This is a genomic window from Sinomonas notoginsengisoli, assembly GCF_021554725.1.
GTDB lineage: Bacteria > Actinomycetota > Actinomycetes > Actinomycetales > Micrococcaceae > Sinomonas > Sinomonas notoginsengisoli.
The window spans coordinates 56,753-110,052 of record NZ_JAIZDP010000009.1; the positions used below are offsets into that span (position 1 = coordinate 56,753).

Sequence of the window (53,300 nt, forward strand, 5' to 3'; positions counted from 1 at the left end):
TCGCGGCGGCGCGCGGTGTGGACCATGACGACGTTCCACCAGTCACGGGCAGCACCGAGGACCAGCGCGAGGCCCACGGCGAGGGTGAGGTGGCCCTGGATGTCCGGCGGGACCGCCACGACGATCACGGCAACAGCGAGGATGGCCCCGCTCAGGATCAGGACGCCGGCGAGGTTGCGGATGAACAGGAAGACGAGCACGAGCAGGACCAAGGACACCGACAGCGCGGCCCTCCCCCAGCCCGCCGCGGAGGCCCATGCGAGGGCAGCCCCCACGACGGCCGGGGACGGGTAGCCCCAGAACCCGAACCACACCGCCCTTCCCCTGCCGACGCCGCGGGTCGTGCCGCCCTGGTCCAATCGCAGCGTGATGCCGGTGACGCGCATGCCCGTGGCCAAGCCTGCGAAGGCGTGGCCGAGCTCGTGGACGATCGTGACGAACCGGCCGAAGAACCGCCACAGGAACGGGACAACGCACAGGGCTGCTGCGATGCCGAGGAGCCAGGCAAGCTCCGACGGCGGCACCGCCAGCGGGTGCGAGCGGGCGAACCCCTGCACAAAACCGTCGATGAACGCCTGCCACCACACTTGGACCACGCTTCCCGAGCGTAGCCGAGGCAACTGGGTCGTCGGTGGCTGCCGAAGTGTGCGCTCGTGCTCAGACGGGCTGGCCGCACCGGCATGTCGCATCGCGACACGCCGCTGCGCACGCGCATGTCCACCCCCAGTCTGAGCAGGATGGGACGCCGTCGCCCGCCCATGGCAGGCTTGGGACATGCCCGCCCACCGCGCCCCTGCCCCAGGGCCTTTCCTGTTGGCCGGGCTCCTCGCAGCCGCGGCCTGCGCGGGAACCTACTGGGCCTTCGTGCGCACGCGAGCCGGCCAGGAGCTCGACCAGTCCGCACTGCTCGAGGCCGCCGCCATGTTCGGCAGCTGGAGCCGGGACAACCTCACGGCGCTCAATAGCCTGCCCGCCGCCGCCGCTGCCATCGCGGCCGCCGCGCTCGCCCACGCGCTCCTCGTACGACGCCGCCGTGCCGCCCCGGCGATTGCCCTCACCGCCGCGCTGGGGGCCAACGCCGCCAGCTATGTGCTCAAGCACTGGGCGCTGGCCAGGCCGGATTTCGGATTCAGCGCACTCGGTGAGAACACGCTGCCCTCCGGCCATGCGACGCTCACGGCCTCAGCCGCCGCCGCGGTCTTCCTGGTGGCCCCGCCGCGCTGGCGCCCTGCCGCCGCGTTCGCCGGTGCCACCTATGCCGCCGCAACCGGGCTCGTCATGCTCGTCAACCACTGGCACCTGCCCGCGGACGTCGTGGCCGCGTTCTGTCTCGTCGCGGCGGTGATGGCTCCGGCCCTGTGGATCGTCCTCCATCGGGAGGGCCGGAAGGTGACCCGCGCTGGTACCGAGGATGCCGAGCGCCGCTGGCTCCGCCGTTCGGTGCGCGCCTCCCTTGCCGCAGCCTCGGTGACCGCCGTGTCGCTCCTGCTCATCCTCGCGGTCCCGCACGCCGAGCGCAGGGCCGGCACGGTCCCTCAGGTCTTCGCGGCCGCTGCCGGCGGGATCGTCGCGGTCGGATACGCCGGTTCGGCCGCGGCGATCCGGCTCGCCGCCGGGCGCCGCACCGCCTGACCCCAGGCAGCCTCTTGGGTCCGCCACAGGTCTTTGTGGGACGCTGGACACCATGCCCGTCAAGAGCCGCGCACGCGAAGTGACCCAGCCCGCTGGCCACCAAGCCCCGGACGAGGGTGAGGGTCCAGCCACGCCCCGAGCGACCCCGCGCGTAGAGCCCTTCCTGCTCGCCTCGCTCGCCGCAGTCGCCGGGCTGCTGGCAACCTACCTGTTCTTCGTGCGCACTACCACGGGCCAGTACATCGACGAGTCCGCCCTCGTCGAGGCCACCCAGCTGTATGGCGCCGCGACCAGGGCCTCGCTGCGCTTCCTGGACTACCTGCCGGCGCTCTCGGTCGTGCTCGGCGCGCTCGCGCTGGGCTACGCCGTCCTCGTACGACGCCGCTGGGTCGCCTCGCTCATTGCCCTCGCCGGAGCGGGCACGGCCAACATTGCCACCCAGATGCTGAAGAACGACGTCTTCACCCGTCCCTTCCGTGGAATCGAGACCTTCGCCGAGAACTCGCTGCCCTCGGGCCACACGACGCTTGCCGCCTCAGCCGCGGCGGCGGCCTTCCTCGTCGCCTCGCCCCGCTGGCGCCCCCTCGTCGCCTGTGCGGGCGGCACCTACGCGGTCGGGACCGGCGTCGCGACCCTCGTGAACCAGTGGCACCGGCCCGCAGACGTGGTCGCGGCGTACCTCGTCGTCGCGGTGTTCATGGCCCCGGCGGCATGGCTCGTGCTGCGGACCGGCACGAGGTGGAACGCGTGGGGCGGGTTCGGGAGCCATCCGGGCTCATCACGGCTCTGGATCTTCCTTCCGACGCTCGTGGGGCTGGGCGCTGCCGCTCTGGCCGTGGTCGAGCTGATGCGCATTGCGCCGATGGCCGGCCAGGAGGAGAGCACCACTAACTACTTCTGGGCCGGCTCGGCCCTGATCGTGATCATCGGCTATCTGATCGTCACGTCGGCGTCATGGCTCGTGGGCTACGAGTCGCGCCGCATTCCGCACTGATTCGCCCGGCCCTGGGCCTCGCGCCCTGCCGATGCCCACGCTTACGGGCTCACGGCCTCGCGGCCCGCGGCACGCTCCATGCGAGCACGGCGGCTGCGGCGAGCCCCAGCAGCCCGGCGGAGGCCACCCCCACGCCGAGGGCCGCCACCGCGGTCACCGCGGAGAGCAGCACTGGTCCAAGGGTGCTGCCGGAATCGGCCATGAGGCGCCACAGCCCAAGGAACTGGGCCCGCCCGTGGGCCGGTGAGAAGTCCGCGCCGAGGGTCATGATCATGCCGGATCCGATCCCATTGCCGAGGCCCAACAGGCACGAGACGGCGAGGAAGGGCCAGAACGCGGAGGTGAAGGGCATCGCGATGAGGGCCAGGCCCATGATCGTCATCGACGGGACGGCGACCGCGAGCCGGCCGCGCAGGTCCATGACCCGGCCGCCGGGGTAGAAGAGCAGCAGGTCCACCCCGCCGGCGATCCCGTACACGAGCGACGCCGTGGGGGCATCGAGGCCTAGGTGCTCGGCCCACAGCGGAATGACCACCTGGCGGGACTGCCGGACGGCTGAGACGAACAGGACCCCGAGCCCCACGGTGGCGAGGACCTTCCAGTGTGCCGCGGCCACGCGCCCAAGGCGGGCCTGCCCAGGGGAACCGGGTCCTGCGGCGTCGTCCTCGAGATCCGGCATGAACAGCGCCACGGCGGCCGCACCCGCGAACACCACGACTCCGACCCAGTAGGCCCCGCGCAGGCCCCACACCTGCATTGCCGCGGCGCCGAGGAATGGGCCGAGGAAAAGCCCAATCCGCAGCGTCCCGCCCAGGGTCGAAAGGGCGCGGGCACGGAACCCGAGCGGCACGGCCTCGGTGAGATACGTCTGCCGTGCGAGGTTGGTGACGCTCCCGGCCATTCCAAGCACGACGAGGGCGGGCATGAACTGCCACAGCTCGGTGGCGAGCGCGGCGATGCTCAGTGCGACGGCGCCCGCGGCCTGGGCGCCGACAATCGCCCACCGCTCTCCGAATCTGACCGTGAGAAGCGAGGCGGGGAGGTTGAAGACGAGGGAGCCGAGGCCGATGAGGGTCACGGTGAGAGCGGCAACGGCCACCGAGCCGCCGAGGTCCCGCGCCGAGAGCGCCACGACCGGGAGCACCGCGCCCTCTCCGAGGGAGAAGAGCACTGAGGGCCCGAAGGCGGGGACGGCGATCGAGAGCAGGGAGAACTCCTCGTTGCCTGATCGAACCACTCCCCCACTCTAAAGCCCGAGACTAAATGCTCTTGCAGGCGCCGGGTGGGAGCGAGTATCTTATTTCCAGTCTCTGGACAAACTATGGAGACTATGAGGGACACCGTGCGAGGGCTGCACGGCCGCTATTGGGGGGCGACCGTGCGGCCCTCCAGGTACTACCGCTGGTAGCCGGAGATGATCGCCGCCGCGATCTCCCGGTAGGCCTGCCTGGTGGCCGGGCGAAGGCGGTCCAGGGCAACCAGGTCACCGTCGGCCATCGAGCGGTCGTGGGGGACGGTGATGAGCGCACGGCACATTCCGGACAGGGTCGCCTCGATCGCGCCCTTGTCCACGCGCGCCGAGACGTCGTCCTTGTCCGTCACCACGACGATCGCGCTCTGCGCGAGCCGGTCATAGCCGTGCGCTGACAGCCAGCGCAGGGTGTCCCGCGCCCTCTTGGCGCCGCTGACCGCGTACCCTGCCACGACCACGATGTTGTCCGCGTCCTCGAGGATCCCTCGCATGGCCGGCCTGCTCACGCCCGTCCCGCAGTCCGTGAGGGTCACGGCGAAGTGCCGCGCCACAAGGGCGTGCACACGCCGGTAGTCCTCGGCGGTGAGCGAGTCGGAGAGCTCGGGGTCCTGCTCCCCGGCGAGCAGGTGCAGGCTGCCGGCCTGGTGGAGGTACTTCAGGAGGTCCGCCCGGGAGGTGACAGAGTCGAAGTCCCGCAGGAGTCCCGTGATCGAGTGCCTCCGCTCGGACTCGTAGGAGCCCTCTCCGAGGGCCCGCTCGACGAGGTCACCGGCATCTGGGTTCGCGTCGATCGCACAGGGCGGCTCGGGCCGCAGCTCCGCGAGCGTCAGGCCCACGCCGACCGTGGTGGAAGTCTTGCCGATGCCGCCCTTGAGCGAGAGGAAGGCCGTATTCCAATTCCCCTCAAGACGGCGGGCAATCCGCTTCTCGAGCAGCTCCTCCTGCCGCTGGTGCTCCGAGGCGCCGAGGTTCAGCGTGCCGCCCGTGATCCGGTAGAGGAACCCCCGGAAGCCGCCAGGCGGGGGCGGGAGCGTTGAGCGGATGAACCCTGCCGGCGCAGCGGAGGATGTCTCCTGGGCGGGAGCGGCCGGCTGCGCGGGCGGGCCCGAGGTCCCTCCGCCCACGACGGTGGCCGCCTCCTGCGGCCCCACGTGCCGGCTCGTGTGCGGCGTGGCAGTGGGAGCGGCGCTGCGGCGGGCGCTCTCGCGCGCCGGTGGAGGGGGGCTGGCGGGAGAATCGGGAGGCGCGGTGTCCGCCGACGGCGCGGCGGCGGCGTCGTGCGCGGTTGCGGCAGGGCGCCGAACGGGCTGCGGCGGAGCGACGGGTGGCGGGGCGGCAGGCCACGCAGCCGGGGCAGCGCCGGCCGTCCGCTTGTCGGGGGCGGGCGGCGGCGACGCAGGCGGGGTAGCATCGGCCACCGGCTTCTCACGGGCTGGCGCGGGGCCTGGCGCAGGGCCTGGCGCGGAAGGCGGGGCGCCCACCTGTTCGGGGGCCAGTTCCGGAGCGGGCTCAAGGGCGGGCCCGGCGTCCGGCTCGGCGATGGGCTCACCTGAAGGCGCGAGGGCCACCGCGGCGGCAGGGTCTGCGGCGGGCTCAACCTCGGCGGGAGCCGTCGCGGGAGCCGTCGCGCGGTGCGGCGCGGACTCTGCCGTGCCCGCGCCGCCCGGCCGAGCAGGCGCGTCAGTGGATTCCTCCGTGGCGGGCACGGCATCGGCGGGTCCGGTGGAGCGGCGCGCGGCTTCCTCCGCCTCGCGGAGGCGCCGAGCCTCGCGGCGTGTCATGGGAACGGGTGGCGGGGCCTGCTCCCCAGCTGGCGTCTCCATCGTGCTGCCCCTTCGCTCTTGCCTGCCGTGGTCCAGCGGCGGAGTCAGCTCAGGCTGCTGGCCTTGAGCCGCTGGATGAACAGCCGGGACTGCTCCGGGCCGTACGGGAGGATCGGGACGGCCTTGGTAGCGTCGTCGGGCGTCTCCCGCGTGGCCTGCCTGGCCGAACGAACCGCCGTCGCCATCGTATCCGCCATGGTGCGTACAAACGCATCGCTGCACAGGCCGCCATGGCCGGGCACCAGATGCTCGTAGCGGTTGCGGAGGGCTGAGATGTGCCGCAGCGTGTCCGCCCATTCTTCAGGGAACGAGTCTCCGAACTCGGGATAGGCGCCCTCCTCGACGAGGTCGCCAGAGAACAGGGTGGACGCGGTCCCGACGAGGACGTCGCCGTCCGTGTGTCCGCGCCCGAGGTAGAAGAGGGTCACGGACGCGCCGCCGAGGTCCACGAGCACGGGCTGGTCCCGCACCACCGCCGTCGGCACCACGATGCGCGCCCCCTCGCCCTCACCCGAGACCATCTCGGGCTCGGCCTCGGCCACCGCCATGCGATGCGCCTCGCCGTTCTCGGCGATTTCAGCGACGGCGTTCTCGTGTGCGTAGAACTCGGTCACGCCTGCCGCAGCGAACGCACCGTTGCCGAAGTAGTGGTCGTAGTGCGCATGGGTGTTTACGACGACGAGCGGCAGCTCGGTCTTCTCCCGCACCGCAGCGAGGATCTCGGCACCCTGGCGAGGGCCCTGTCCCGTGTCCACCACGAGCGCGCGCTCGTCGCCGACGACCAGCCCGATGTTGAGCCTCAGCGGCTCTGTTGCCAGGACGTAGGTGTTCGCTCCGAGATCCTGCCATTCAGCCACTGGTGTGCCGTCCTTCCGTGGGCGCTACGGGTTTCCCCCGATTCTGCCACGGCCCCTACAGGTCCGCGAGGACGCTGCCTGGCCGCTCGACAGCGTCTGCCACGAAGCGCAGGAACCCGCCGGCCGTGCCGCCGTCGCACACGCGGTGGTCGAACGTGAGGGTGAGCTGGACCACCTTGCGGACCGCCAGCTCGCCGTCCACGGCCCACGGCCTCTCGATGATCCGGCCGACGCCGAGGATGGCGGCTTCCGGGTGGTTGATGATCGCCGCGCTGCCGTCCACACCGAACACGCCGTAATTGTTGAGCGTGAACGTGCCGCCGAGGAGGTCCGCGGGGGAGGCCTTGCCGTCCCGCGCAAGGGCGGTGAGGCGGCGCAGCTCGGAATCGAGCTCGCGGGCGCTCATCATGTGCGCGCCGCGAATGGCGGGAACCACGAGGCCCCGGTCCGTCTGCGCCGCGAAGCCGAGATTGACGCCGTCGAACTGGACGATCTCCTGGCCGTCCCCCGGAGAGCCCTCGATGCGCGTGTTGAGCTCCGGATACTTGACCAGACCCGCGAGTACGAACCGGGCGATGAACGCGAGCAGGCTCGGACTGTTCTCCGGGTCGCGGTGCTTGAGGTCCTGGCGCAGGTCGACGAGCGCGGTCGCGTCGGCGTCGACCCAGACCGTCGCCTCGGGGATCTCCGTGCGGGAGCGGACCATCGCCTGCGCCACGGCCTTGCGGACGCCGGTGACGGGGGTGCGGGCGGCGATGCCGAGGCCGGTCCGGGCGTCCACCCCTCCCGCCGAAGTCACCCCCTGGGGCGCCGAAGTTACCCCGTCGGGGACCGAAGTCCCCCCGTCGGGGGCCGAAGTCACCCCAGCGGACTCGACGTCGCGGCGCATGATGAGCCCATCGGGGCCGGAGCCGACGACCGATCCGATCTGCACACCCAGATCTCGGGCCAATTTGCGCACGAGCGGCGAGACGACCCGCGCGGCCTGGGTGGGCGCCGTCGTGCGTTCCGGTTCGGTCATCGCGGCGGCGGACGACGGCGTGGCCCCCTTGCGTCGTCGGGTGCGCCCGCCTGCCGTCCCGCCCGGCGTGCCGTAGCCGATGAGGACGTTGCCCGAACCGGCTTCGCTCGCGGGTGCTTTTGCCCCTGCGCGCTCCTCGGTCCGGTAGTCCTCGGCACCAGTGGGGGTGACCTCGGGGCCCCGCGGGGTGACCTCGGCGGACGCGGTGGAGACGGTGATGAGCGGGGTGCCCACATCGATCGTGGCGCCCGCCTCACCGTGCAGCACGGCAACCGTCCCGGCAAAGGGAGTCGGCACCTCGACAATGGCCTTGGCCGTCTCGACCTCCGCGATCGGCTGGTCCACGGCCACGCTGTCCCCCACGGCGACGAGCCAGCGCACCAGCTCGGCCTCCGTGAGGCCCTCCCCGAGATCGGGGAGCATGAACGTCTTCTGGGCGGTATTCCCTTGTGAAGTCACGGCGGTCACCATGTCAGTCCTCCCACTGCAGATCGTCGAGGGCGTCGAGGATGCGGTCCACGCTCGGCAGGTAGTAGCGCTCGAGCTTGGGCGGCGGGAACGGGATGTCGAACCCGGTCACGCGGCGCACGGGGGCCGCGAGCGAGTGGAAGCAGCGCTCCTGAACCCGGGCCACGATCTCAGACGCCACCGAGGCGAAGCCCGAGGCCTCTGCGACCACGACGGCGCGGCCCGTCTTCCGCACGGAGGCGCACACCGTCTCGTCGTCGAAGGGGACGATTGTGCGCACGTCCACGACCTCGACCGAGCGTCCCTCGGAGGCGGCGGCCTCGGCGGCGGCGAGTGCAGTCGGGACCGTGGGGCCGTAGGCGATGAGCGTCGCGTCGGTTCCGGGGCGGGCCACCACCGCGGCGCCGTCCACGCTGAGCCGCCGCGCGCCGTCGTGCGCGAACTTGGCCCGCAGCGCCTCCAAGTCCAGAAGGTCCTTCGACCAGTAGAGCTTCTTGGGCTCCATGAACACCACGGGATCATCTGAGGCGATGGCCTCGCGCAGCATCCGATACGCGTCGGGGACGGTCGCCGGCGTGAAGACCTTGAGACCGGGAGTCTGGGCGTAGTACGCCTCGGACGAGTCGCAGTGGTGCTCCACGCCGCCGATCCCGCCCGCGTACGGCACGCGGATCACCAGCGGCAGCCGAACTCGGCCGCGCGTGCGGTTGTGCATCTTGGCGATGTGGCTCACGATCTGCTCGAACGCCGGGTACGCGAAAGCGTCGAACTGCATCTCGATCACCGGCCGGAGGCCGTTCATGGCCATGCCCAGGGCCATGCCCGCGATCCCGGACTCGGCCAACGGGGTGTCGAAGCAGCGGCTCGCGCCGAACTCCTTCTGCAGGCCGTCAGTGATGCGGAAGACGCCGCCGAGCGTGCCGACGTCCTCACCGAAGACCACCACGGATTCATCGGCGCGCATCGCGTCCGCCATCGCACTGGTCAGGGCCTTGGCGAAGGTGAGGGCCTCGGGGCCCTGGGTCTGGGCGGCGCGGGCGGCTGCGGCCTCGGCGACCGTGCTCATGCTCCCTGCTCCTCTCGGGAAACCTCGTCGGCCAGCTGCGTGGCCTGTTCGCGCAGCTGCGGGGTCGGTTCGGTGTAGACGAAGCGGAACAAATCCTGGGGATCCGTGCTGCTCTCCGTGCCGAGCCCCTCGCGGAGCTGGGCCGCCACCTCCTCGGCATCGGCGGCGAAGGCGGCCTCGGTCTCGTCGGTCAGCGCGCCCTCACCGCGCAGATACTCGCGCATGCGCTTGAGCGGGTCCTTGATGGCCCACGCTGCCACCTCGGCGTCCTCGCGGTAGCGGGTCGCGTCGTCGGCGTTGGTGTGGGCCTGCATCCGGTACGTGTAGGCCTCGACGAGGAGTGGGCCGGAGCCGGCGCGGGCGAGTCGCACGGCACGGTCGAGCACGGCGAGGAGGGCGACGGCGTCGTTCCCGTCCACGCGCTCCCCGGCCATGCCGTAGCCGATCGCCTTGTGGGCGAGCGATGGCGCGACCGTCTGATGCGCGAGCGGCACTGAGATCGCGTACTGGTTGTTCTGGACGAAGAACACGACCGGGAGGTTGAAGACGGCAGCGAAGTTGAGGGCCTCATGGAAGTCGCCCTCGCTCGTGGCGCCGTCTCCGCACATCGCGAGGACCACGGTGTCCTCGCCCCGCAGCTTGGCCGCATGGGCCACGCCGACGGCGTGCAGCAGCTGCGTGGTCAGGGGCGTGGACTGGATGCCGACCTTTTGCTCCTGGGGGTCGTAGCCGCCGTGCCAGTCGCCGCGGAACAGCGTCATGGTCTCGACCGGGTCAACCCCTCGGGTCATGACAGCCACTGAATCGCGGTAGGTGGGGAACATCCAGTCTCCGTCGGCGAGGCACATCGCGGCCGCAACCTGGCAGGCCTCCTGCCCGTGGCTCGACGGGTAGACGGCCATGCGGCCCTGGCGCACGAGTGCGGAGTTCTGGTCGTTGACGCGGCGGCCGATCACGAGGCGGCGGTAGCCCTCGAGAAGCTCGCTGGCCGCGGGGATCGGGTAGTCGTGGCCCGGGGCCGAGCCGCGCTCGTCCTCGGGGCGGAGCGATCCGTGCTCGTCGAGGATCTGGATCTGGGGCACGCGGCCGTGCACCGGGAGCATGTAGTCCTCGATGCTGATCCCGAAGCTGCGGATGGCCTCCTGTGCCTCGGCGGGAAGGGTCATGGCTCCTCCTTGGGCTGGACTTTCCTCAAGTATCCACTTCGATGGCTATTCGTATGCGAGAAATTGGATGATCATGGAAAAGTGGTGTCCGATCATTGCTTTTCAAAGACGCATTGTTGACATGACGTGCGTCACAGGAGGTTTCCATGGACGTTTCGCACGTCGGCCAGGATGGCCTCCGACGGTCCCCGGAGCCCAGGCCCCTCGATGATGTGGACCGCGCCATCCTCGCCCAGCTCACGGAGGACGCGCGCCGGTCGGTGACCACGATCGCGGAAAACGTCCACATCTCCCGCGCCCACGCCTACAACCGCATCGCGAAGCTCCAGGGGGACGGAGTCATCACGAAGTACACAGCACTGGTGGACCCCTCGCGGGCGGGGCTCCGGTCCAGCGCCTACGTGACGCTGAAGGTGCGACAGCAGACGTGGAAGGACCTGCGCGAGCGCCTGCGGGCCATTCCGGAGGTGCACCACATCGCCCTTGTGGGCGGTGACTTCGACGTCATCATCCTCGTCCGTGCCGTGGACAACACGGACCTGCGCCGCGTGGTCTTCGACCAGCTCCAGAGCATGCCCGGCGTCCTCGACACTCAGACATTCCTGGTGTTCGAGGACCTCGACACCCGCTGACCCCGCACGGGCGGCGGGGCGCGTCAGTGGTGGAAGGCGTTCCCGTGTCCCGGGTCAGGGAACGGGGCATCGGCGCCATCGAGATAGGCCACGGCGGTTCGAAGGTCCCCCAGGAAGCTCGTGGCGAGGTCGTGGGTGAACCCGTTGCGCACCACGACCCGCTGCACGGTCAGGTCGGCGAGGCCGTCCGGCATCGGGTACGCCGGGACGAGCCAGCCATTCATCCGCAGCCGGTCGGAGAGGTGGTGCAGGTTCCAGTGCCGAGTGTGGCCGGGGGCGAGGCTCCACGCGAAGACCGGGATGTCCGAACCGTCGTTCCAGAGCTCGAAGGCGTCCATGGCGCCGATTTCCCGGGCCAGGTACTCGGCCACGTCGCGGCACGAGGTGTGCACGGCCCGGTAGCCCTCGAACCCGAGCCGAAGGAACAGGTAGTACTGCAGGAGCACCTGGGCGCCCGGGCGGGAGAAGTTCAGGGCGAACGTGGGCATGTCGCCGCCGAGGTAACTCACGTGGAACACGAGGTCCTCCGGCAGCGCCTGGGCGTCCCGCCACACGATCCACCCGAGCCCCGGGTACACCAGCCCGTACTTGTGGCCCGAGGTGTTGATCGATGCGACCCTCGGCAGGCGGAAGTCCCATTCGAGCTCGGGGACGAGGAACGGCGCCACCATCGCCCCGGAGGCCCCGTCCACGTGGATCGGGACGTCGAGGCCGGTGGCAGCCTGGATCGCGTCGAGCGCCCGCGAGATCTCCACGACCGGCTCGTACATGCCGGTGTACGTGACGCCCATGATGGCCACGACCCCGATGGTGTTCTCGTCCACATACTGCTCGAGCCCGTGGCCGTCGAGCACGGGGTGCTCGCGCGAGATGGGCACGTACCGCGGCTCAACGTCCCAGTAGTTGCAGAACTTCTCCCAGCACACCTGCACGGCCGAGCTCATGACGAGGTTGGGCCGGTCCGCAGGCTTCCCGGCCGCGCGGCGAGCGTGCTGCCAGCGCCGCTTGAGGGCGAGCCCCGCGAGCATGCATGCCTCCGAGGACCCGATGGTGGAGGTCCCGATCGCGTGAGCCGGATCCGGCGCGTTCCAGAGGTCGGCGAGCATCCGCCAGCAGCGGTTCTCGATCTCGGCCGTCTTGGGGTACTCGTCCCTGTCGATCATGTTCTTGTCGACGGTCTCGGCGTAGAGCCGAGCAGCCTCGGGCTCCATCCATGTGCCGACGAACGTGGCAAGGTTCAGGCGCGCGTTGCCGTCCAGCATCGCGTCGTCGTGGACCACCTGGTATGCCGTGCCGGGCAGGCTCTCTCCCTCCGGGAGCGCGAAGCGGGGGAACTCCGTTGCTTCCCCGGGCCGGCTGAAGAGGGGGTTGAGCTCCACAGTCATGGCGGCGTCTCCACCCCTGACGGGCCTGCGCGTGCTCGAGGTCGGATGGAGCGAGGAGCGGGAGGCGGGCATGGTGGCACTCCTGTCAATCACGCAGGGGTCCGCAGATTCGCCCGGGCCGGGCGGGACAGGCCCAACGGTACCGTCAGCGGCAGGGGAGGTCGAGGACCACGGTGGCGTGGGATGGTTGGAGGGAGCAGTCCGGGAGGGACGATGGCGCGCGACGACGGTGAAGGAACCGCGGCCTCGGCGCGCCCTCCGTGGGTCATACTCCTTGTCGCCACATGCGTGGCGGTGGGCGTGGGCCTCGTGGTGGCCGTCGCGGCCCTGTTCACGGGTCCGTCCCAGCAAGCACCCGCGCCAGTGGCGCCGTCGAGCGCGGGGGGTCACGGTGCGCCGTCGTCCGCCCAAGGAGGGGCCTACCGCCTCAGCGACCCGCTCCCGTTCTCGGCCACGCCGGTATGGCACGCCGCGCCCAGCGCCGAGTACCGGCTCACCGCGGCGCCGGACGAGCTGCGCTACGTCTCCGACTCCGGCTGCCGGCTCTCCTTCCGCGCAGGGCCGCTGCACCCGAGCGCCCGCGCCTCGCCGTCACGCACGACGCCGGTCCCCTCCGTCGCGTCCACCTCGTCGGCGAGCGCTTCGCCGGACCCAGAGACGGCGGCCACCCGCACCGCCCTCGCGGATGCCGTCGAGGCGGTGCGGGGTGAGTCATCGTCCGCGTCGGTCACGGACCAAGGGCTCGTGGTGGTGACCACGTTGGGTTCACCGGGCGGGGCGCTGGTGGACATGGCGGGGGCGGCGCTCCGGATCGGCCACGCGGACGGTTCGGTCACGTACGTGCGCCTGGCCGTGCGCGCCGTACCGTCGGCCCAGTCCTCCGTGATGATCGCGGCCGAGTGCCCCCAGCCCGAGCAGGCGGCCACGGCGATGAACCACGCAAGCGTGCACTCGTACCTCGCGGGCACCTAGCGGGACCGGCAAAGCATCGCCACGGGGACCCCCGCAGCAGAACGCCAGAGACCCCACAAGGCCGGGGTCTCTGGCGAGCAGCTGTGCGGGGCCTCTGGCGCCTTTCAGCGACCCGAGAAGGCCGGCTTGCGCTTCTCCTGGAAGGCCTTGAAGCCCTCGGCGTAGTCCTCGGACTCGCACAGGGCCGCCTGCGCCTTGTTCTCGGACTCCATGGATTCCCACAGGCCGAGGCGGCGGTCGCGAATCTGCGCGACGAGTTCCTTCGACGCCACGAACGCGCCCGTCGCACCGTCAGCGACGCGGCCGACGACCTCCCGCGTCCGCGGCAGGAGCTCCTCGGCCGGGAACGCCCGGGAGAACATTCCCGCACGGACCGCGTCGGCGCCGCTCATCAGCTCGGCGGTGTAGATGAGGTCCAGCGCGCGGTGCATGCCGAGGCGCTCCGTGAAGTACCAGTGGCCGCCCGAGTCCAGGGTGGCACCGAGGTTGGCGAACGGCGAGCCGATCTTCGCGTTCTCGGCCACGTACACGACGTCGGTCGCGAGCAGGAGCCCGAGGCCCACGCCGAGCGTCGCGCCCTGTGCTGCGGCGAAGGTGGGCGCGGGGAACGCGGCCATCTTCTGCATGAGCGGAGTGACAAGGCCCCCGAGGTACCCGAGCACGTCGTCGTCGGCGGGCACCACGCCCGAGATGTCGCGGCCGGCGCAGAATGCCCTGCCCTCGCCGCGCAGGAGCAGCGCGCGGACCTCGCCGCGGGTGGCGGCGGCAGCAGCGTCGTCGTACGCGTCGGAGAGCTCGCCGAGCGCTGACTCGTCCAGGGCGTTGAGCTTCGACGGCGCGTCGAGGATGACCTCGGCGACTCCGTCTGCGGTCGAAAGGGTGATCATCGCGCTCCTACGCGTCGAAGTCGACGGAGACGCACTCCGACGTGGGCCTGGACTGGCACGTGAGGACGAAGCCGCGCTCCACCTCGTCGGGCTCGAGCGCATAGTTCTCGGCCATCTCGACCGTGCCCTCGACGAGCTTGGCACGGCACGTGCCGCACACGCCGCCAGCGCACGCGAACGGCACATCGGGGCGTACGCGCAGGGCGGCGTTGAGGATCGTCTCGTTGGCATTGACCGGGGATTTGACGGAACCGGAGAGCCCGTCGAGCTTGAACTCGATCTCGAAGTTCTTGCCCTCGGGGTCCTCGGCCACCGGACGGCCGATATTTCCCTCGAGGTTGCTCGGAGTGCCGGTCGTGAACAGCTCGTAGCGGACCTTCTCGGGCTCGACGCCACGGCCGGAGAGAGTGTCCCGGACGAGCTGGACGAGCTCGAACGGACCGCACAGGAACCACTCGTCGACGTCGTCGGCATGGATCACCGTGTTGAGCAGCGTGGTCAGCTTCTCGGCGTCGACCCGGCCGGAAAGCAGCGGCGAGATGCGCTGCTCTCGCGAGAGGACGTGGTGGAGGGCGAACCGCGAGGGGTAGCGGTCCTTGAGGTCCGCGAGCTCCTCGAGGAACATGACGTCCATCGCGGCCTTGTTCGCGTAGATGAGGTCGAACCGGACGTTCTCGTCCGCTGCCAGGACGGTGCGGGCGATCGCCATGATCGGCGTGATCCCCGAGCCGGCCGCGACGGCAACGAACGTGTGCTCGATATCCGTGTTGATGCTGCTCGGGTCGTTGAGGCCGGTCATCCTGTGCTTGGAGATGAAGGCACCGGCCGGGCTCATGACGTCGAGCGTCGCGCCGGGAGCGAGGCTCTCGTTGGCCCAGGTGGAGAAGATCCCGCCCAGATCGCGCTTGATCGCGACCTTGATCTCGCTCGAGCCGTCCTCGAAGCGGCGCGGCGCTGCGCAGATCGAGTAGGAGCGGCGGACCTCGCGGACCTCGTCGCCCTGGTTCGGGTCGGGCAGCTGGGCCCGCAGGGCCACGTACTGTCCTGGGATGTAGTCGTATTCCTCGGTGAGTTCGGCGGGGACGCCGAACGTGACCTCGATGGAGTCGTTGGTGAGCCTCCGGACGTCCGCGACCTCGAGCGGGTGGAAGGACGCACGACGCCGCGTGGTCTCCTCGGCGTCCTGCTCCAGAACGGTCGGATCGGCGGCGGATTCTGCGCCGGGCGCGTTTGCCGCGCTGAGCTGTTCAGTCATCTAGAGCACCTTGAAGTAGTCGAAAGGTTCGTGGCAGTCCTGGCACACGTAGAGCGCCTTGCAGGACGTGGAGCCGAAGCGGGACATCTCACGGGTGTTGAGCGAGTGGCACTGCGGGCACTTCACGGCAAGCCCCAACTTGATGGGACCGCCCATGTGGGCCTTCCCGGTAGGCGGCGCAATGCCGTACTCCTGGAGCTTGGCCTTACCCTGGTCCGTCATCCAATCCGTGGTCCAGGCCGGGGAGAGCACGAGGTCTACCTCGACCTTCTCGTGCCCCGCCTTGGAGAACACCGTCGCGAGGTCCGCGCGGATGGTGTCCATCGCGGGGCATCCCGAATAGGTCGGCGTGATGGTGAGCCGGACGGTTCCATCCGCCTCGATGTGCCCGTCCCGGAGGATCCCGAGGTCCGCGATGGACAGTACAGGGATCTCAGGGTCGGTGACGGTGGCCGCGAGCGCGCGGACCTCGTCGTCGGTGGTGATCATGGGACTCGCCTTACCACGTGGCGCCGGGGTGCTTGCGGGCGAGCACCTGCATCTCGGCGAGGATGTAGCCGAGGTGCTCGGTGTGCTCGCCGCGCCGGCCGCCGCCGGGGGCGCGGGGAACGTCGGGAACGGTGAGAGTGGCCTCGTCGAGGACCTCGGCGATGTGCTTGTCGAAGGCCTCGCGCAGGACTGAGGGGCGCGCCCCCGCGTCGCCGACGGCGTCGATGAGCGGGTCGTCGTCGAACAGCTCGTCCACGTACGGCCACACGAGCTCGAGGGCGGCCTGCAGGCGGGCATGCGACTCCTCGGTGCCGTCCCCGAGGCGCACAGTCCACTGGAACGCGTGGTCGCGGTGGTAATCGACCTCCTTGAGGGCCTTGGCGGCGATCGCGGCAATCGTCGCGTCGCTGGACTCCAGCAGTTCCGTGTAGAGCAGGTACTGGAAGACGGACATGACGAGCTGGCGGGCGATCGTGACGCCGAAGTCGCCGTTCGGCTGCTCGACCATCCAGGCGCAGCGGAACTCCTCTTCCTCACGCAAGTAGGCGAGGTCGTCCTCGGTCTTGTCCCAGGCGTGGCCGGCGTAGCTCAGGAACGAGCGGGCGTGCCCGAGCGTATCGAGGGCGATGTTGCCGAGCGCGATGTCCTCCTCGAGTTCGGGGGCTCGGGAGATCCAGTGGCTGAGCCGCTGGGAGAGGATGAGCGCGTCGTCGCCCAATCGCAGGGCATACTGCGCGACGTCCTCGCTCGGCTTCTCGGGTGCGATCGCGATGTCCTCCGGGCGCAGCGCGTTGCCGGGGGTGACGCGCGTGGCCGACGCCGCAGCGTCGCCGAACGAGTCGAGGCTGTGGTCTTGGGCGGGGTGGGCAGGCGAAGAGGTGCTCACAGGTGCTTCACGCCCTCGCTCTTGGTGTAGTACGTGGCGTGGCGGTAGTCCTTGCCCTGCGGCGACTCGAAGTAGGCGCCCTTGGAGTCGGGGTCCGAGGAGGCGATCGCCTCCGAGGGCACCACCCAGATAGACACGCCCTCGTTGCGGCGCGTGTACAGGTCACGCGCGTTGCGCAGCGCCATCGCTGCGTCGGGCGCGTGGAGGGACCCGGCGTGCACGTGGGAGAGGCCGCGGCTGGACCGCACGAAGACCTCCCAGAGGGGCCAGACGTTGCTCTGCTCGCTCACTTATGCTGCTCCGATCTCTGCTGCGGCACGCTTGGCGGCCTGCTTCTCTGCGTAGGCGCGGGCCGCTTCGCGGACCCACGTGCCGTTCTCCTGTGCCTCGCGGCGGCGCGCCATGCGCTGGCCGTTGCACGGGCCCTTGCCGGAGATGACGTCCTTGAATTCCTGCCAGTCGAGCTCCTTGTGGATCCACCTGCCGGCGGCCTCGTCGTAGTGGAGCTCGGGATCGGGGAGGGTGAGGCCGAGGACCTTGACCTGCTCGGCGATCATGCCGACGAAGCGCTGGCGCAGCTCGTCGTTCGAGAAGCGCTTGATGTTCCAGGCCATGGACTGCTTGGAGTTGGGCGAATCGTCGTCCGGCGGGCCGAACATCATGAGGGCGGGGGCGTAGAAGCGGTTGACGGCGTCCTGGGCCATCTGCTTCTGCGCGGGTGTGCCGTTGGAGAGCTCGAGGAGGATCTCGAAGCCCTGGCGCTGATGGAAGGACTCTTCCTTGCAGATGCGCACCATCGAGCGGCCGTAGGGCCCGTAGCTCGCGCGGCACAGCGGCACCTGGTTGGCGATCGCAGCGCCGTCCACGAGCCAGCCGATCGCGCCCATGTCCGCCCAGGTGCGGGCCGGGTAGTTGAAGATCGACGAGTACTTGGCCTTACCGTCCAGGAGCTGCTGGTTCAGGACATCCCGGGGCGTCCCGAGGGTCTCGGCCGCGGAGTAGAGGTAGAGACCGTGGCCGGCCTCGTCCTGGACCTTCGCCATGAGGATTGCCTTGCGCTTGAGGCTCGGGGCACGCGTGATCCAGTTGGCCTCGGGCTGCATGCCGATGATCTCGGAGTGCGCATGCTGCGAGACCTGGCGTGTCAGGGTCTTGCGGTAGGCTGCAGGCATCCAGTCGCGGGGCTCGATGCGAGAGTCCTCGGCGATGACGCGATCAAAATAGGCCTGTCCCGCGATGTCCTCGGCGGACGGGGCTTCTTCGCCCTGTCCGGCCTCGGGCTGGGGCACGGACTGCAGGTTCGCAGCTGCCATGTCTCCTCCTCAAGAAATATTTACCGACCGTTCGTTCAGAATATGGGAGGTCACATTTGGCGTCAAGCGGTTCCGGGGCTCGGCACGTCCCGCGGTTTCCGCTGTGCAGGATACGGTTGGCGCTATGTCCCGATTTCGGATCGTGGTGGTGTGCACCGGCAATGTCTGCCGGTCCCCCCTTGCCGCTGCGCTGCTTCGCGACGCGCTCGAGGAGATCTCGCCGGGCTCGTTCTCGGTCGACAGTGCCGGCACCCATGCTCTCGTCGGCCAGCCAGCGCAGCCTGGGTCCGCCGAGATCGCGAGGGAACTCGGCACTTCCCTCGACAGGTTCAGCGCACAGCAGCTCACCGAAGCCATGGTCACGGGGGCGGATCTGATCCTCACCCTCTCCACCGAGCACAAGGGCCGCGTGCTTTCACTCGCGCCGGGCGCCCTCAAGCGAACCTTCACCCTCCGCGAGTTTGCCCGCGGCCTCGCAGACCTCGGAGCCGGCATTGTCGAGCCCGCGACAGGGCCATCTGACCACGTGGCCCAGGCGTGGCGGCATCTGGTGGCGCGCGTCTGGGAACGACAGGCGCAGAGCTTCAGACGTCGAGCCGAGGAGGACGATGTCACGGACCCCTACCGGCTCGGGCCCGACGCGTATGCGCGGATGCGGGAGGAGATGGTGCCGGCGCTGGAGGTCGTGTTCGGCAGCGCCGATCGCATGATGCGACGGTAGCCCGCGGGAATCGACGCTCAGCAGCGGCTGTTAGTATCCGGGGTGCCGCCGCTCTACAGTGAGGACGCCGCCGTGCCTGAATCCACGCACACTCCGAATGGCCCGGGCGGTCCCGGGGCTGAGGCCGAGATGCGCCGTGCCACACGGCCACGACACCGCGGAGGTCTCATCGCGCTTCTCGTCGCGCTGGGCATCGTGGTCGTGGCGGCCATCGTCGCGATCGTGTACCTGGCCAATATCGCCGGGACGTTCGACTCGAAGACCGAGAAGATCCCCCATGCCTTCCCGCAGGAGTCCACGCGCCCATCGGCCACCCCTGCGGCCGATGGCAGGACAGCTGTGAACATCCTCCTCGTCGGCACTGACAGCCGCGCGGCGACCATCGACCAGGCTGAGTCCGGCGCGGCTTCGGACCAGCGGTCCGACACGATCATGCTCGTGCACATCCCCGCGGACCGGAAGGGCGCCTACGTCGTCTCGATCATGCGGGACCTCTGGGTGCCGATCCCGGGCCACGGCACGGCGAAGGTCAATGCCGCCCTCGCCTACGGCGGCGTACCTCTGATGGTCCAGACGGCGGAGTCGCTCCTGCACCAGCGCATCGACCACGTCGCCTTCATGGACTTCGAGGGGTTCAAGGGCCTCACGGACGCAGTGGGTGGGGTACCCGTGGACGTCCCGCTTCCGTTCACGGCCCAGCAGACGGAAGGCAACCCCCACTTTGACAAGGGCCTGCAGACGCTGGACGGCTTCCGCGCGTTGGCCTTTGTGCGTGAGCGCTATTCGTTTAAGGACGGAGACTACCAACGCGTGCGGGACCAGCAGATCTACCTCAAGGCCCTCCTGAACAAGGTGATCAAGCCCGAGACGCTCGCCAATCCCGTCACAGTGAGCCAGATCGTCAGCCAGTTCTCTCCCTACCTGACCGTGGACTCGGGCTTCGACTCGAAGGCCGTGGCCGGGCTTGCGCTCGAGATGAAGGACGTGCGGCCCTCCAGCGTGGTCAGCTTCACGCTGCCGACTTCGGGGACGGGCTGGTCTCCGGATGGCCAGTCGATCGTGAACCTCGACCAGGGCGCCACCGACGCACTGGCCGATGCGATGGCCAAGGGCACCGTCCCGCAGTACGTGGCACAGCGGAACCTCCAGAACGGAAACTGAGAACTGTCGGAAGCGCCCGTTAGGGTGGGGCAATGACTCAAGCTCCTTCCGCTGATCCCGCGGTGCCGACTGCCCCGGTCGCGAAGAAGGTCCCGGCCGCGCGCACCCACCACTCCGATACTTTCGCGGACCCCTACGAGTGGCTGCGCAACAAGGATGACCAGGAGGTCGTCGCGCACCTGGAGGCCGAGAACGCCTACACGGAGGCTGTGACCGCCGACCAGCAGCCGCTCCGGGACGCAATCTTCGAGGAGATCAAGCGCCGCACTCAGGAGACGGACCTCTCCGTACCCGCCCGCAAGGACGGATGGTGGTACTACTCGCGCACCGTCGAGGGCCAGCAGTATCCGATCTACTGCCGGGTCAAGGCCGCCGACGCAGCCCGCAGCGAGGACGACGGCGCTGGGACCCTGAGCGGGTGGACGCCGCCCGCCGTCGTGCCCGGAATCCCAGTCGACGGCGAGGAGGTTCTCCTCGATGGCAACGCCGAGGCCGAGGGGCACCCGTTCTTCGCCCTCGGCGGCGCCGCAGTGACGCGCGACGGCAGCCTGTACGCCTATGCGGTGGACCATGCCGGCGACGAGACCTTCACGCTACGGATCAAGGACCTGCGCACGGGCGAGCACCTGCCCGAGGTCATCGAGAAGGTCTTCTACGGGCTCGAATTCGATCCCGATGGCTCGCGGCTCTTCTACATGGTGGCGGATGAGTCCTGGCGGCCGTACCAGGTGCGCGTCCACGTGCTCGGCACACCGGTGGACGCGGATGAGGTGCTCTACCAGGAAGACGACGTCGCACAGTGGACCGGCATCGACCTCTCCTCGGACCGGCGCTGGCTCCTGGTGGGGATCGGCAATTCCGAATACTCGGAGACCCGCATGCTCAGCCTCACGGCTCCACACGCGCGTCTGGAACTCGTACTGGGCCGGGATGAGAGGATCCTGCACTCCGCGGAGCCGTTCGAGTCCGCGGGCCGCACGCGCGTGCTGCTCATGCACAACGGACGTCCCAGCGGCCCCGAGGGCGCTGCACCGAACAACATGCTCTCGCTCGTGGATCCCGCCGAATTCGCGAAGCCGCTCGCAGAGCAGTCATGGAGCACACTCGTAGCCCACGACGACGCGGTCAAGATCGAGGGCGCCGACGTCAGCGCGACGCATCTGATCGTCTCGCTCCGCCGGGAGACCGTCCCCACCGTCTGGTTCGCACCCCTCACCGAGGCCGTCGCTGCCGCAGAAGCCGGGCATGCGCCGTCGTTCGTCGAACCGGAATTCGGCGAAACCCTCTATTCCGCGGGCGGCGGAACCACCGAGTACGAGGCCCCCATCGCCAGGCTGTCCTACACCTCCTACTTCACTCCCCCGCGCGTGTACGACTATGTGCTCGCCACCGGGGAACTGCTCCTGCGGAAGGAGACGCCGGTGCTCGGCGGCTACACCTCGGCGGACTACGTGGCCGAGCGCGCGTGGGCGACGGCCGACGACGGCACGAAGGTACCGCTGTCCGTGCTCCGGCGTGCCTCGGTGGAGCCGAACGGGACGAATCCGGCGCTCGTGTACGGTTACGGCTCGTACGAGGTGAGCATGGACCCGGGCTTCGCGACCGCGCGGCTGAGCCTGCTCGACCGGGGCATCGTGTTCGTGATCGCGCACATCCGCGGCGGTGGTGAGCTGGGCCGACGGTGGTACGAGGACGGCAAGAAGCTGCACAAGAAGAACACGTTCACCGACTTCGTGGCCGCCACGGACTGGCTTGCCGCATCCGGGTGGGCGGACCCGCAGCGAATCGCGTGCATGGGGGGTTCCGCGGGCGGGCTGCTCATCGGCGCCGTGCTGAACCTCGCGCCGGAGAAGTATGCGGCCGCCGTCGCGCAGGTGCCGTTCGTCGACGCGCTCACCACCATCCTCGATCCCGAGCTGCCGCTGTCCGCGCTCGAGTGGGAGGAGTGGGGCAACCCGATCGAGGACGCCGGCGTGTACGCGTACATGAAGTCGTACTCGCCGTACGAGAACGTCCACGCCGCGCCCTACCCAAAGATCGCTGCCGTCACCAGCTTCAATGACACCCGTGTGCTGTACGTTGAGCCGGCCAAGTGGGTGCAGACGCTCCGCGAGGCCACCACGTCCGGGGAACCGATTGTGCTCAAGACGGAGATGGACGCCGGGCACGGCGGGGCCTCCGGGCGGTACGAGGCGTGGAGGGACCGGGCGTGGGACTACGCGTTCATCGCGGACGCCCTCGGCGCGCGGGAGCTCCTCCCCTAGACAGAGCAGCAGCACGACCCGGCATCTGCCTCGACTGACCCTGCCTCGGTGACGGGGTGCGAGCGGGCGCCGTCAGAGCGTGGCCTTGGCGGACTCCGCTTCGGCCGCATCGAAGCCCTCGGGAGCCAGGGCGTCACCGTGCGCGCGATCGGCCTCGAGCGCCTGGGCCGCCTCGTGGCGCTTGACCAGGAGCCACCCGAGCCACAGCAGCACGGCCAGGACGGGCACGCACAGGATCGTGTAGAGGCCAATCGGGTACATCTCGCCGGTGGCCTTGTCGGTCATGGTGTCGAACGCGATGAGCACGGTGATGGCCGCGAGCGCGGCGAGCCCAAGCCAGCTCGTCCAGGGCGAGCCGGGCATCGGGAGCGAGGAGGCGCCGTCACCCCTCTTCTTCCGCAGCATGAGCTGGCACGCGAAGATCGAGCCCCATGTGAAGATCACGCCGATCGAGGCGGTGTTCAGCGCGAGGTCGAACGCGTGGGTGCCGCCGGCCCAGAGGTTCACGAGGATGCCCACGAAGTACACGGCGGCGATGGCGAGGATCGCCGCATAGGGAACGTGTCGCTTGGACATGCGTGTCAGCCAGTGCGGCGCGTGGCCGTTGGAGGCCATTGTGCGGAAGATGCGCCCAATCGAGTACAGACCCGTGTTGGACGAGCTGAGCGCGGCGGTGATGACCACGAGGTTCATAACGTCGCCGATCCAGCCGGCGCCGAGCTGGTCGAACACGGTCACGAACGGGCTCACGCCCGCCTTGTACTGGTTCGAGGGGAGGAGCATCGCGAGAAGCAGCACGGACCCGACGTAGAACACCACGATGCGCAGCACCACGGCGCGGATGGCGCGCGGGACCTCCCGCTGGGGGTCTTCCATCTCGCCCGCCGTGATGCCCACGAGCTCGATCGCGTTGTACGCGAAGATCACGGCGTTGAGCACGAGGATCATCACGAAGAAGCCGTGGGGGAACATGCCGCCGTCGCCCGCGAGGAGATTGGTTGGGGAGGCGTGGGTGGCGCCGACCTGGGTGTTCATGACGACCATCACCGTGCCAGCGACGAGGAAGAGGCTGATCGCCGTCACCTTGAGTACCGACGCCCAGAACTCGAACTCGCCGAACGCCCTGACGCTCAGGAGGTTCACGGCCACGAGCAGGGCCAGGGCGCACAGCGCCGAGACCTCGACGGGCACCTCCGGGAAGAAGTACTGGAAGTACAGGCCGATTGCGAGCAGCTCGGCAATGCCCGTCATGGCCCAGTTGACAAAGTACATCCACCCGGAGATGTACGCGCCCTTGGACCCGAACATCTCTCCCGCGTAGCTCACGAACGAGCCCGAGGTCTGCCGGTACATGATGAGCTCGCCGAGCGCCCGCATGAGCAGGTACGCGATGGCACCAGCGACCGCATAGGAGAAGACGAGAGCCGGACCGGTCGAGGCGAGGCGTCCGCCAGCACCCATGAAGAGGCCGACGCCGATCGCGCCTCCCATCGCAATCATCTGCACATGGCGGCGAGTGAGGGACTTCTGGTAGCCCTCGGCAGAAACGGCGGCGGGCGCGGAGGCGTGATGGTGTGCTGGCAAGAGATGACCTTTGGAATCGGCAGTCGCGGCGTCTGCGCCGGAACAACGGTCAAGTGTAGGCCCGAGCAAGTGCCTCAGATCTCGGTTGTGGCGCACGTCTCGTGTTGCGCGCATCTCCCTACCCGCCGAAGTCGTCAGGTGGGCCGGACGACGGCGGCCGTCGCCTCCGCGATGGCCCTCTCCTCGTCGGTGGGAACCACAAGGAGCGGGATGTCCGATTCCGGGGCGGAAATGACCCGGGGCTCCTTGGAGGGGACGGCGTTGAGGGCCCCGTCGAGCACCACACCGAGCGCGCCCAGGCGCTCAGCGACACGGGCGCGGAATGGCGCGGAGTTCTCCCCGATCCCAGCCGTGAACACCACCGCCTTGGCCCCGCCGACGGAGACGTGGTACCCGCCGATGTACTTCGCGAGCCGATAGGAAGCGACCTCAAGCGCCATGGCGGCCCGCCGGTCCCCCGCATCGGCCGCCTCGACCACGGCGCGCATGTCATTGGACCCGGCCAATGCCTTGAGACCGGACTGGCGGTTGAGCAGATCGTCGATCTCATCCGGGGAGTGCCCCTGACGGCCGAGGAACACGAGGATGGACGGGTCAACGTCCCCGGACCGGGTGCCCATGACGAGGCCCTCAAGCGGTGTGAACCCCATGGACGTGTCGATGCTCTTCCCGGCCTGCACCGCAGTGGCGGAGACGCCGTTGCCGAGGTGCAGCACCACGCCGTCGAACTCGTCGGGCTCAAGGCCCAGCAGCTCCGCCGCGCGCGTCGCGACGTACTGGTGCGAGGTCCCGTGGAAGCCATAGCGACGGATCCCGTGGTGGGTGTACAGCCAGTCCGGCACGGCGTACCGCCAAGCGCGCTCCGGGATGGTGCGGTGGTAGGCCGTGTCGAACACGGCGACCTGGGGCGTGTCCGGCCACTTCGCCGAAATGGCCCGCAGCCCCAGCACATTCGCGGGGTTGTGCAGGGGCGCGAGCGGGTTGAGCCTCTCGATCGCACGGATGATCTCGTTGTTCACGAGGACGGGTTCGGCGAAGCGTTCGCCGCCGTGGACCACACGATGGCCCACCGCGTCGATGGTGCGGTCGCCGAGGACGGCCGCGAGCTCCGCATCGACGTGGCCAAGCGCCTCGGCGTGGTCGGAGGGGCCGCCCTCGAAGCCGATGCGCTCAACGATGCCCTCGGCGAGCACCGCTCGGGAGGAGGCCTCGTCGTCGTGCGTGTCCACGTCCCGCAGCTGGTACTTGAGCGACGAGGATCCGGAGTTGATGACGAGAACGAGCATGCGTGGCTCCTAGGAGAGGGCGGTGGACTGCGCTTGGATCGCCGTGATCGCAACGGTGTTCACGATGTCCTCGACGGTGCACCCGCGCGAGAGGTCGTTGACCGGCTTGTTCAGCCCCTGCAGGACCGGCCCGACGGCGACGGCGCCCGAGGACTGCTGGACCGCCTTGTAGGTGTTGTTGCCTGTGTTGAGGTCGGGGAAGATGAACACGGTCGCCTGTCCGGCAACATGAGAGCCCGGCAGTTTGGATGCCGCGATCGAGGCATCCACGGCGGCGTCGTACTGGATGGGCCCCTCGACCGCGAGATCGGGGCGCCGCTCGCGCACGAGCTCAGTGGCGCGGCGCACCTCGTCTACGGCCTCCCCCGATCCCGACCCTCCGGTCGAATAGGAGAGCATCGCCACCCTCGGCTCGACCCCGAACTGCGCAGCCGTCTCGGCCGAGGCGAGCGCAATGTCCGCGAGCTGCTCGTCGTTGGGGTCGGGGTTGACGGCGCAGTCCCCGTAGACAAGCACGCGGTCCGCCATGAGCATGAGGAACACCGAGGAGACGATCTTGACCCCTGGCTTCGTCTTGACGAACTCGAGGGCCGGCCGGATGGTGTGCGCCGTGGTGTGCGCGGCGCCGGAGACCATGCCGTCCACGATCCCGAGCTGGACCATCATGGTGCCGAAGTAGCTCACGTCGAGCATCACTTCGAGAGCCTTGGCCAGGTCGACTCCCCGGTGGGCGCGCAGGCGCGCGTACTCCTCGGCGAACTTCTGGCGCAGGTCGGACACCGCGGGGTCGACCACGTCGATTCCGTCCAAGGAGATGCCGCTCGCCGCGGCGAACTCGCGGACCTGGCTCTCGCTGCCCAGCAGCGTCAGGTCGCACACGTCGCGCCGGTGGAGGATCTCGGCTGCCCGCAGGATGCGGGTGTCCGTCCCCTCGGGCAGCACGATCCGCTTGCGCTGGGCGCGGGCCCGTCCGATGAGCTCGTGGAGGAACCGCAGCGGGGTCATGGTGTCCGGGCGGGGCAGGTTGAGCCGCTCGATGAGCTCGTCGTCGTCCACGCAGCGCGCCCAGGCGCCCAGGGCGGAGGCAACCTTGCGGCGGTGGCCCGTCCAGATCTCGCTGCGCACCTCGGAAACCGCGCGGGCCGCGTGGTACGTGTCGTCGTCGTAGGCGAACACAGGGAATGGCGCCTGCGCGAGGAGCGGCAGGACGTGGGGGTCCGGGGGCAGGGCGCCCGTGAGCACCATGGCCGCCGGCACCGGGAACTCCGGGGAGAACGTCGAGGCGAGCGCCCCGACCATGACGTCGGCCCGGTCGCCGGGCACAATCACGAGGTCGCCATTCTCGAGGGCGCCGATGAAGTTCGCGACGCTCATCGCGGCGACCTTGACGCCGCTCACCTCTCGCTCCATGTCCGCATTCCCGGCGATCTGCCGCAGCCGCAGCGCGCCGGAGACCTCGCCCGTGGTCGGACGCGAGATCTCCCCGAGCTCCGGCAGGACGTACACGGGCCTGTGGGACAGGCCTGGTCGGATGGCGGCCTTGATCTCGTCCATCTGTTCAGGGTCGGCGCGGTTGACCGTCATAACGAGCAGGCTGCAGTGCGCGGCGTAGAGCTCCTTGCGGGCCACATCCACGGCGTCCGCGATCTCCTCGGGGGTGTGGTCACGCCCGCTCACGACGGCGAGCAGCGGGCACCCGAGGTCGTTCGAGAGGCGGGCGTTGAGCGCGAACTCGACGGCAGAGTCCTGACCGGTCAGATCGGTTCCCTCGACGACGACGATGTCCACGCGCGCGGCGATCTCGGCGAACGCCTCGACGCACCGTGCGTCGATCTCCTCGCGCTGCCCGTCGGCGAGGAGCCGCCGCACCTCGCGCGCGCTGAGGCCGCCGCGGCACACGGCCGGGTCGAGGGCGAAGCGGGAGCGCATGAGGGACACCATGGGATCCTCGTCGGGGACCTCGCCCATCACGACGGGCTTGAAGAAGCCGATCTTGCCGGTCCTCGCGTGCAGGGCCTCGGCGACGCCGAGGGCAACGAGCGATTTCCCCGAACCCGGGGTCGTCGCGCTGACGTAGATGCCTCGTGACATGTGCGCTCCTGCTGGGTGAGTGCTGCTCGCCCCAGTCTGTCAGGTGGACGCGGGCCGGGATGCCAACATCGCCGCCGTGGAGCCGCGATCACCCTCACTGGGCCCTGTGCTCCTTGACACACCGGCACCCGATGGGATTACCTAATGAACATTCGGTAAAAAATTGCGAGAGGTGTCCCTATGAGCGAAGTTGCTCCCGCCCACACGCTTGCCCACCCGATCCTCACGGACGACTATGCGACGGAGTGGATGGGCCTGCGGGTCCTCGAGCTCGGTGACGGAACCGCCACGGTCACCACGACCCTGCGCCGCGAGATGCTGAACGGCTTCGGGATCGCCCACGGCGGGATGCTCTTCGCCATAGCGGACTCCGCCTTCGCCCTCGCGTGCAATCCGCACAGCCCGGCTGAGGACCACAACACCATCACCGTCGCCGCCGGCGTGGACGTGAACTTCCTCGCCCCTGCCCACGAGGGCGAGGTCATCACGGCCGTCGCCGCGCGCCGCGCGCAGGCCGGCCGCAGCGGCATCTACGACGTCCAGGTGTTCTCCACCCCCGCAGGCAGCGCGCACAGTGACGAGACGCCTGGCCGCCTCGTCGCCGAGTTCCGCGGCCGCTCCCGGACCGTCCCCCAGCGCTAGTCCCGCCGAAGGCAAGGCACAGCGCACGACGCCGCCCGCTCGCCGTCGTGCGCACCCCGCCTCGGCTCCCGCCCCACCACCCGCCCCGCCTCCCCTGACAACGAAGTGAGCACTGCAGTGACCCAGACCGCATCCGCCCCAGAAACCTCGTTCGGCCCCGCCGTCCTCGACGCCGAGGAGACGATGAGCCGCGACGAGATCGAGGCCCTCCAGCTGACGCGCCTTCAGGAGACCGTCAAGTACGCCTACGAGCGCGTGCCGCACTACACGCGCAAGTTCGACGACGCCGGCGTGCGCCCCGAGGACCTCAAGGAGCTCGACGACCTCGGCAAGTTCCCGTACACCACCAAGGAGGACCTCCGCGAGGAGTACCCCTTCAGCATGTTCGCGGTCCCGATGAACCAGGTCACGCGCATCCACGCGTCCTCGGGCACCACCGGCCGCCCCACCGTGGTGGGCTACACGAAGCAGGACCTCGACAACTGGGCGACCCTCGTGGCGCGCTGCCTCCGCGCCTCCGGCCTCCGCCCGGGGATGAAGGTGCACAACGCCTACGGCTACGGCCTGTTCACCGGCGGCCTCGGCGCCCACTCCGGCATCGAGAAGCTTGGTGCCACCGTCATCCCGATGTCCGGTGGGCAGACCGAGAAGCAGATCCAGCTCATCGGGGACTTCGCCCCCGATGCCATCCTCTGCACGCCGACCTACCTGCTCACGATCGGCGACGCGATGATCCACAAGGGCATCGACCCGCGCAAGACCTCGCTCAAGTACGCCGTCCTCGGCGCTGAGCCGTGGACCAATGAGATGCGGGCCGAGCTCGAGGAGATGTTCGACATCAAGGCCTCGGACATCTACGGCCTCTCCGAGGTCATGGGTCCCGGCGTGGCCGGCGAGTCCGTCGAGACGCAGGACGGCTCGCACATCTGGGAGGACCACTTCCGCCCGGAGATCGTTGACCCGTTCGACCTCGCCAAGACGAAGTCCGACGGCGAGACCGGCGAGCTCGTCTTCACCTCGCTCACCAAGCAGGCCCTGCCGATCATCCGCTACCGCACCAAGGACCTCTCCACCCTGCTCCCGGGCACCGCCCGCCCCGGCCACCGCCGCATGGGCCGGATCTCAGGGCGCACGGATGACATGATCATTCTGCGCGGGGTGAACATGTTCCCGTCCCAGATCGAGGAGATCGCGCTGCGCATCCCCGAGCTGAGCCCGCACTTCCAGCTCGTCCTCACCCGCCCTGCCGGCCAGCGCATGGATTCGCTCACCGTCAAGATCGAGCCGCGCGACGGCACGACGCCGGAGCAGCGCCAGGCCGCCGCGGCGAACCTCAAGCACGCGATCAAAGTCAACGTCGGGTCCTCCTGCGCGATCGAGGTCGTCGAGCCCGGCTCGCTCGAGCGCTCCAACGGCAAGCTCCGCCGCATCTTCGACCTCCGCGAGCAGCACTGACGGCCCGCGCCTGACCATCCGGATCGGGGCCGCCGGTTCGCCGGCGGCCCTTCCATTCCGGGACACCTGCCCGGCCCACCCGCCCATCTCCCTAGACTGGACCCCATGCCCTCAGCTCCCGCCACCGCCTCCGCCCAGACCGGCGCATCCAACGGCCATGCCCCCGGGAGGCGAGGACGGCCGGGATACGACCAGCAGACCGTGCTCAACGTCGCCGTCGAGGTCTTCAATCGGCACGGCTATGACGCGACGAGCATGGGCATTCTGGCCGAGAACCTCGGCATCTCGAAGTCGGCGATCTACCACCACGTGCCCTCGAAGGAGGACCTCCTGGCCCTCGCGCTCGAGCAGGCCCTCGGCGGGCTCGAGTCCGTGTGGGAGGCCCCGGAGTCCCAGAGCGGCACAGCGGAAGACCGGCTCGAGTTCGTGGTCCGTTCCACGGTAGGCGTCCTGACCGACCGGCTCCCCTTCGTCACGCTCCTCCTGCGGCTTCGCGGCAACACCGAGACAGAGCGTGCGGCGCTGGAGCGGCGGCGCAGCTTCGACCGGAAGGTCGCCGAGCTCATCGCCGAGGCCCGCGCCGATGGCACCGTCCGCACCGACATCGACCCGCGCACCGTCTCGCGCCTGCTGTTCGGCACGATCAACTCGATCGTCGAGTGGTACCGGCCAGGCGGGGCCCTGACTCCCGAGAAGCTCGCGGACGACGTGGTCGCCGTCCTCTTCGACGGGCTCCACACGCGAAGCTAGCTGCTTCCGCCAGCGCCGGAGCGCGCTCTCAGATGAATACTTGCTGAACTGATCGACAACTCGTGAACTTCGGGCAGAACAGGCCGATTCCGGGGTCTAGGGTCGGTGCGGGGAAACACTCGCATCCTCGGGGTCACCATCAACCTCGAGAAAGCACAACAGCCAATGTCGAAGTTCAGCATCCGCGCCGCCGCGGCCACGAGTGCCCTCGGGCTCGCGGCAGCGACGGCTGGAGGTGTCGTCGCAGCCCTGCCCGCGCAGGCCGCGTCGTCCACTGCCACACCCATCAAGCATGTCGTCGTCATCTTCGGCGAGAACGTCTCGTTCGACCACTACTTCGCGACCTACCCGAACGCCGCCAACATCCCTGGCGAGAAGGTCCAAGGACCAAACGGCGGTCCGGCGTCACCCTTCACTGCCGCGCCCGACACGCCCAAGAAGATCAACACGCTGCAGAACGCCAACCTGCTCGCGCCGAACAACCCGAATTCGGTCCAGCCGACCCGGCTCACGCCCGGCCAGGCCGTCACGTGCGACATGGACCACGACTACCAGCCCGAGCAGCTCGCCTACAACGGCGGCCGCATGGACAAGTTCGTCGAGTACACGAGCGTCGACTCGTGCGGCAAGCCGGGCGACCCCCGCTACCAGGCCAAGGGCCTGACCATGGACTACTACGACGGCAACACCGTCACCGGGATCTGGAACTACGCCCAGCACTTCGCGATGAGCGACAACAGCTTCAGCGACACGTTCGGCCCGTCCACTCCGGGCGCCCTAAACCTCGTGTCGGGCCAGACACACGGCGTCACGAGCATCGATGCCCTCACTGGCAAGCCGACGGCAACTCCGGACCCCGGCGTCGTCGAATCCCCGAACGCTGCCGGCGTCGGCACCGTCACGGAAGACCCGGACCCGGCCTACGACGACTGCTCTGACAACAGCCGCAACGGCAAGCCCAAGGCCCTCGCCGCAATGCAGGGCAAGAACGTCGGCGACCTCCTCAACGAGAAGAACGTCTCGTGGGGCTGGTTCCAGGGCGGCTTCACGCCGAACGGCATGAAGAACATCGGCGGCACCGAGTACGCGCAGTGCACCACGGCACACGCGAACATCGTCGGCGGGTCCCGGATCGACTACAACCCGCACCACGAGCCGTTCCAGTACTACGCCTCGACGTCGAACCCGCACCACCTCGCGCCGGCCTCCGACGCCGAGATCGGTCACAACGGCAAGGCGAACCACCAGTACGATTTGACGTCCTTCGACAAGGTCGTGGACTCGGACAACATGCCGGCCGTCTCCTTCCTCAAGGCCCCGAACTACCAGGACGGCCACGCGTCCTACTCCGATCCGATCGACGAGCAGAAGTTCGTGGTCGAGCAGATCAACGCGATCCAGAAGTCCAAGAACTGGGAGTCGACCGCGATCGTCCTCGCGTACGACGATTCAGACGGCTGGTACGACCACGTCGCGACGAAGGTCCTCAACGCCTCCAACGACAAGGACAACGACGCCTCCTGGTGCATGGACGCCGCCAAGGCCGGCACCCCCATCCTCGGCGGCTATGCCGACCGTTGCGGCCCGGGGCCGCGCCAGCCGCTGCTCGTGATCTCCCCGTTCGCAAAGAGCAACTTCGTGGACCACACGGTCACCCAGCAGTCCTCAATCCTGAAGTTCATCGAGGACAACTGGAGCCTGGGCCGCCTCGGCGACGGCTCGTTCGATTCGATCGCCGGGTCCCTAGGGAACATGTTCAACTTCAACAGCGACGACGAGGGCAACGAGCGCCGGCTCATCCTCGATCCGGGCACGGGCCAAGTCGTTGGCGATGCTCAGGGCGACGAGGGCCAGGATGGCGAGGGTCAGGAGGGCTGATCCTGCCGGACAAGCTCGGCAGTCCTAGGCCGGCCCGATAGTTGCGGAGGCGATGGCCACGGGGCAGTCTGTTCCCGTGGCCATCAGGATCTCCCACGAGCTCAAACGGCTCCTCCCCCAGCTGCGCTACGAGCCCACCCCCAAGCGGCTGCGCGCGCGCCTCGGCGACGTCCTCGTGCTCGACTCGCGCCGCGCCGTCGTGCTCTGGGAGCCCGAGCGGTTCCTCCCCGTGCACGCGGTGCCAGAGGATGACGTGGTGGTGCGCCTCGAGCCCGCCGGTGCTGAACCAGGCCCGACCCCGCACCACCCTGGCCCTCCCAGCTCGCCGTACCCCTTCTCCCCGCATACGGCCGACGGCGAGCCGCTCACCATCGTCGTGGAGGGCACCGAGGTGCCGAATGCCGCCTTCAGGCTGGCGGATTCAGATCTGGCCGGCTACGTGGCGTTCGACACGGACGCGTTCGAATGGACCGAGGAGGACGAGCCCGTGATCGGACATCCCCGGGATCCGTACAGCCGGATCGACATCCGGGCGACTGGCGAGCACATCCGCGTCACACTGGACGGCGTGGTGCTCGCCGACTCCACCGAGGCCGTGCGGCTGTTCGAAGGGCGCCTCCCGCCGCGCGCGTACTTCCGCCGCGAGGACGTGAAGTTCGAGCGGCTGGCCCCGGATCCTCTGCAGACCATCTGCCCCTACAAGGGCATTGCCTCGTACTGGACCGCGCCGGGGCTCGGCGACGGGCGACCGGTCGCCTGGAGCTACGCCGCTGAGGAGAGCGTCCCGGAGATGGCGCAGATCCACGGGCGGATCGCCTTCTTCGATGAGCGCGTGGACGTCGAGGCCGACGGTGCGGCCGTTCCGCGGCCGCGCACCGCATGGGCCTGAGGATTCTGCTGTGGGGCGGAAGGCCTGCTGCGGCAACGAGTTGTCATCATCTTGGCGTGCTCGCGCGTCCGGCCTATAGTCGAAGACGTGACCTGCATCTCAATGGCGCGATGCAGGTTTTTCTCTGCCTGTCTCCAGTCAGGCATGTAAGAGCATGCCCCCGCTCCTCCCCCGGCGCTCCTTCCTCGCCTTGGCGATGGCGGGCACGACGGCGGGTGCGGCGGCCGCCCTGGCCGGCTGTACGGCGTCGTCCGCTCCCCCCGACGCGACTGCGCCATCCTCGGTGAGCGGTGCCTCCGGCGGCCCCGGCTCGGGACCGCGAGTAGTGGCAACGGTGGCCGAGGAACTCGACACACCATGGTCGATCGCGTTACTGCCGGGCGGCTCCGCGCTCGTGTCCGAACGGGGTACCGGGCGGATTGTCGAGGTGGCGGCGGGCGGCGGTGCGCCGCGCGAGGCGGGCCGGGTCAGCGTCCGCACCAACACGAGCGAGGGCGGGCTCCTGGGCCTCGAGCTTTCCCCACGGTTCGCGGAAGACTCGACGGTCTTCGCCTACTACACCGCCTCCGGTGGGAACCGGGTCGTCTCACTGCGGTGGGACGGGCGGAATCTCGGCGGCGAGCGCGTGCTCGTCGACGGGATCGCCGCCGCCGCGATCCACAACGGCGGCCGGATCAAGGTCGGGCCGGACGGCCTGCTGTACATCGGCACGGGGGACGCCACCCGCCAGTCCTCCGCTCAGGATCGCGGGAGCCTGAACGGCAAGGTACTCCGCGTGGCGCCCGACGGCGCGGCCGCCCCCGGGAATCCGTTCGGCACGCGTGTCTACACCTTGGGGCACCGCAACGTGCAGGGGCTCGCGTGGGACTCCGGGGGCCGGCTGTGGGCGAGCGAGCTTGGGCCCGACCGGGACGACGAGCTGAACCTCCTCACGGCAGGATCGCAGTACGGCTGGCCGGATGTGACCGGGACTCGGAGCGCCAACGGAAGCGTCCCCGCGGTTCATGTGTGGCCCTCGACGGCGGACGCGTCACCGAGCGCCCTCGCGATCGCAGACGACGTCGCGTACGTCGCCTGCCTGCGCGGTGAGCGCCTCTGGCGGGTTCCGTTGCCCGCGCCCGGCGCACCCGTGCCGGCAGGCGGGACGCTGCCAGGGGCGGGGGAGTTCTTCCGCAGCCAGTATGGGCGGCTCCGCGACGTAGTCCGGGTGCCCGGGAAGCGCGAGCTGTGGATCGCGACGAACGAGGGCGCGAACTCGCGCATCCTCGCCGTCGCGATCTGACACGGCGCCCCGTTGAGGGGTCACTTCCCAATGGTCATTGTCAGGACAATGCCTCCTCAAGCGTTCGGATGTGACTCCTCAACGCCGGGAAGTGACCCCTCAACGACGGCAAGTCAGTCCGGCTGGGCCGCCCGCGCATCCTTCACCAGGGCAACCACCGCATCGTGCAGGGGGTGCTCCGGGGGAAGGCCCGTGAGCTCCTCAGCCAGGGCCTCGTCCGTCGAGTCGCCGCCCAGCATCGCCTGGAGGCGGGCTGCTTCCTCGTCCTCGGCTGCGTCGAAGGCGAGGGCCGCGCCCATCGCGTTCAGCAGTGCGCTGGCGGGCATGCCGCGCTCCGCGAGCTCGGCGGCGGGGCCCACAAACCGTTCGTGACGCGACAGCTTGCGCAGGGGGGCGCGGCCCACGCGGACCACCGTGTCCGGCAGCTCGGGATTGGCGAAGCGGCCGAGGATCTTCTCGACATACGCCTGCTGCTGCTCGGGCGCGAACCCGTACTTGGCGACGAGAAGCGCCTTGGTCTCTGCGAGGACCGCCTCGACCTTCGCGCGGACCTCGGGCATCGCGAGCGCGTCGGAGATCTTCTCCGCCCCTGCCCTGTGCCCGAAGTACGCGGCGGAGGCATGGCCCGTGTTGACCGTGAAGAGCTTGCGCTCGATGTACGGCCCGAGCGAGTCCACCCAGGTGACCCCCGGGATCTCCGGGACGTCGTCGCCGAACGGCTCCTGCTCGATGGCCCACTCGAAGTACGGTTCGACCCTCACATCGAGTCCCGCACCCGGATCCTGCGCCGGCACGATCCGGTCCACCGCCGTGTTGGCGAAGACAGCGCGAGCGTCCACGCCGCCGTCGTCCAGCCCCTCCCCCCTGGCCGCGGCGCGCACCTCGGCCTCGAGGATGTCCGTGGCGTTGATCGCGTTCTCGCAGGCCATGACGGCGAGCGGCGCCGCGCCAGCCGGGCGCGCGGTGATGCCGCGGGCAATAGCCGGGGCCACGAACTTGAGGATGGTCGGCCCGACGGCCGTGGTCACGATGTCCGCCTCGGCGATCCGGTCGACGAGTTCGGCCTCGTTCGTCGCGGAGTTGACCCCGGCGTAGCCGTCCACGGTATGGTCAACCCCGCCTCGGCCCACCTCGTGCACGGTGTAGGACGGCGTCGCGTTGATCGCGTCGATGAGCGGTGCGGCGACGTCGGCGAACACGAGCCGGTACCCGGCGCTATGCAGGAGCAGGCCCACGAACCCCCGGCCGATGTTGCCGGCCCCGAAGTGGACCGCGCTCTTGGACGGGGCGGCGGGCGCGGTACTCACGCGTTGACCTTTCCGAGGATGTCCAGGACCTCGTCAACGCTTGCCGCCGACTCGAGGCGGGACACCTGCTCCTTGTCGCCGAAGACCTTGGCGATCTTGGCCAGGATGCCGAGATGCTCCTTGCCCTTACCCGCGATCCCGACGACGAACTTGACGGGCTTGCCGTTCCAGTCGATCGGCTCGTGATAGCGGGCGAACGTCACAGCGGAGGCAGCGATGTGATCCTTGGCGTCGTTCGTCCCGTGCGGGATCGCGAGGAAGTTGCCCATGTACGTGGAGACGGACTTCTCGCGCTCGTGCATCGAGGCGACATACTCGCCGTCGACCGCGCCAGCCGCTCTCAGGAGCCGGCCCGCCTCGTCGATGGCGCTGCCCATGTCCGACGCGCCGCCGGTCAGGAGCACCGATTCGCGCCGCAGCACGTCCGGCGTCTCCTCGTGGGGCTGCGGCACCGGCGCGCGGGAGACCGCGGCCTCCGACTCGGAGCCCTCGGACGCCTCCTGCTCGTCGAGGAGGGCGACGATCTCGTCGTACTTCGGGCTGCCCATGAAGTTGTCCACCGTGACGATCTGCGCGCTCGGGGTCTTCTGCTCCGCGCGCAGGGCGAGGTCCTGGTGGACCACCACCATGTCGTACGTGTCCGTGAGGTTCGCGATGGAGGCATTGGTGACCTTGACGTCGCCGTGCCCCGCGGCCTTGATCTTGTTGCGCAGCACGGAGGCGCCCATCGCAGAGGAGCCCATGCCGGCGTCGCAGGCAAAGACGATGTTCTTGATGTCGGTGGCCAATGCGACGCCACCACCGGCGCCTCCTGCGCCCAGGACGCTCGAGGCCATGGACTTCCTGCCCTTCATGCCCTCCATCTGCGCCGTGGCGGCCGTGAGATCGCCCTCCCCCTTGTCCTTCGACGAGCGCAGGATGACCGAGGCGATGACGAACGAGACGGCACAGGCAAGGATCACGGCCAAGATCACGCCGATGTAGCTGTCACGCGACGTCTGGGCCAGCACGGCAATGATGGAGCCAGGGGCCGACGGGGCCACGAGGCCCGAGTGCGTGAGCGCAAGGGTCGCAATGCCGGTCATGCCCCCGCCGATCGTGGCGAGGATGAGGATCGGCTTCATGAGCACGTACGGGAAGTAGATCTCGTGGATGCCGCCGATGAAGTGGATGAGGGCAGCGCCGGGCGCCGAGGCCTTGGCGGCTCCGCGGCCGAAGAACATGTAGGCGAGGAGCACGCCGAGGCCAGGACCCGGGTTGGCCTCGAGGAGGAACAGGATCGACTTTCCCTGCTCGAGGGACTGCTGCGTGCCGAGCGGGGTGAGAACGCCGTGGTTGATGGCGTTGTTGAGGAAGAGGACCTTCGCCGGCTCGATGAGCAGCGACGTCAGCGGGAGGAGGCCGTTGTCGACGAGGAACTCCACAGCCTTACCGGCTCGTTCGCTGCCGGCCGCGACCACGGGCGCGATGCCATAGAACCCGACGAGGGCCAGGAGAGCGCCCCAGATGCCGGCCGAGAAGTTGTTGACGAGCATCTCGAAGCCGGGCTTGATCTTCCCGTCCCAGATCGCGTCGATCTTCTTCATGGTCCAGCCGCCGAGCGGTCCCATGATCATGGCGCCGATGAACATCGGGATGCCGGCACCGAGTATGACGCCCATGGTGCCGATGGCGCCGACCACGCCGCCGCGGACGTCGTAGACCATCCTGCCGCCGGTGTAGGCGATGAGCAGCGGCAGGAGGTAGGTGATCATCGGGCCGACGAGGCCCACGTACGGCTTGCCGTCGGGCCCGGTGCCGAAGCCGCCGAGTTCGGGGACCGGAATGAAGCCCTTCTCGATGAAGAGCGCGGTGATGAGGCCCCAGGCGATGAAGGCGCCGATGTTGGGCATGATCATGCCCGAGAGGAACGTGCCGAACTTCTGCACCCCGGCCCGGGCCGTGTGCAGTCGCGACGGCGCTGCTGTGGTCGACATGGTGGATCCTGCTTTCATTTCAGGAGGCAGCACGCGGCTGCTGGGATCGGGGTCAGCCCGTCTGGTCTACCTCGCGAGGGCGGCCCGCGGGTGCTGCGGGCGCCGTCGAGAGGCGGTGGAGCCATTCCAGGAAGAGCTTCATCTCGGTGCCGGACAGCTGGTCCGGGTGCGAGGACTGGAGCGTGGCGTTGAGGGCGATGGCGGCAGCCACATAACTGGGCTGCCCGTCCCCTCCGGCCGGCGCTCCGGCGCGGGGCGAATCAACAAGGGTTGGGTCGGTGAGCACGGAACGCAGCACCGCATCCCTGGTCTGGACGGAGAGGGCGGACGCCACGAGCGATTCGGCAGTGTCTGGCTCCGAGGCCGCACCTTCTGTGGCGTCCGCGATGAGCATGAGCGTCACGCCGATGTTGGAGGCGAGGACCGCCCTGGCCGCCGCCACGGGCGGCACCGCAAGCTGGCCGGCTGCGGCCAGGCGGCTGAGCTCATCCTCGAGGAGCCGCTCGGCCTCGACCACGACGGCGGGCCGCCGGCTGGGTGCTGCGTTGCCGAACATGAGCATGTACAGCTGGGCGTTGGCCACGCCGAAGTGGACGTGGATGTCCCAGAGCCGCTTGACGTCCTCGATCGGGACCTCAGAGCGCTCCATGCTGCCCTCGCTCCTGATGAACTCCTCGAAGCCGCGCGCTACAACGGCCTCCATGAGCCCGTCCTTATCGCCGAAGTGGTGGTAGAGGGTGGGCGCCGTGACGCCCGCGCGCTCGGTGACCTGGCGTGTTGACACGGGCGCGCCGCCGGAAGCCGCCACGAGGTCGATGGCCGCTTGGAGGAGACGTTCCTTCGGAGATGAAGCGGTCGCTCCTATCCCCTCGGCCTCACCTGCGAGGCCTGCCGCCTTGTCGCGCATGGCCGCTAGCGTAACGGATATAGCAACGCTATACAAGACTGGAAAGTGACCCGCGCCACGCGCAGGCGGGGAGGCACTGCTAGCGTAGGCCCATCGTTCTCCGAGTGCCGGCGCACGGCCCGGGAGCAAGCCCAGCCGCGGGCAGCGGAGCGAGACCGAGGAGTGACCATGGCCCAGACGTTCGTCTTCATCGCATGTGCCGGTGGCGGGACCGTGGACACCCTGGGCCTCGATCCCTCGACGGGCCACATCACGCCCCTCTCCCGGGTGGAGGGCCTGCCGAGGGTCACCGCCCTCACCCTCGATCCCGCCGGCACCCTCTATGCGGGGGTCAACGGGGACCCGCGCCGCACCGTGCCGCTCGCCCTGGACAGCGCCACCGGCCGGGCCACCCCCGGTCCGGCACGGGACGTCCCCGCGAGGACCTGCTTCCTCTCCCTCGGTCCCGACCGCCGGGCGCTCTACAGCGCCTCCTATCACGAGGGGCTCATGGTGGGATACCAGGTCCCGGGAGAAGGCCGCGCGGAAGCAGAGGGAGGCCCGGTGACGGAGTACCGCTCCGGTCCCAACACCCACTCCGCGGTGCCGAGCCCCGACGGCCGCTTCGTGTACACCGCCTCTCTCGGCGCGGACCGCATCTCGTGGTTCCCCATCCATGAAGACCACGCCGGGAACGGCGCCGTCGTGCATCCCGCCGGCCACGTGGAGGCGGCCCCCGGCTCGGGCCCGCGCTTCCTGCGCCACACGGCGGACGGCCGACGCGTGTACGTGAGCCACGAGCGCACAGGAAATGTGGACGTGTACACCCGTGACGCGGAGACAGGTGGCCTCACGCTGCTGCAGCGGATCTCCTCGGTCGAGGGCCTGGGCCTCGTTCCCGGCCCCGTCCGCTCGCCAAGCACCCCCGACCCGGGGCCGGGGGTCATCTGGTGCGCGGACATCCGGCTCACTCCCGATGAGAAGTTCCTGTATGTCACAGAACGCTCCACGAGCACCATTGCCGCGTTCGCCCTCGCGCCCGACGGCCGCCTCACATACCTCCGCCGCTCCGAGACTGAGGCCCAGCCGCGCATCATCGCCGTGGACCCCTCCGGCCGCTGGCTGCTCGCGGCGGGCGAGCGCTCCAACCATGTCACGGTCTACGCCATCGGTCCCGACGGCGAACTCGATCCCGTGAGCCGGGCCGCGACCGCCGCAGATCCCCTCTGGATCGAGTGCTGGAGGCCTTCGCCAGCCTGACCGCCCACCCGGCCCAGTACTGTTGAAGCATGGGTGATGTGGGGACCGCCGTCGAGACATCCGACGCCGAGCGCGGCCTGACCGCCGCCGAGGTCGCCGAACGCGTCGCCGACGGCCGCACCAACGACATCCCACCGCGGGCGAGCCGCAGCACGTGGGAGATCGTCCGCTCGAACGTCTTCACCCGCATCAACGCGATCTTCGCCGTCCTCGCGGTGATCATCTTCTCCACGGGCCATTTCCTCGATGGCCTGTTCGCGGGCCTGATCGTGGCCAACTCGATCGTCGGCATCGTCCAGGAGATCCGTGCGAAGCGGACGCTGGACAAGCTGGCCATTGTCGGCCAGGCCCGCCCGCAGGTGCTCCGGGACGGGCGCGCCGCCAGCATCGCGCCGGATGAGATTGTGCTCGACGACGTGATCGAGCTCGGCCCCGGCGACCAGGCGGTCGTCGACGGCGAGGTCCTCTCCGGTGACGGCCTGGAGCTCGATGAGTCCCTGCTCACGGGCGAGGCCGACCCCATTCCGAAGACTCCCGGCAGCCCCGTCCTCTCCGGCTCCTACGTCTCCTCCGGCACGGGCCTGTACCGGGCCACCAAGGTGGGACGCGAGGCCTACGCCGCGCAGCTCGAGGCCGAGGCCAGCAAGTTCACGCTCGTGAACTCGGAGCTGCGCAACGGCATCAACATCATCCTGAAGGTCATCACGTGGCTGCTCGTCCCAGCAGGCATCCTCTCCGTCTACAACCAGCTCAGCGGCAGCCAGGCACTCCCCGACGCGCTGCGCGGCATGGTCGCTGCCCTCGTGCCGATGGTCCCCGAGGGCCTGATCCTCATGACCACAATCGCGTTTGCGGTGGGTGTGGTGCGGCTGGGCCGGCGCCACTGCCTGGTCAACGAGCTCCCAGCCATCGAAGGCCTGGCCCGCGTCGACGTCGTGTGCGCGGACAAGACCGGCACGCTCACCGAGAACGCGATGGAGCTCGCCGAGGTGCGCGAGCTGACGCACGACGGCGATCCCGGCCTCAAGCGGCGCGGCGCGGCTTCCGCGGGACGAGCCCCGGCGGCGCAGGCACTGGCGGCACTGGCCGCAGCGGACAAACGGCCCAACGCGAGCATGCAGGCCATCCTCGACGTGTTCCCCGACTCCCCCGGGTGGTCCGTCGCGGAGAACCTGCCGTTCTCCTCGGCACGCAAGTACGGCGGGGTCGCGTTCGAGAGCCATGGCGTGTGGCTGCTCGGGGCCCCAGACGTACTGCTGCCGGAGGGGTCTCCCGCCCGAGCCGAGGCCGAGCAGAGCGGTGCGCACGGGCTCCGTGTGCTCCTGCTCGCGAGCGCGGAGTCACTCCCGCTGGCGGCTCCTGGCACCCAAGCCGGCTCTGACAGCCCGGGCCGGCCCGGCGGCGTCGTGCCTCAGGTGCCCCACCTCCGGCCCGCGGCACTGGTGATGCTCGAGCAGAAGGTGCGCGATGATGTGCGCCCCACCCTCGATTACTTCGCGGCGCAGAAGGTCACCGTCAAGGTCATCTCGGGCGACAACGCGGCGTCGGTGGGAGCGGTGGCCGGTGCGCTCGCGATCCCGGGCGCCGGCGATCCCGTGGACGCGCGAACGCTGCCCGAGGACGGCGAGGCGCTCGCGGAGGCGCTTGAGGACCGCACGGTGTTCGGCCGCGTGAGTCCCGCGCAGAAGCGCGGCATGGTGCGGGCGCTGCAGTCGCAGGGGCACACCGTGGCGATGACGGGCGACGGGGTGAACGACGTCCTCGCGCTCAAGGATGCGGACATCGGTGTGGCGATGGGCGCCGGGAGTCCCGCGGCGCGGGCGGTCGCACAGATCGTGCTGCTCGACAACAAGTTCGCCACACTGCCGTACGTGGTCGGCGAGGGACGGCGCGTGATCGGGAACATCGAGCGGGTGGCGAACCTCTTCCTGACCAAGACCGTGTACTCGGTGCTGCTCGCGCTCATGGTGGGCGTGCCGGGGCTCATCGGCCTCGACGCGATCCCGTACCCGTTCCTCCCGCGGCACGTGACGATCACCGGCTGGTTCACGATCGGCCTGCCGGCGTTCATCCTCTCCCTCGCCCCGAACCACGACCGCGCCCGCCCGGGATTCGTGGGGCGCGTCATGCGCATGGCCATCCCGGCGGGGATCGTCATCGCGGTGGCGTGCTTCACGTGCTACCTGCTCGTGCGGCCCTCCGTCGCCGTTGGGGCCAGCACCGAGGTTCAGGCGAGCACCTCGGCCCTCATCACGCTCATCGCGATCGCACTGTGGGTCCTCGCGATCGTGGCCCGCCCCTACGCATGGTGGAAGGTCCTGCTGGTCGCAGTGATGATGGCGGCCTCGTTCGCGATGTTCGCCCTGCCGCTCACGCGCGACGTGTTCCAGCTGGATCCCGGCAACTGGGCGCACACGTGGACGGCACTCGTCATTGCGGGGATCGGAATCGTGCTGGTCGAGCTCGCGTGGTGGATCGACGGGTGGCTGCGGCGCTCCAGGACCCCGGAAATGGTGGGCTGAGCAGGGTCCCACGCCTCAGGGAGGGGTTCCGAGCCAGAGCGTCCACCGTTGAACCTGCTCGATGACCACCATGCCATCGAGCCAGGGGTCGTCGTCGAACACGGAAGCTGCTGCCGCGGCGTCCGGTGCTGCGACGAGGACCACGGTTGGCCCCTCGTCGATGCTCTCCCCGGCCGGGCCGCCGATCAGAACGATTCCGGCGTCCAACAGGTCGTCCATGAATGCTGCGTGCTCGTCCCACCTGTCCTGGGCCCGTCGGGGGCGGCCCGGCTCCCATCCGGGACCGGGCGCGAACGTGACGAGGAAGAGGGCGCTCATGCCCTCTCAGTTCCCCCCGTGGCGACGGCGGGAAACTATTCGAGTGGCGAGGCCCCGTAGCGCACCGGCGTGTTGGGGTACTCGAGCGGGCGGCCGCCGACGGCGAGTGGCGGCCCTACGTACTCGAGCTCACCGTAGGGGGATGCGGCCCTGCGCGTCTCAACGGGCAGCTCGGTTGCCGTTGCGGAGGGGTCCGGGCGGGCCGCGCGCATCAGCTCCTCAGCGGTCGCGATGAGGCTCAGGCGCGCGCTGCCCGCCAACCCGCGCCCGCGCGCGGCGAGCAGCGCCACCGCCGCCGCGGCCATGCCCATCCCCGTGGCGTGGTCCAGCGCCTGGACCGGCAGGGCACCCAGCCGCCGCGCGCCGTCGTGCTCGCCACCCGACCCGTACAGGTGCCCGATCCCGCACGCCGCCTGCACGATGCTGTCAAAGCCGCGCCCGTCCGCCCACGGACCGTCCCAGCCCCACGCGTTGAGCGTCACGACGGCAAGGTGCGGGAACGAATCCCGGAGCGAGTCGGCGTCCATCCCGAACCGGGCGAGCGCGGCCTGCCGGTAGCCGAGGAGCACCCCGTCGGCCCGGGCGGCAAGCTCGCGGACCTGGGCGAGCTGATCCAGATCGCGAAGATCCGCGACGGCGCTCCGCTTGGCGAAGCCCGTGTCGAGGTGCGCATCGAGCAGCTCGGGGTGGTGGGGCGGGTCGATCCGCAGGACATCCGCCCCGAGCGCGCCGAGCAGGCGTGTGGCGCTCGGCCCGGCGATGACGCGTGTGAGGTCGAGGACCCGGACGCCGGCGAGCGGAAGCCCGCCGGCGAACAGCGGGACCGGGCGGGAGGGGACTTCCTCGAGCGACCAGCGGATCCACCGCTGCCCTGCTCCTGCTTGGCCCATCGGCGTCGCGACCCACTCCTCGCGCGTCCTCGCGGCGGCGGCCACTCCACCGGCGGCACGGACAGCATCCTCGACCTCGAGGGCCGTCCGCTCGCGGAGGGCTGCGTCGAGCTGTCCCGGATCCGTGATGCCGAGGGCGACCATGAGCGCCTGCGCATGGTGCGGGTAGTTCGCGTGCACCCGCACCCAGCCGTCGCTGGTCCGGTGGAATCCGGACATCGGGGCCCAAATGTCCGGCGGGGCGCCGTTCACCCGCAGCTGCCGGATCGAGTCGAAGGAGGCTGCGGCGAGCGCTGACGACGTCGAGACGCCTCTGACGCTGGTGGCCCCGCCTCGCGCGTCGTCCAGGGCAGCGAGGGCCGAGATCAGGGCGCCGATCGAGCCGAGGGCCAGTCCCTCGACGTCGAGCGCCCCCGCCCACCAAGTACGCGGGCCGGACCACCAGTCCTCCGGCTCCGGGACACGCTCGAGGACCGGCGCGAGATGCCGCCTCAGGTCGAGGAGACCAGACTGAGTGCCACGAAGGTCCGCGTCCATGCACCCAGCCTGTCGAGGACCGGACCCTCACGCAACAGCGGGCCGGGTACGGGACCCGGCCCACCGCCGTCGTGCGCTGGAAAATCCAGCTACTACATGGTGTATTCCGTGACGCCGCCCTCATGCAGGCAGAGGATGTTCCCATCAGGATCCGCGAACCAGGAGGAGCGCTCGCCGGGCACGGAGTAGATGTGGTGCTCGTCCGTCTTGAGATCGGGCAGGTCGTAGTCCTCGAAGTGCACGCCGTGTCCTTCGAGATCCGCCATGGCCGATTCGAGGTCGTCGACCTCGAACGTCAGGGCGGTGTGGCCCGAGTGGACGGCGTTCGCGTCCACCATCAGGCCCAGTGATGCGGATCCGGCCAGACCGAGGATCGTCATCCCGGTCGGGTCCTTGCCGCGGACAGGGAGCCCCAGCGCTCCCTCGTAGAAGTCCTTCGCGCGCGCCTCGTCGGCCACGGTCAGGATGGTAGTTGCCGGTCTTGTTGCCAGAGTCATGGCACACCTCCACGAGGGGAACTGACCCGCCCAGTTTAAGCCCGTGAGGTGGGTTTAGACCTCGGAGGTAGGTCGAATTGCCGACGGCGTCAGCCCTTCTTGGGCCACTCCTTCTCCACGAGTGTCAGGACGTCGTAGTTGGCAATGAGCTCGTCATCCTGGTTGGTGAGGACGGCGTCCCAGCGGACCTCGCCGTACTCGTCGGTGACGCGCGGGGTGATCTGCTTGGCCGTGAGGGTCACCCGGATCGAGTCGCCGGCCGGGACGGGCTGGAGGAAGCGCAGGTTGTCGAGGCCGTAGTTCAGCAGCACGGGGCCCGGCTCGGGCGAGACGAACAGGCCGGCTGCCCAGCTGACGAGCAGGTAACCGTGCGCCACGATGCCTGGGAACACACCGGCGGCGCGGGCAGCCTCGTCGTCCATGTGGGCGTAGAACGTGTCGCCGGTCTCCGCAGCGAACTTGGCGATGTCCTCGCGGGTGATCTGCCGCAGCTCTGAGCGCATCGCATCGCCCACCCGCAGCTCGGCGACGGACTTGCGGAACGGGTGCGTCGACGGATCGGCCGGATCCGCGAGGCGCCGGTCCGCTCCCGTGTGCCACACGCCGGTCACGGCGGTGAGCATGTTCGGCGAGCCCTGGATCGCCGTGCGCTGCATGTGATGCTTGACGGAGCGGATGCCGCCGAGCTCCTCGCCGCCTCCCGCACGGCCCGGGCCGCCGTGGACCAGGTGCGGGACCGGTGAGCCGTGGCCGGTGGAGGTCTTGGCGTCCTCGCGGTTGAGCACGAGTACGCGGCCGTGGTGCGCGGCGATGCCTGTCACGAGGGTCTGGGCGACCTCGGGATCGTTAGTGGCCACGGACGCGACGAGCGAGCCGGCGCCCATCGCGGCGAGCTTGATCGCCTCGTCGAGGGTCGAGTACCCGACTACCGACGAGACCGGCCCGAACGCCTCGGTGCCGTGGAGCGCGGGGGCCGTGACGTCAGCCCAGGTCAGGACCACAGGGGACATGAAGGCGCCGTCTTCCACGACGGCCTTCTCACCGCTCGCCGTGACCACTTCGGGGGCGTCCAGCGAGCCGAACGCGATGCGGCCGCCAGCCGCCACGAGGGACTCGACGGCGCCGCGGACGTCAGCGAGCTGCTCGAGCGAGGCGAGCGCGCCCATCGTCACGCCTTCGGCCCGGGGATCGCCGACCACGACGCGCTCAGTGACCCGCGCGCCGATGGCGGCAACAACGTCGTCCACCAGCTCGGCCGGGACGATGCTGCGGCGCACGGCCGTGCACTTCTGGCCAGCCTTCACCGTCATCTCGGTGACCACAGACTTGACGAACGCATCGAACTCCGGGGTGCCCTTGACCGCGTCGGGGCCGAGGATCGCGGCGTTGAGCGAATCGGTCTCGGAAGTGAAGCGGACGCCGCCGTGGACCACGTTCGGGTGTGACTTGAGCAGGTTTGCCGTGCCCGCGGAGCCGGTGAAGGAGACCATGTCCCGGTAGTCCAGCTCGTCGAGGAGCATTCGCGCGGAGCCGGAGATGAGCTGGATGGAGCCGGCGGGGAGGATGCCGGAATCGACCATGAGACGGACCATGGCCTCGGCCACGTAGCCGGTCGGGGTGGCGGGCTTGACGATGGTGGGGACGCCCGCGACGAACGCCGGGGCGAACTTCTCGAGCATGCCCCACACGGGGAAGTTGAACGCGTTGATCTGCACGGCGACGCCCGGGATACGGGTGTAGATGTGCTCGCCCGCGAAGGAGCCGTCCTTGGACAGGACCTCCATCGGCCCCTCCACGATCACGTTTGAGTTGGGCAGCTCGCGGCGGCCCTTCGAACCGAAGGTGAATAGCACGCCAATGCCGCCATCGATGTCCACCATGTTGTCGATCTTCGTCGCGCCGGTCTTGAAGGAGAGCTCGTAGAGCTCCTGGCGGTGGCCGTTGAGGAACTGGGCGAGTTCCTTGAGCTTGAGGGCGCGTTCGTGGATGGTGAGCTTGCCGAGTTCGGCCTGTCCCACCGTGCGTCCGTGCTCGACCATCGCGGTGAGGTCGATCCCGTCCGCGTTCACGACGGCGAGCACCTCGCCCGTGCTGGCATCGCGGACCTCGGCGCCGCTCGCGGCACGGGCCGTGCCCTCGGCGGGTGTCCACCAGGTGTCGCGGACGTAGCTGGGCACGATCGCAACGCGGGTGGACTCTGGGGCTGCGGTCTCCGGGGCAGTGGTCATCGTCGACGGATCCTTCCGGTCGGGGGCCTCCATGGCAGGTTCTGCGTCCCTTGTCAGGGATTACTGACCGGCCGTTCGGTAATAGGTCAAGAATACATGGAAGGCCCGGGCCGCACGAGGGGAGCCGAATCCAGAGCCCACGACCTCTTCCGCGTCCCGACTCCCCTGCTTATTATTGCGGTCGTCAGGACTGACCGCCCCAATGGCGCCAGCCCGCCCGCTGGGGGACGGACGACGTTGCGGGGCACCTCGATGGAGGAGCCCACCAATGAAAACGCACACCAACCACTTGCCCGACCACAGGCCGTCCCCCCTCGCGCGGGCCATTCTGGCCCTGCTGACGGCCTTCGGGCTCGTCGCGGGCATCACGGCACTGCCCGCCTCGGCAGACTCGGGGCCCGCGTACTTGGGGCTCGGCGATTCAGTTGCCGCCGGGACGGGCGGCTCCATCTACGTCGATGCCCAATGCCTGCGCACGGCCACGGCCTACACAACCCAGCTCGGCGGCGTGAACGCTGCCTGCTACGGCGCCACGACCGACCAGATAGGCGGTCAAGCCACTGCTGCCGGACTCAACCCGGCGACGAAACGCGTGACCATCACGGTCGGCGCGAATGATGTCAACGTGGGCGGCGTCGCCGCAGCCTGCGTGCCAGTCCAACCCGACCAGCCAATCAACCAGACCGCCTGCCAGAACGAAATCGCATACTCGACCACGGTGCTGCTCCCGCAACTCCCGCTCAAAATCGCCAAAGCGATCTCAGATGTGCGAGGACAGGCTCCGAACGCCCGCATCACGCTCACCGGCTATCCGCTCCTCTTCACGGTGTCTGGCCTGCCAGCCGCTCTGCAGCCGGTCGCAACTCAGATCAACCTCGCCACTGCCGCTCTGAACGCGACGATCGCTGGCTCGGCTCTCCGCAGCGGTGCGCTATACACCGACGTGACGTGGCGGTTCCTCGGCCACGGCTACGGCTCTCTGCAGCCGTGGATCAACGCTCCGTCCACGACCGATCCGGGCGCGCTACATCCGAATGACGCGGGATACACCCTCGGCTACGTTCCAGCCGTGCGCCCGTTCGTACTCTGAGCACCGACCCCTGGGGGCTGCCAGTCACAGGGGAGCCGAAAGGCCCTAGGGACTGCACGGCCGCCCGGGAAGGATGGCCTTTGACAGCCCGGCTCGACCGGCCGTCCGCCACCTGGGGGCGCCGCGCAAGCGGCTGCGCCACATCACTCTAGGAGTCTGAAGTGAACCTCACCAGAATCCGCCGCTTGGGCGCAGCAGTCGCCGCGGCGATCACTCTCATCGCCGCCGGAGGTGCTGCGGCTCCCGCCCTCGCCGCACCTGCTGCGCCGCAGTCCGGCTGGTACTACGCACTCGGCGACTCATACGCAGCAGGTGTGGGCGGCGGGGCCCTGATCCCCGATGGGACGTTGTGCGGCCGGACCTACGGGTCGTACCCGGCCGATCTCGGCGCGAAGAAGAACATCGGCTGCGCCGGTGCCACGACCGCGGACGTGATCCAGCAGGCCAGGACCATCCCGACCAACACCGGGTACGTGACGGTCACGGTGGGGGCAAACGATCTCGGCCTGGACAAGATCACAGCCGCCTGCCTCGCCGCTGACCCGAACAACCCCCTCACATGGAGTACATGCCTTGGCCAGCTCGCCGCTGCACAGGGGCAGCTCGGGACCGTTGCGGCGAACATCCCGGCGATCATCGCGGCGATTAGGGCCAAGTCCCCGAACGCGCAGATCGTCTTCACTGGCTACCCGCACCTCTTCCTCGCCGGGCTCAGCCCCCTGACGGACCAAGTGAACGCGGGCATTGACGCGCTGAACGCCACGATCTGGGCTGCCGCGACCGGCGCCGGCGCCCACTATGTGCCTGTGTCCGGCATCTTTACTGGGCATGAGATTGGAAGCCTCACGCCTTGGATCAACGGCCCCGGGGCGGGTGCTGCGGCCTTCCATCCCAACGCCGCCGGCTACCTCTATGGCTACAAGCCTCTCGTCGGGGCCGCCCTCGGCCTCCCGGTCCCCGCTCTCGTGGGCTAACCGCCTCGAGTAGCACCACCAAACGCACGACGACGACGATTCGCGACCGTCGTCGTCGTGCGTTTTCGCTGTGCCCGCGAGACGGACCAGTATTGGCCCGTCACCCGTGCATTTCCCTGTGGGATGACCAGAGTGCCGGATACGCGCTTGTGCGTATGGCGCGGGCCCCTGCACCGGATGACACTGGCATTGGCGGAACAACTCCGAACGCGATGAAGGGCCGTGGTCACGATGATCTTGGTTGTCGGGGGAACCGGAGAACTCGGGGGCCGAGTAGTTCGCCTGCTGCGGGCAAAGGGACACGACGTGCGGTGTCTTCTCCGGTGGCAGACCGACGACAGCAGGCTGCGGGAGACCGGCGCAGAGATAGTGCGCGGCGACCTGACAGACCCGCCGAGCTTGAACGACGCATGCCGGGGAGCAGCATCGGTTGTGGCGACCGCCACCGCAATCGTCAGGCGGCTCGAAGGCACGAGCACCGCGACCATCCGGCAGGTCGATGAGGAGGGGATGGCCTCGCTGGTCAAGGCGGCCGAGACTGCCCGAGTGCAGAGATTCGTCTACGTGTCCTACGCGGGCGTGGGCTCTGGAATCGGAACCGCGTTGGAGCACGCCAAACAGGCAACGGAAAGTCTCCTCGCCGAAACGCCGATTCAACGAGTGGTCATTCGCCCCGATTCCTTCCAAGAGATCCACCTGGGGCCCGTCGGCCGCTTCGACATGACCAGCGGAAAGGCCGTGGTCATCGGGAAGGGCGACAACAGAATTCGGTTTGTCGCGACGGACGACGTTGCAGCTCTCATCTCCTCGGTCGTACTGGAGCCAGAGCCGCCGTCGGTGATCGAGTTCGGTGGACCCGAGGCCCTCTCCAAGAACGAAGCGGTGGAGATCGCCGGAGAGCTGCTGGGCCATCGGATGAAGGTCCAGCGAGTGCCGCGGCCACTGGCCAGACTCGCCATTCGCCTGCTCGCCCGCCCCAATGACGCGATGGCCGCCGTCTTCGGGAACGGACTGCTGCAGGACACCGGAGACGTGAGCTGGGACGACCAGCCGCTCCGCCAACGCGGGATCGTCCCGAGGAGTGCCAGCGACTTCCTGCACGAGCAGGCCCAGCGGATTGCAGCTAGGGCCGGGGAGTAGCAGCTGAACCGGTCGATCACTTGACTCTGCTCGAGCGCGACTCGGCGCTTTGCCGGGACCGGCGGCGACGGGCGCCTATCCCCCGCGGAGGATCCTGAGGGCGTCGATGCGGTTCGTGCACCCCAGCTTCGCGTACGCGTGCTCCAGGTGCTTCGCCACCGTCCGGGCGCTGATTCCGAGGAGATGGCCCACTGCCGCGCCCGTGAGCCCCTTCGAGAGCAGCTGCAGGATTTCGCTCTCCCGTTGGGTCAGCGGATGCTGCTCGCCCCCGGCCACGAGGTCCAGCGGCGACCCCGAATCCCCGTAGGCCATATCGAGCAGGCGCAGCATCGGCTGGACGTGCGCGGCCAACTCCACCTCACGGTCCGAGAAGTCAACATTCCACCGGTTGATGCCCCAGCCTGCGTAGCCCCGGTGCCGGGCCCACCTGCACAGCAGCGACAGCTCGCGGTTCGACTCCCGGGGGCGGAGGCCGTCCTGAAACGCCCGGGTCCTGTACAGCTGCAGGTCCGTGGCCACATCGCTCAGCCGCCGGGGTACCCATGCACCCGGCAGGGACTCGTCGAGGAGGTTCACTCTGAGGGGATGGTCCGCGTATACGTCGATCAGTCTCTCCGCCTGGCGCCCGAACGGGTGGTCCTGAGGCTGGGAGCGGATCTCGGAGGTCCGCGCTCCCTTGTCAAAGGAGATAAGTGAGACGACGTTAGACGGGAACAGCTTCGCGAGCATCTCCGCCCCGGCGCCGAGGTACGCCTCTCGCCCCGTCAAGCTGTTCAGTTGCGCTGCGAGGTCTGCTGCTGGGTCCATCGCCCTCACCCCTGGCCTGGAAACCTGCGGCACAAGAGTAGGACTGCGCGCAGGTACGCACAAGTTCGTATTCAGCCGCACGCCGCCACCATGGACCCGAAGCCACCAGAAGGAAGAGCGCTGGAGCCCAATCGCGGAGACCACGGGGCCAGTGGCCTCGGCCAGCTCCGATCAAAGAGCATCCGTTGCCGCGGCGAGGATATCGGGAGACTCATCGGCGGGGCATGTTGTCTGCGTCACACCCGGGTTAGGATCTGCCCTGTTCGTATCTACTCGGCGCCGGTGAGGGGACCGCTGGAGCCATGACTCCCGGAGGCCCCTATGCCATCTCTCCTTCGCCGGACGGCCGCGTCCGTTCTGGCGTTCGCCGCGCTCGTCGCCGCGGGTTCCACAGTCCCCGCGGCGGCAGCACCGCCGTCGCCCCTGAACTACGTCAACTTCGGCGACTCGTATTCGGCCGGATGGGGCGCCTACCCGCCCACGGCGGGGCAGAATCCCAACATCACAGCCGCGCCGTGCCCGATCGGGGGGCGCCCCGACCAGGTAACGATGCTCGCGCACCTCAAGTCCGTTACCCTGTCCGGTGACTACGCATGCGCAGGGGCCACCGTGAGCGCAGAGCCCTCGATTCCCGGGACCCCGACCATCGCCCAGCAGGCCATGCTGGCCGCCTCGGACGGCAAGCTGAACCCGTCCACAGGCCTCGTCACGCTGACGGCCGGCGGCAACGACGTAGGATTCGCCGACTTCGTCCGAGGCTGCGCGGCGGACAGGACCCCGAGCGCGGTGTACTGCCAGGCGCTCGCCGCTCAGGGCCTGCTCGTGGCCGAGTCGCTCAACCTCGCTGGCACCATCGGCACGATCCGTGGGGCGGCGGCCAACGCTCAGATCGTCTGGCTCGGCTACCCGCACCTCTTCGCCCAGGCTGGTGAGCCCACCACCGTGGTGGCTGGCGGCGGTGTGCTCTCGCCCGCTGCGGCCACGGTGGCCGCTGCGGCGACTGACCAGTTCAACGCCATTCTGGCCGACAAGGCGAGGGCCGCCGGGGCCACGTTCGTCGACGTCACCGCGAAATTCGACGGACACGAGATTGGGTCCTCGGACCCATGGATCAACATGGTGCCACCAACGAGCCCTTTGGCACCGTTCAACCTTCACCCGACGGCCACCGGCTACGCGAACGGGTACTACCCGGCCATGGTGAGCCAGATCAAGCCAGCTCAGCTCGTGCGCCCTTGAGTGATTGCGGTGCAGGTCCGGCTCAGGTGACCTGAGCTCCTAGCTTGGCCCGCACCGCGGCGAGTTCCGCGGGATGGAGGCCGTGCTCGAGGAGGAAGCGCGCGGCATCGAACCCCTCCGTGAACTCCGCGAGCGCGGCCTGACGCTCGGCAAGGATGGGGGCGAGCTCGGCGTCCTCATGCCAGCGCTCGTAAGGGTGCCTGACCGGGCTGACGCGGTGCCACTCATTGATGCCGCGCACGCTCGCCTCGTACTGTTCGGCCGCTGTGCGACGGGCCGAGGCGGGGTCCGCGAGGGCCAGGAGCATCGTGACAATTAGGCCCGTGCGGTCACGCCCCGCGGAGCAGTGGAGCACGACGCCGGCCGGGGCCTCTGCGATCGCGTGGAACACCGCGACGATCCTCTCGGGGAACAGCCGCACGATCCCGGTGTAGCCGTTCGGGTGGCTGAGGTAGGGCGGGATCTGGCCCGAATACGTCTCGGCGTGCTCTGGGTGGTCTGGGTCCTCGGTCGGGGCGCTCACGACGGCGATTCCCGCCATCGCCTCCTCGCTCACCTCGGGATCGGTGGGACGCCGCTTCTGCTCGCCGGGGTTCCGCAGGTCGATGACGGTGCGCACGCCGTCGTCGTGCATCTGGCGCCACCCACGCTCGGTGAGCCATTCGCGGCGACCCATGCGGTACACGTCGCCCAGCACGTGGTGAGCGTTGACGGCGCCCTCCCACCCGATGCCGCTCACCACGCACCGCTGACGGTATTCGCACGGGTGCGGCGGAGGAGTGCCACAGCGGCCCAGCCGGTGATCGCAGCCATCGTGATCGCCATCGCTGCGGCGCCGAGCGCACCGATCGCGAGCACAAGCGGGAGGGTCTGGCCCTCGTTCCACAGCGGCGGCGCGATGGCGAAGAACGCGCCGAGGCCCGCGCACCAGGCCGCGGCGGTGGCGAGGACCCACGCCCACGCCGCCACGAGGTGGCGGCGCAGCTCGATCCATTGCAGGACGCCGATGCTTGCCAGCAGCGCGATGCCGAGGACGATGCCGGCGATCACCACGAGCGGGACAGGCCACCCGGCCCAGGCCTCCACCGTGACAACCGGCATCATGCCGAGGGCCCACGCCATCGCACCACCCAGAGCCGAGAGCAGGGCGAACCTGCGGCGGTTCAGAGCCGGGAGGCGGCGGGAGAAGCGCCAGGACATGGCGGCGCCGAGGACGGCGCCCTCGCCAAGGCCTGAGACAACAAGCAGCCCGGCGCCCGGAAGGTCGTCCAGCCCTGCAGTGATGATCAGCGACTCGGCGGCCATCGGCACGAGGAAGCCGGCGAACTCGCCGAGGGACACCCAGCCGAGCCAGTACGAGAAGAATCGGTCAGTCCGTACGGAGGCAGCAGCATCGCGTGGGGTGCTCACAGAATCATTTTCCCCCACTCTTCTTGTGGGGTGGCCTCAGGTCCAGTCGTAGAAGCCCTTGCCGCTCTTGCGGCCGAGTTCGCCGCGGGCGACCTTGTCGCGCAGGATCTGTGGGGGT

General features: G+C 69.3%; 46 protein-coding genes (1 of these 46 cut by a window edge). 19 read left to right on the forward strand and 27 right to left on the reverse strand.

The features are described 5' to 3' along the window. On the reverse strand, positions 1 to 596 hold the 5' portion of the coding sequence (locus LF262_RS13720; RefSeq protein ID WP_235780960.1) for a M50 family metallopeptidase. Its footprint begins 148 nt before the window's first position; 596 of the gene's 744 nt are visible here — the first part of the coding sequence; it begins with the start codon at positions 594 to 596; the stop codon falls past the left edge of the window. Between the two features lie 178 nt (positions 597 to 774). Between LF262_RS13720 and LF262_RS13725 the strand changes: the two genes are divergently transcribed. Both LF262_RS13725 and LF262_RS13730 read left to right on the forward strand, forming a co-directional pair. Continuing rightward, on the forward strand, positions 775 to 1,632 hold the full coding sequence (locus LF262_RS13725) for a phosphatase PAP2 family protein (RefSeq protein WP_235780961.1): 858 nt from the start codon (positions 775 to 777) through the stop codon (positions 1,630 to 1,632). A 52-nt stretch (positions 1,633 to 1,684) separates the two neighbouring features. Continuing rightward, a complete protein-coding gene (locus LF262_RS13730) occupies positions 1,685 to 2,626 on the forward strand; it encodes a phosphatase PAP2 family protein (RefSeq protein WP_235780962.1) in 942 nt (313 codons plus the stop codon). Positions 2,627 to 2,675: 49 nt separating this feature from the next. Here the strand turns inward: LF262_RS13730 and LF262_RS13735 are convergent, their stop codons facing one another. The 6 genes from LF262_RS13735 to pdhA form a co-directional block, all read right to left on the reverse strand. Beyond that, the gene (locus LF262_RS13735) at positions 2,676 to 3,863 is read right to left on the reverse strand and encodes an MFS transporter (protein ID WP_235780963.1); all 1,188 of its coding nucleotides are present in this window, start codon (positions 3,861 to 3,863) and stop codon (positions 2,676 to 2,678) included. A gap of 158 nt (positions 3,864 to 4,021) precedes the next feature. Next, positions 4,022 to 5,701 carry a MinD/ParA family ATP-binding protein gene (locus LF262_RS13740; protein WP_235780964.1) on the reverse strand — a complete coding sequence of 560 codons (1,680 nt, stop codon included), beginning with the start codon at positions 5,699 to 5,701 and terminating at the stop codon, positions 4,022 to 4,024. Positions 5,702 to 5,745: 44 nt separating this feature from the next. Further along, positions 5,746 to 6,558, reverse strand: a complete 813-nt coding sequence (locus LF262_RS13745; RefSeq protein ID WP_235780965.1) for an MBL fold metallo-hydrolase — start codon at positions 6,556 to 6,558, stop codon at positions 5,746 to 5,748. Between the two features lie 55 nt (positions 6,559 to 6,613). Next, complete coding sequence (locus LF262_RS13750) at positions 6,614 to 8,002, reverse strand: dihydrolipoamide acetyltransferase family protein (protein WP_235781007.1); 1,389 nt, start codon at positions 8,000 to 8,002, stop codon at positions 6,614 to 6,616. 49 nt (positions 8,003 to 8,051) lie between these two features. Next, entirely contained in the window at positions 8,052 to 9,113 is a 1,062-nt protein-coding gene (locus tag LF262_RS13755) for an alpha-ketoacid dehydrogenase subunit beta (protein ID WP_235780966.1), read from the reverse strand. Next, positions 9,110 to 10,279 (reverse strand): pyruvate dehydrogenase (acetyl-transferring) E1 component subunit alpha, encoded by a 1,170-nt coding sequence (gene pdhA, locus LF262_RS13760; RefSeq protein ID WP_235780967.1) that lies wholly within the window; start codon positions 10,277 to 10,279, stop codon positions 9,110 to 9,112. The genes LF262_RS13755 and pdhA overlap by 4 nt, the downstream gene beginning before the upstream one ends. A gap of 146 nt (positions 10,280 to 10,425) precedes the next feature. On the opposite strand from pdhA, the gene LF262_RS13765 reads away from it, so the two are divergent. After that, positions 10,426 to 10,911 (forward strand): Lrp/AsnC family transcriptional regulator, encoded by a 486-nt coding sequence (locus LF262_RS13765; RefSeq protein ID WP_235780968.1) that lies wholly within the window; start codon positions 10,426 to 10,428, stop codon positions 10,909 to 10,911. A 23-nt stretch (positions 10,912 to 10,934) separates the two neighbouring features. Here LF262_RS13765 and gad read toward each other — a convergent pair whose 3' ends face one another. Further along, a complete protein-coding gene (gene gad, locus LF262_RS13770; protein WP_235781008.1) occupies positions 10,935 to 12,296 on the reverse strand; it encodes a glutamate decarboxylase in 1,362 nt (453 codons plus the stop codon). 213 nt (positions 12,297 to 12,509) lie between these two features. On the opposite strand from gad, the gene LF262_RS13775 reads away from it, so the two are divergent. Beyond that, positions 12,510 to 13,268: a hypothetical protein gene (locus LF262_RS13775; protein ID WP_235780969.1), complete on the forward strand. Its 759-nt coding sequence runs from the start codon at positions 12,510 to 12,512 to the stop codon at positions 13,266 to 13,268. A gap of 104 nt (positions 13,269 to 13,372) precedes the next feature. On the opposite strand, the gene LF262_RS13780 is transcribed toward LF262_RS13775, so the two are convergent. From LF262_RS13780 to paaA, 6 genes are read right to left on the reverse strand one after another with little or no spacing between them, the layout of a single operon-like run. After that, positions 13,373 to 14,155, reverse strand: a complete 783-nt coding sequence (locus LF262_RS13780; RefSeq protein WP_235780970.1) for an enoyl-CoA hydratase/isomerase family protein — start codon at positions 14,153 to 14,155, stop codon at positions 13,373 to 13,375. A gap of 7 nt (positions 14,156 to 14,162) precedes the next feature. After that, entirely contained in the window at positions 14,163 to 15,410 is a 1,248-nt protein-coding gene (paaE, locus tag LF262_RS13785; protein WP_235780971.1) for a 1,2-phenylacetyl-CoA epoxidase subunit PaaE, read from the reverse strand. Then, positions 15,411 to 15,899 carry a 1,2-phenylacetyl-CoA epoxidase subunit PaaD gene (gene paaD, locus LF262_RS13790; protein WP_235780972.1) on the reverse strand — a complete coding sequence of 163 codons (489 nt, stop codon included), beginning with the start codon at positions 15,897 to 15,899 and terminating at the stop codon, positions 15,411 to 15,413. 10 nt (positions 15,900 to 15,909) lie between these two features. Next, positions 15,910 to 16,785: a 1,2-phenylacetyl-CoA epoxidase subunit PaaC gene (paaC, locus tag LF262_RS13795; RefSeq protein ID WP_235780973.1), complete on the reverse strand. Its 876-nt coding sequence runs from the start codon at positions 16,783 to 16,785 to the stop codon at positions 15,910 to 15,912. Continuing rightward, positions 16,782 to 17,075, reverse strand: a complete 294-nt coding sequence (paaB, locus tag LF262_RS13800; protein ID WP_235780974.1) for a 1,2-phenylacetyl-CoA epoxidase subunit PaaB — start codon at positions 17,073 to 17,075, stop codon at positions 16,782 to 16,784. Before paaB ends, paaC begins: the two co-directional genes overlap by 4 nt. After that, entirely contained in the window at positions 17,076 to 18,098 is a 1,023-nt protein-coding gene (gene paaA, locus LF262_RS13805) for a 1,2-phenylacetyl-CoA epoxidase subunit PaaA (RefSeq protein WP_235780975.1), read from the reverse strand. It abuts the gene before it with no gap. 124 nt (positions 18,099 to 18,222) lie between these two features. Between paaA and LF262_RS13810 the strand changes: the two genes are divergently transcribed. From LF262_RS13810 to LF262_RS13820, 3 genes are all read left to right on the forward strand, one after another. Then, entirely contained in the window at positions 18,223 to 18,819 is a 597-nt protein-coding gene (locus LF262_RS13810; RefSeq protein WP_235780976.1) for an arsenate reductase/protein-tyrosine-phosphatase family protein, read from the forward strand. 72 nt (positions 18,820 to 18,891) lie between these two features. Beyond that, positions 18,892 to 19,980 carry an LCP family protein gene (locus LF262_RS13815; protein ID WP_235780977.1) on the forward strand — a complete coding sequence of 363 codons (1,089 nt, stop codon included), beginning with the start codon at positions 18,892 to 18,894 and terminating at the stop codon, positions 19,978 to 19,980. A gap of 32 nt (positions 19,981 to 20,012) precedes the next feature. Next, the gene (locus LF262_RS13820) at positions 20,013 to 22,244 is read left to right on the forward strand and encodes a S9 family peptidase (protein WP_235780978.1); all 2,232 of its coding nucleotides are present in this window, start codon (positions 20,013 to 20,015) and stop codon (positions 22,242 to 22,244) included. 72 nt (positions 22,245 to 22,316) lie between these two features. Here the strand turns inward: LF262_RS13820 and LF262_RS13825 are convergent, their stop codons facing one another. From LF262_RS13825 to pta, 3 genes are all read right to left on the reverse strand, one after another. Beyond that, complete coding sequence (locus tag LF262_RS13825; RefSeq protein WP_235780979.1) at positions 22,317 to 23,828, reverse strand: amino acid permease; 1,512 nt, start codon at positions 23,826 to 23,828, stop codon at positions 22,317 to 22,319. Between the two features lie 134 nt (positions 23,829 to 23,962). Continuing rightward, positions 23,963 to 25,114 carry an acetate/propionate family kinase gene (locus LF262_RS13830; protein ID WP_235780980.1) on the reverse strand — a complete coding sequence of 384 codons (1,152 nt, stop codon included), beginning with the start codon at positions 25,112 to 25,114 and terminating at the stop codon, positions 23,963 to 23,965. Positions 25,115 to 25,123: 9 nt separating this feature from the next. Then, the gene (pta, locus tag LF262_RS13835; RefSeq protein WP_235780981.1) at positions 25,124 to 27,205 is read right to left on the reverse strand and encodes a phosphate acetyltransferase; all 2,082 of its coding nucleotides are present in this window, start codon (positions 27,203 to 27,205) and stop codon (positions 25,124 to 25,126) included. Between the two features lie 180 nt (positions 27,206 to 27,385). Here pta and LF262_RS13840 point away from each other — a divergent pair, with 180 nt between their 5' ends. The 6 genes from LF262_RS13840 (at position 27,386) to LF262_RS13865 (ending at position 34,101) form a co-directional block, all read left to right on the forward strand. Continuing rightward, positions 27,386 to 27,847 carry a hotdog fold thioesterase gene (locus LF262_RS13840; protein WP_235780982.1) on the forward strand — a complete coding sequence of 154 codons (462 nt, stop codon included), beginning with the start codon at positions 27,386 to 27,388 and terminating at the stop codon, positions 27,845 to 27,847. Positions 27,848 to 28,030: 183 nt separating this feature from the next. Continuing rightward, positions 28,031 to 29,302: a phenylacetate--CoA ligase PaaK gene (paaK, locus tag LF262_RS13845; RefSeq protein ID WP_235781009.1), complete on the forward strand. Its 1,272-nt coding sequence runs from the start codon at positions 28,031 to 28,033 to the stop codon at positions 29,300 to 29,302. A 105-nt stretch (positions 29,303 to 29,407) separates the two neighbouring features. Further along, complete coding sequence (locus LF262_RS13850; RefSeq protein ID WP_235780983.1) at positions 29,408 to 30,052, forward strand: TetR/AcrR family transcriptional regulator; 645 nt, start codon at positions 29,408 to 29,410, stop codon at positions 30,050 to 30,052. A gap of 105 nt (positions 30,053 to 30,157) precedes the next feature. Further along, positions 30,158 to 31,930, forward strand: a complete 1,773-nt coding sequence (locus tag LF262_RS13855) for a phospholipase C (RefSeq protein ID WP_235780984.1) — start codon at positions 30,158 to 30,160, stop codon at positions 31,928 to 31,930. Positions 31,931 to 32,006: 76 nt separating this feature from the next. Next, positions 32,007 to 32,819 carry a DUF427 domain-containing protein gene (locus LF262_RS13860; protein WP_235780985.1) on the forward strand — a complete coding sequence of 271 codons (813 nt, stop codon included), beginning with the start codon at positions 32,007 to 32,009 and terminating at the stop codon, positions 32,817 to 32,819. Positions 32,820 to 32,973: 154 nt separating this feature from the next. After that, positions 32,974 to 34,101, forward strand: coding sequence for a PQQ-dependent sugar dehydrogenase (locus tag LF262_RS13865; protein WP_235780986.1), 1,128 nt, complete (start codon positions 32,974 to 32,976; stop codon positions 34,099 to 34,101). A gap of 113 nt (positions 34,102 to 34,214) precedes the next feature. Here LF262_RS13865 and LF262_RS13870 read toward each other — a convergent pair whose 3' ends face one another. From LF262_RS13870 to LF262_RS13880, 3 genes are read right to left on the reverse strand one after another with little or no spacing between them, the layout of a single operon-like run. Continuing rightward, on the reverse strand, positions 34,215 to 35,408 hold the full coding sequence (locus LF262_RS13870) for a mannitol-1-phosphate 5-dehydrogenase (protein WP_235780987.1): 1,194 nt from the start codon (positions 35,406 to 35,408) through the stop codon (positions 34,215 to 34,217). Next, a complete protein-coding gene (locus tag LF262_RS13875) occupies positions 35,405 to 37,384 on the reverse strand; it encodes a PTS mannitol transporter subunit IICBA (RefSeq protein ID WP_235780988.1) in 1,980 nt (659 codons plus the stop codon). Before LF262_RS13875 ends, LF262_RS13870 begins: the two co-directional genes overlap by 4 nt. A 52-nt stretch (positions 37,385 to 37,436) precedes the next feature. Further along, positions 37,437 to 38,291 (reverse strand): TetR/AcrR family transcriptional regulator, encoded by an 855-nt coding sequence (locus LF262_RS13880; protein ID WP_235780989.1) that lies wholly within the window; start codon positions 38,289 to 38,291, stop codon positions 37,437 to 37,439. A 168-nt stretch (positions 38,292 to 38,459) separates the two neighbouring features. On the opposite strand from LF262_RS13880, the gene LF262_RS13885 reads away from it, so the two are divergent. Together LF262_RS13885 and LF262_RS13890 are read left to right on the forward strand one after the other, a co-directional pair. Beyond that, complete coding sequence (locus tag LF262_RS13885; RefSeq protein WP_235780990.1) at positions 38,460 to 39,530, forward strand: lactonase family protein; 1,071 nt, start codon at positions 38,460 to 38,462, stop codon at positions 39,528 to 39,530. A gap of 29 nt (positions 39,531 to 39,559) precedes the next feature. Continuing rightward, entirely contained in the window at positions 39,560 to 42,052 is a 2,493-nt protein-coding gene (locus LF262_RS13890) for an HAD-IC family P-type ATPase (RefSeq protein WP_235780991.1), read from the forward strand. A 15-nt stretch (positions 42,053 to 42,067) separates the two neighbouring features. On the opposite strand, the gene LF262_RS13895 is transcribed toward LF262_RS13890, so the two are convergent. From LF262_RS13895 to paaZ, 4 genes are all read right to left on the reverse strand, one after another. After that, positions 42,068 to 42,370 carry a hypothetical protein gene (locus LF262_RS13895; RefSeq protein ID WP_235780992.1) on the reverse strand — a complete coding sequence of 101 codons (303 nt, stop codon included), beginning with the start codon at positions 42,368 to 42,370 and terminating at the stop codon, positions 42,068 to 42,070. Between the two features lie 35 nt (positions 42,371 to 42,405). Continuing rightward, the gene (locus LF262_RS13900; RefSeq protein ID WP_235780993.1) at positions 42,406 to 43,797 is read right to left on the reverse strand and encodes a CoA transferase; all 1,392 of its coding nucleotides are present in this window, start codon (positions 43,795 to 43,797) and stop codon (positions 42,406 to 42,408) included. 92 nt (positions 43,798 to 43,889) lie between these two features. After that, the gene (locus LF262_RS13905) at positions 43,890 to 44,294 is read right to left on the reverse strand and encodes a VOC family protein (RefSeq protein WP_235780994.1); all 405 of its coding nucleotides are present in this window, start codon (positions 44,292 to 44,294) and stop codon (positions 43,890 to 43,892) included. A gap of 89 nt (positions 44,295 to 44,383) precedes the next feature. Next, positions 44,384 to 46,522 (reverse strand): phenylacetic acid degradation bifunctional protein PaaZ, encoded by a 2,139-nt coding sequence (gene paaZ / locus LF262_RS13910; RefSeq protein ID WP_235780995.1) that lies wholly within the window; start codon positions 46,520 to 46,522, stop codon positions 44,384 to 44,386. Positions 46,523 to 46,790: 268 nt separating this feature from the next. Here paaZ and LF262_RS13915 point away from each other — a divergent pair, with 268 nt between their 5' ends. From LF262_RS13915 to LF262_RS13925, 3 genes are all read left to right on the forward strand, one after another. Beyond that, a complete protein-coding gene (locus LF262_RS13915) occupies positions 46,791 to 47,612 on the forward strand; it encodes a GDSL-type esterase/lipase family protein (protein ID WP_235780996.1) in 822 nt (273 codons plus the stop codon). Between the two features lie 161 nt (positions 47,613 to 47,773). Further along, positions 47,774 to 48,586 carry a GDSL-type esterase/lipase family protein gene (locus LF262_RS13920; protein ID WP_235780997.1) on the forward strand — a complete coding sequence of 271 codons (813 nt, stop codon included), beginning with the start codon at positions 47,774 to 47,776 and terminating at the stop codon, positions 48,584 to 48,586. Between the two features lie 231 nt (positions 48,587 to 48,817). Next, the gene (locus LF262_RS13925) at positions 48,818 to 49,726 is read left to right on the forward strand and encodes an SDR family oxidoreductase (protein ID WP_235781010.1); all 909 of its coding nucleotides are present in this window, start codon (positions 48,818 to 48,820) and stop codon (positions 49,724 to 49,726) included. Positions 49,727 to 49,801: 75 nt separating this feature from the next. Here the strand turns inward: LF262_RS13925 and LF262_RS13930 are convergent, their stop codons facing one another. After that, complete coding sequence (locus LF262_RS13930) at positions 49,802 to 50,533, reverse strand: response regulator transcription factor (RefSeq protein ID WP_235780998.1); 732 nt, start codon at positions 50,531 to 50,533, stop codon at positions 49,802 to 49,804. Between the two features lie 321 nt (positions 50,534 to 50,854). Here LF262_RS13930 and LF262_RS13935 point away from each other — a divergent pair, with 321 nt between their 5' ends. Then, positions 50,855 to 51,772, forward strand: a complete 918-nt coding sequence (locus LF262_RS13935; protein ID WP_235780999.1) for an SGNH/GDSL hydrolase family protein — start codon at positions 50,855 to 50,857, stop codon at positions 51,770 to 51,772. Positions 51,773 to 51,794: 22 nt separating this feature from the next. On the opposite strand, the gene LF262_RS13940 is transcribed toward LF262_RS13935, so the two are convergent. Next, a complete protein-coding gene (locus LF262_RS13940; RefSeq protein ID WP_235781000.1) occupies positions 51,795 to 52,514 on the reverse strand; it encodes a tyrosine-protein phosphatase in 720 nt (239 codons plus the stop codon). Beyond that, a complete protein-coding gene (locus tag LF262_RS13945; RefSeq protein ID WP_235781001.1) occupies positions 52,508 to 53,182 on the reverse strand; it encodes a hypothetical protein in 675 nt (224 codons plus the stop codon). Before LF262_RS13945 ends, LF262_RS13940 begins: the two co-directional genes overlap by 7 nt. Between the last annotated feature and the right edge of the window lie 118 nt (positions 53,183 to 53,300).

Bases quoted from the DNA above. Each gene is read 5' to 3' on its own strand.
- LF262_RS13775 (WP_235780969.1), top strand. From the start codon at position 12,510: ATGGCGCGCGACGACGGTGAAGGAACCGCGGCCTCGGCGCGCCCTCCG.
- LF262_RS13850 (WP_235780983.1), top strand. From the start codon at position 29,408: ATGCCCTCAGCTCCCGCCACCGCCTCCGCCCAGACCGGCGCATCCAAC.
- paaK (WP_235781009.1), top strand. From the start codon at position 28,031: ATGAGCCGCGACGAGATCGAGGCCCTCCAGCTGACGCGCCTTCAGGAG.
- LF262_RS13780 (WP_235780970.1), bottom strand. From the start codon at position 14,155: ATGATCACCCTTTCGACCGCAGACGGAGTCGCCGAGGTCATCCTCGAC.
- LF262_RS13755 (WP_235780966.1), bottom strand. From the start codon at position 9,113: ATGAGCACGGTCGCCGAGGCCGCAGCCGCCCGCGCCGCCCAGACCCAG.
- pta (WP_235780981.1), bottom strand. From the start codon at position 27,205: ATGTCACGAGGCATCTACGTCAGCGCGACGACCCCGGGTTCGGGGAAA.
- LF262_RS13915 (WP_235780996.1), top strand. From the start codon at position 46,791: ATGAAAACGCACACCAACCACTTGCCCGACCACAGGCCGTCCCCCCTC.
- pdhA (WP_235780967.1), bottom strand. From the start codon at position 10,279: ATGACCCTTCCCGCCGAGGCACAGGAGGCCATCCGCAGCTTCGGGATC.
- LF262_RS13880 (WP_235780989.1), bottom strand. From the start codon at position 38,291: ATGCGCGACAAGGCGGCAGGCCTCGCAGGTGAGGCCGAGGGGATAGGA.
- paaE (WP_235780971.1), bottom strand. From the start codon at position 15,410: ATGACTGAACAGCTCAGCGCGGCAAACGCGCCCGGCGCAGAATCCGCC.
- gad (WP_235781008.1), bottom strand. From the start codon at position 12,296: ATGACTGTGGAGCTCAACCCCCTCTTCAGCCGGCCCGGGGAAGCAACG.
- LF262_RS13925 (WP_235781010.1), top strand. From the start codon at position 48,818: ATGATCTTGGTTGTCGGGGGAACCGGAGAACTCGGGGGCCGAGTAGTT.
- LF262_RS13895 (WP_235780992.1), bottom strand. From the start codon at position 42,370: ATGAGCGCCCTCTTCCTCGTCACGTTCGCGCCCGGTCCCGGATGGGAG.
- LF262_RS13840 (WP_235780982.1), top strand. From the start codon at position 27,386: ATGAGCGAAGTTGCTCCCGCCCACACGCTTGCCCACCCGATCCTCACG.
- paaD (WP_235780972.1), bottom strand. From the start codon at position 15,899: ATGATCACCACCGACGACGAGGTCCGCGCGCTCGCGGCCACCGTCACC.
- LF262_RS13740 (WP_235780964.1), bottom strand. From the start codon at position 5,701: ATGGAGACGCCAGCTGGGGAGCAGGCCCCGCCACCCGTTCCCATGACA.
- paaZ (WP_235780995.1), bottom strand. From the start codon at position 46,522: ATGACCACTGCCCCGGAGACCGCAGCCCCAGAGTCCACCCGCGTTGCG.
- LF262_RS13890 (WP_235780991.1), top strand. From the start codon at position 39,560: ATGGGTGATGTGGGGACCGCCGTCGAGACATCCGACGCCGAGCGCGGC.
- LF262_RS13725 (WP_235780961.1), top strand. From the start codon at position 775: ATGCCCGCCCACCGCGCCCCTGCCCCAGGGCCTTTCCTGTTGGCCGGG.
- LF262_RS13765 (WP_235780968.1), top strand. From the start codon at position 10,426: ATGGACGTTTCGCACGTCGGCCAGGATGGCCTCCGACGGTCCCCGGAG.
- LF262_RS13935 (WP_235780999.1), top strand. From the start codon at position 50,855: ATGCCATCTCTCCTTCGCCGGACGGCCGCGTCCGTTCTGGCGTTCGCC.
- LF262_RS13750 (WP_235781007.1), bottom strand. From the start codon at position 8,002: ATGCTCCCCGATCTCGGGGAGGGCCTCACGGAGGCCGAGCTGGTGCGC.
- LF262_RS13810 (WP_235780976.1), top strand. From the start codon at position 18,223: ATGTCCCGATTTCGGATCGTGGTGGTGTGCACCGGCAATGTCTGCCGG.
- LF262_RS13885 (WP_235780990.1), top strand. From the start codon at position 38,460: ATGGCCCAGACGTTCGTCTTCATCGCATGTGCCGGTGGCGGGACCGTG.
- LF262_RS13930 (WP_235780998.1), bottom strand. From the start codon at position 50,533: ATGGACCCAGCAGCAGACCTCGCAGCGCAACTGAACAGCTTGACGGGG.
- LF262_RS13905 (WP_235780994.1), bottom strand. From the start codon at position 44,294: ATGACTCTGGCAACAAGACCGGCAACTACCATCCTGACCGTGGCCGAC.
- LF262_RS13865 (WP_235780986.1), top strand. From the start codon at position 32,974: ATGCCCCCGCTCCTCCCCCGGCGCTCCTTCCTCGCCTTGGCGATGGCG.
- paaA (WP_235780975.1), bottom strand. From the start codon at position 18,098: ATGGCAGCTGCGAACCTGCAGTCCGTGCCCCAGCCCGAGGCCGGACAG.
- LF262_RS13830 (WP_235780980.1), bottom strand. From the start codon at position 25,114: ATGCTCGTTCTCGTCATCAACTCCGGATCCTCGTCGCTCAAGTACCAG.
- LF262_RS13900 (WP_235780993.1), bottom strand. From the start codon at position 43,797: ATGGACGCGGACCTTCGTGGCACTCAGTCTGGTCTCCTCGACCTGAGG.
- LF262_RS13820 (WP_235780978.1), top strand. From the start codon at position 20,013: ATGACTCAAGCTCCTTCCGCTGATCCCGCGGTGCCGACTGCCCCGGTC.
- LF262_RS13875 (WP_235780988.1), bottom strand. From the start codon at position 37,384: ATGTCGACCACAGCAGCGCCGTCGCGACTGCACACGGCCCGGGCCGGG.
- LF262_RS13730 (WP_235780962.1), top strand. From the start codon at position 1,685: ATGCCCGTCAAGAGCCGCGCACGCGAAGTGACCCAGCCCGCTGGCCAC.